Here is a 56615-nt window from a genome sequence, read left to right on the forward strand (position 1 = left end):
AGTACCAGTCGCTGCGCGACCCGGCCAAGGTGCGCGACTTCTTCGTCCGCTACCAGGGCCGGCTGCTGTACGGCACCGACCTGACCCAGGCGCCCGATGCCGACCCGGCCGCCTTCCGCGCCGAGGCGCACGCGATGTGGACTTCGGACTGGAAGTACCTGGCGACGGGCGAATCCCAGCGCATCGACATGCTCAAGGCCGATGTGCCGGGCCTGGCGCTGCCGCGCGCGGTGATCGACAGGATCTACTACGCCAATGCGGTGCGTGAGTTCGGTTTGGAGCGGCAGGTAGCCGCCAGGTAGTCCGAAGACCGCGTGGCGCTGCCTAGGGGTGGCGGGTTCACCGTGAGACCTTCATCGCCGCCATGGCCCCCCTGTAGAGCGGAGCTCGCTCCGCTGGGGCTTTCCGCTAGAACCGTCCGCCGGAAGCTTTCCCACGCACCGAACGCAGAGCAGCGGAGCGAGCTCCGCTCTACAGGTGGGCGTTTGAGGAGCCAGTGACCCGTGGTCAGGCGCGCACGACTTCGACGCCGAGGGCCTGGCAAGCGCCGGTGATGTCGTCCGGCGCGCCGGTGTCGGTGATCAGCGCGTTGAGCCCGGACACCGGGATGATCCGGTGCAGGCAGACCTTGCCGAACTTGGAGCTGTCGGTGATCGCCACCACCATACGCGCGGCCTCGACCATCTTGCGGTTGAGCATGGCCTCGGGCTCGTAGTGGGTGGTGATGCCACGCTCCAGGTCGAGCCCGTCGACGCCCAGGAACAGCTTGTCCACGTGCAGGGCGTCCAGTGCCTCGACGGTCAGGCCGCCGTAGAAGGCCATGTTCTTGCGGCGCAGCTCGCCGCCCAGCATCACGATGTTGATGTTCGACTTGGGCGCCAGCGAGGACAGCACGCCGAAGTCGTTGGTGACCACGGTGATCTCGATGTCCGGCAGCGCCTCGGCCAGCTGGATCGCAGTGGTGCCCGAGTCGATGGCGATGGTGTCGCCGGCCTGCACCAGCGCGGCGGCGCGCGCGCCGATGCGGCGCTTTTCGTCCAGGTGGGCGGTGCGTTTCGTTTCGTAGGGCGGTTCGGTGGCGGTGTGGCCGACCACGTTGCTGTCGATCGCGCCGCCGTAGGCGCGCGCCATGACGCCGCGTTCCTCAAGGTAGCGCAGGTCCTTGCGGACGGTCTGCATGCTCACGCCGAACCGCTTCGCCAGCGCGGTGACCTGGACGCTGCCGTGCTGGCGCACGAGCTCGCTGATCTGCAGGCGGCGCTGGCTGGTGTCGCGGGTGACGGGCGGCATGGAGACTCCTGGGGCAAACGCTCCAGAGTATACGGGCATTTCGTTAAATTTCGCTATTGATACAAAACGAAACATCATTTAGGCTCGGTTTCGTTGCTTCATCAGCCAGGCCCCCACCAGCCTTCCTCTCCAGGAGATCGCCGTGAACGCCGTCCCTCTGCAGCGCCGCCGTCTGTGTCATGGAATCGCCCTCGCCCTGTTGGTGCCGGCTACCGCCTGGTCCCAGGAGACCACCCCGGCGCCTGGACCGCAGGTCCAGCAGGAGGCCGCGCCGGCCGATGCGCAGGACGCCACCGATCTGCAGACCGTCCAGGTCAAGGGCGTGCGCGCCGCGCTGACCCGCTCCAACGATCTCAAGCGCGACGCGTCCACGGTGCAGGACTCGATCACCGCGCTGGAGCTGGGCAAGTTCCCGGACAACAACGTCGCCGATTCGCTCAGCCACATCACCGGCGTGTCGATCAGCCGCACCGCCGGCGGCGAGGGCCAGAAGGTCAGCGTGCGCGGCCTGGGGCCGGAGTACACCCTGACCACGTTCAACGGCCGCATCCTGGCCACCGACGGCGAAGGCCGCGACTTCGCCTACGACGTGCTGCCGGCCGATGTGATCAGCGGCGCCGACGTGATCAAGGGCGCCGAGGCCGCCAACACCGAGGGCGCGATCGGCGGCCTGGTGAATCTGCGCTCGGCCAGCCCGTTCGACCAGCCGGGCCAGCACGGCGTGGTGCGTATCGAGGGCGACCGCAACCAGATGTCCGACCTCAACGGGCACAAGTTCTCCGGCGTCTACAGCAACACCTTCGCCGACGACACCATGGGCGTGATCCTGGGCGTGGTCTCGGCGCGCCGCAAGGACCGCACCGACACCGCCGGCAACGACGGCGGCTGGACCCGCAACCCCGATCCGAACGATCCCTCCTGGGGCGGCAACGCCTGGGGCGGCAACATCGATCTCAACAACAACGGCGAGCTGGATCCGGACGAGTACGGCCTGATCGCGCCGGGCCAGTTCCGCGTCGGCTCGATCCTGGAGAACAAGAAGCGCACGGCCTTCTCCGGCAAGTTCGAATGGCGGCCCAGCGACAGCTTCAGGCTGACCGTCGACGGGCTGAAGACCAAGCTCGACTCGCCGCAGGTCGGCTACCAGCAGTCCTATTACCCGCTGTTCTCGCCGGGCCGCTGGTCGAATGTGACCGTGCAGAACGGCATTGTCACCGGCCTGACCCTGGACAATCCCGATCCGGAGCTGCGCCTCAATCCCGAACTGCTCAACAAGACCGAGTACCGCGTGGTCGATACCGCGCTCTACGGCGCCAACGCGCAGTGGAAGGTCACCGACGACTTCACCGTGACCGGCGATGTCTACCGCTCCACCTCGCGTCGTCATTCCGGCGGCCAGGACAGCTATGTGGTGCTGCGCCTCAACCAGCCCAACACCACCACCATCTCGCTCAATCCCTCCGGCATCCCCAACGTCACCACCTCGCTGACCGACGGTCGCGACTGGGCCAGCGGGCTGGCCAAGGGCGAGTTCGGCCCCAACGACTTCATCACCCACTACAACGAACTGGCCGGCGACAACATCGAGGACCGCATCACCGGCGGCACGGTCGGCGGCGACCTGTTCGTCGGCGCCGGGCATGTGGATCATCTGAAGTTCGGCGTGAGCCTGACCGATCGCCGCAAGTCGCGCGACCTGATCACCAACACGCTCACCGGCGGCGCCGACTACTACTCCGGCGACAACGCGATCAACGTCGGCGCGCTGGGCGGCGATCTGCTCTCGGTGTATTCGCTGCCCAACTTCATGAGCGGCGTGAAGTCGCGCTTCCCGCGCAGCTTCATCGCCTTCGACGTGCCGGCCTACGAGGCCGCGCTGGCCGCGTACAAGGGCACGCGCGCCGACGGCAGCGCCTACGACTACAGCAACGCCGCGCCGGCATGGAATCCGCTGGAGAGCTACCGCGTCAGCGAGAAGACCGCCTCGTTCTATGTGCAGGCCGACCTGTCCGGCGATCGCTGGGATGGCAACGTGGGCGTGCGCGTGGTCTCGACCAACACCACCTCGCAGGCCTGGGACGCCAAGATCACCAGCATCACCGAGAACGGGGCGTTCAACTACACCGCGACCTACGCCGATCCCACCAGCATCAGCCAGAAGGGCAGCTATACCTACGTGCTGCCGGCCGCCAACTTCGTCTGGCACTTCAGCGACGACCTGCAGCTGCGCCTGGGCGCGGCCAAGACCATGGCGCGGCCCTCGGTGGAGCAGCTGGCGCCGACCAGCACCACGCAGAGCGTGTCCTGGGGCGAGTTCACTCAGGTCTACGGCGGCAACGTCGACCTGAAGCCCTACAGCGCCAAGCAGGGCGATGCCTCGCTGGAGTGGTACTTCTCCGAGCACTCCATCGCCAACCTGGCGGTGTTCTACAAGCGCATCGACAACCAGATCACCACCAGCTGGGAGACCGGCCAGGACATCGGCGTGGGCGGCATCACCGATGCCAATGGCAATGTGGTCTCGCCGGGCCCGACGCTGTTCAACGTCATGCGCCCGATCAACGGCGATTACGCCAAGGTGCATGGCATCGAGGCGGGCCTGCAGCATTTCTGGGACAACGGCCTGGGCTTCCGCGCGCAGTACACGCGCAACTGGTCCGAGAGCTGGGTCGACGGCGAGAAGCGTCCGCTGGAGGGCATCGCGCCGTCGGTCTACTCGGTCAGCCTGATGTACGAGAAGGGGCCGTGGGACCTGGGCGTGACCGCCGACCACACCGACGGCTTCGTCAGTGCGGTCAACGTGCTGGGCGCCGGCTACAACGAGAAGGCCGATCCGATCACCTGGATGACCGCGCACATCACCTACAACATCAACGACATGTTCACCGTCTCGCTGGAAGGCAACAACCTGCTCGACGAGGAGCAGACCACCAGCATCAACGGCAACCCGCTGCTGCTCAACAGCTACTACCGCTACGGCCGCAGCCTGACCCTGGGCCTGACGATGCGGTTCTGATCGTCGCGCGCGCTGGCTCACGGAAAAGGCCTCGCGAGAGGCCTTTTCTATTGGTTCCTCCCTGTAGAGCGGAGCTCGCTCCGCTGGGGCTTTCCCCACGAACCGAATGGAGAGCAGCTGAGCAAGCTCCGCTCTACAAAGGGGGTCGCGACGTCATCGGAAGAAGGAGTTGCTCCCACAGAGGCGTGACGCGCTGTCCCAGCCAAGCGTCCACCAGTTTGGGCTGAGGAACCGAGGAGCGGCGTCCGGCCCGGTCGAGGCTGGGCGGCGAAACGGGCTTTTCGCACCCGCTCACTGCATCGATCGGTTCGCGCCTCGCACGTCGGCGAGGCATCTCTCAGTTGCGTTGCGCGTGCCGCGCTAGCCGCGCGTGCGCTCGGTCGTGCGGGGGCCGGGCTTCCACTGCTTCTGCAGCATCTGCAGGAAGCGCTCGGCCATCGGCGAGAGCGCCGCGTTGTTCCGGCGCACGATGCCGATGGTGCGCGAGACCACCGGGCTGTCGATCGGGCGCGTGACCAGGGTCGGGTGGTCGCCCTGCGGCGTGGCCATGCGCGGCAGCACCGACACGCCGATGCCGGCCTCGACCATGCCCAGCGAGGTCGACAGATGGGTGACCTCGTAGAACCAGCGCAGCTTCAGGTTCTCGCGTGCGAGCGCGCCGTCGAGCAGGGTACGGTTGCCGCTGGTGCGGTGCACGGTGATCAGCTGGTGCTTCTCCAGATCGCTCCAGGCGATCTTGCGCTTCTTGGCCAGCGGGTGATCGCGCCGGCAGGCGAGCACGAAGGGATCCTCCACCAGCACCTCGAAACTCAGGTTGGGATCGGAGGCGCCCATGAAGTTGATGCCGAACTCGACCTCGCCGCGCTCCACCGCCTGCAGGCCCTCGGTGGCCGGCACGTCCAGGATGCGGAAGCGCACGTTGGGGTGCTCGGCATGGAAGCGCGCCATCACGCTGGGTAGGAAGTAGAACGCCGCGGTGGGCAGGCAGGCGATGGTGATCTGGCGGCCGACGTGATCCCCGCGCTGGGCGAACAGCGAGCCGTCGAACTCTTCCAGCATGCGCCGCACCAGTGGCAGCAGGTTCTCGCCCACGGCCGTGGTGGACACGCTGCGCGTGGTGCGCTCGAGCAGCGGCGAGCCGATCGCCTGCTCGAGTTTCTGGATGCGCCGGCTCAGCGCGGGCTGTGAGACGTGCAGGGTCTCGGCCGCGCGGTGGAAGCTGCGCGACTCGGCCACCAGCAGAAAGGCGCGCAGGTCCAGGATCTCGCAATTCATGCTCATATCGGATCAATCCACCGAAAAATAGCAATTCACAGATCAATCGTGGCCATGCCAGGATCGCATCACACCGGATCATTAATCCGGAACTGGTATGAATCTACCACGCCCATGTCCAACGACCTGCTCAGCGTTCCCTGTGTCCTGATGCGCGGCGGCACCTCCAAGGGGCCGTTCTTCCTCGCCTCGGACCTGCCTGCCGATGCGGCCGAGCGCGACCGCCTGCTGCTGGAGGTGATGGGCTCGGGCCATCCGCTGCAGATCGACGGCATCGGTGGCGGCAACGCGCTGACCAGCAAGGTCGCGATCATCGATCGCGCCAGCCGCGCCGACGCCGATGTCGATTACCTGTTCGCCCAGGTGCGCGTGGACCAGCGCGTGGTCGATACCGCGCCCAACTGCGGCAACATGCTGGCGGCGGTGGGGCCGTATGCGATCGAGCGCGGCCTGGTGCCGGCGCGGCATCCGCGCACCCAGGTGCGCATCCACAACGTCAACACCGGCAAGGTGATCGTGGCCACGGTGGAGACGCCCAACGGCCAGGTGGCCTACCTGGGCGATACCCGCATCGCCGGCGCGCCCGGCACCGCCGCGCCGATCTCGCTGGCCTTCCTGGACGCCGCCGGCGCGCGCACCGGCAAGCTGCTGCCGAGCGGGCGCGCCAGCGAATGGATCGATGAGGTCGAGGTGAGCCTGGTCGATTGCGCCATGCCGCTGGTGCTGATCCGCGCCGAGGCGCTGGGCCTGCGCGGCGACGAGACGCCGGCCCGCCTCAACGCCGATGCCGCGCTGCTGGCGCGGATCGAGTCCATCCGCGTCGAGGCAGGGCGACGCATGGGCATCGCCGACGCCGCCGACCGCGTGATTCCCAAGCCGGTGCTGCTTGCTGCGCCGCAGCACGGCGGCCACCTGCAGGTCCGCTACTTCATGCCGCATCAGTGCCACACCGCGCTGGCCATCACCGGCGCGGTGGGGCTGGCCACGGCGGTGGTCACCGAGGGCACGCTGGCCCACACCATGGTGGGATATCTGCCGCTGCCGACCACGATTACCCTTGAGCATCCCAGTGGCAGCCTAGCCGTCGGGCTCAGCCGCGCCGCGGGCAGCGATGCGGTCGTCGCCAGCGTCGTGCGGACCGCGCGGCGCCTGTTCGAAGGCCGGGTGTTCGCCCCCTCGCCACGCACTTCCGTCGCTGCCGAATGGACCTCAGCGGCATGACCTGATTCGCCGGGTCCGACCCGGTCCCCGTTTCGCATCGCATACATCCTGGGAGGGATCGATGTACAAGCCACTCATGGCGGCCACCCTGGTCGCCGCCGCCCTCGTCCTGTCCGCCTGCGGCAAGGACGCCAGCCACGCCTCCGGCGCCGCGCCGGGCGCCGACGATGCGCCGGTGCGCATCAGCGTCGGCTCCTACAATCTCAACAACCTGCCGTTCTTCGTGGCCGATGCCCAGGGCTACTTCAAGGACGAAGGCCTCCAGGTCAAGACCGAGAACTTCGCCCAGGGCGGCTCGAAGGTGCTGCAGGCGCTGGTCGCCGGTTCGACCGATGTGGCGGTGGGCTTCTATGACCACACCATCCAGATGCAGGCCAAGCGCAAGGACGTCACCGCCTTCATCCTGCTCTCGCGCAACTCGGGCCTGGTGCTGGCCGGGCGCAACGACAGCACCTTCGATCCGACCAGGCCGCAGACGATCCAGGGCATGAAGGTCGGCATCACCGCGCCGGGTTCCTCGTCGGACTTCTTCGTCCGCCACTACCTAGCGCGCAACAAGATTCCCGAGACGGCCGTGTCGCTGATCGGCGTGGGCTCCGGCGCCGCTGCGGTGGCCGCGCTGGAACAGGGCAAGGTCGACCTGCTGGTCAACTACGATCCGGCCGCCACGCTGATCGCCGAACGCAAGGTCGGCAAGATCCTGATCGATGCGCGCAGCGACGCCGGCGCGCGCCAGGTCTACGGCGGGCTGTATCCGACCTCGGTGCTGTACGCGCAGTCGGCGTTTCTGCAGCAGCGGCCGCAGGCGGTGGAGAAGATCGTGCGGGCCGAGCAGCGCGCGCTGGCCTTCATCGCCGATCACAGCGGCGAGCAGATCGTGGCCGCGCTGCCGGACAGCTACGTCTCCGGCGACCGCGCCACCTACGCCAAGGCGGTGGAGAACGCGCGCGCCATCTTCACCCGCGACGGGCGCTTCGTGCCCGAGGACCTGACCACGCCGCTAGCCGTGCTGAGCGAGTTCAACGACGGCGTGGCCCAGGCCAAGGTGGACCTGTCCAAGACCTATACCAACGCGTTCGTCGATCGTGCCCTGGCCGCCGGAGGTGGCGCATCGGCCACCGCCGCGGCCAGGCAATAACCGGAGGATTCCCTGATGGCGCTCAACGCCAGTGTGCGCAGCCTCAATGGCGCACCCCAGTTCCATCCCGCCGAGACCATGGTCGCCATCGACAAGGTGACCATGTCCTTCGGCGACTTCACCGCGGTGCGCGAGGTCGACCTGCAGGTGGGCAACGGCGAGTTCGTCGCCATCGTCGGGCCGACCGGCTGCGGCAAGAGTACCGTGCTCAACGCGGTGGCCGGCCTGCTGACGCCGGCCAGCGGCGGCATCACGATCGATGGCGTGCCGGTCAAGGGCGTGCAGAAGTCGGTGGGCTACCTGTTCCAGCAGGACGCGCTGCTGCCGTGGAAGACCGCGCTGCAGAACGTGGAGCTCGGCCTGCGCTTCCGCGGCATGGCGGCCAAGGAGCGCGAGGAACGCGCGCGCGCCTGGCTGGCCAAGGTCGGCCTGTCCGGCTTCGAGCATCGGTATCCGCACCAGCTCTCCGGTGGCCAGCGCAAGCGCGTGCAGATGGCGCAGGCGCTGATCGTCGAGCCCAAGGTCATCCTGATGGACGAGCCTTTCTCCGCGCTCGACATCCATACCCGCCACCTGATGCAGAACGAACTGCTGCGGCTGTGGCAGGAAGACCGCCGCTCGGTCGTGCTGATCACCCACGACCTGGAAGAGGCCATCGCGCTGGGCGACCGCGTGGTGGTGCTCTCGGCGGGGCCGGCGAGCCGCGTGGTGCGCAGCTTCGATGTCGACCTGGAGCGCCCGCGCAACGTGGCCGAGATCAAGCTGGATCAACGATTCACCGACCTGTACCGCGACATCTGGGCCTGCCTGCGCGGCGAAGTGGAGAAGAGCTATGCACGCCAAGACTGACAAACTGATCCAGATCGTCCTGATCGTCGTGCTGTTCGGCGGCTGGGAAGCCGGCGTGGCCAGCGGGCTGATCGATCCGTTCTTCTTCCCGGCGCCGTCGGGCATCGCGCGGCAGATGTGGACCTGGCTGTCGGACACCTCGTTCTACCAGCACGTCTACATCACCCTGACCGAGACCGCGCTGGGCTACCTGATCGGCACCGCGCTAGGCGTGGCCGGCGGCGTGTGGCTGGGGCTGAGCCGGCGGTCGGCGCGGATCCTGGACCCGTTCATCAAGGGCTTCAACGCGATCCCGCGCGTGGTGCTGGCGCCGATCTTCGTGCTATGGCTGGGCCTGGGGCTGTGGTCGAAGGTGGCGCTGGCGGTGACGCTGGTGTTCTTCACCACTTTCTTCAACGCGATGCAGGGCGTGCGCGAGGTCAATCCCACCGTGCTGGCCAATGCACGCATCCTCGGCGCCGGGCGCGGCGATCTGTTGCGGCATGTGTACTTCCCGGCGGCGGCCAGCTGGATCCTGTCCTCGCTGCGCACCTCGGTGGGCTTTGCGGTGGTCGGCGCGATCATCGGCGAGTATCTGGGCGCCTCGGCGGGCCTGGGCTATCTGATTGCGCAGGCCGAAGGCAACTTCAACGCGGTCGGCGTGTTCGCCGGCATCATCATCCTGGCGGCCTTCGTGCTGATCATCGATGCCTTGCTCGACATCGTCGAGAACCGCGTGATCACCTGGCGTCCCAACGCCCAGCAGGGCGCGACCAGCTGATCGCACGCTTCACGGTGCCGGCGCTCTAGCCGGCACCGTGCTGGACCCATCCCCCCGCACCATCCCCGTGTGGCCGCCGACGCGCCTGCGTCGCCGTGCCCGAGAGAGAGCTTTCCCATGATGCGAATCCACGTGCTGCCCAAGGCAGCGCTGACGGTGGCGATCGGCCTGTTGCTGACCACCGGCCAGGCCGGCGCGCAGGCGCTGAGCCAGGCAGAACTGACCCGCCTGGTGCAGGCGCAGGCCTTGAAGATCGAGCAGCTGGAGGCGCGCCTGAAGGCGGTCGAAGGCAGTAGCAGCGCGAGCACCGCGGTGGTCGCTCCTGCGCCGGCAGCGGCGGACCCCGCGCTGGAAGCGCGCGTGGCCAAGGTCGAGGCCGCCCAGGCCAAGGCGCCCAAGGTCAGCTGGTCCAAGGGCGCGCCGCAATTCTCCAATGCCGATGGCAGCTTCACCTTCCGGCCGCGCGGTCGGTTGTTCGTGGACGCCTCCAGCACGGGCGGCTCGGACTTCGCCGACCGCAACATCTCCGGCACCGAGATCCGCTCGGTGCGCCTGGGCGCCGAGGGCAGCTACGGGCGGCTGGGCTATGTGGTGGAAGGCGACTTCGCCGACAACGAGGTGGCCTGGAAATCGGTCTATGCCAGCGTCGATCACCACCTGTTCGGCACCCAGGCCGAGCTGAGCATCGGCAACCGGCTCAACGACCGCGGCCTGGATGGTTCCAGCAGCACGACCAACACGCCGTTCGCCGATCGCAACGTGGTCGGCACGCTGATCCTGCCCCAGCGCGGCCTGTTCGGCGTGGGATTGACCGAGCGGGTGTTCGGGCAGGGCTGGCACGCCAGTCTGGCGGTGGCGGGCAACGACCTCAACAATGCCGGCGAGGACAACGACAGCCTGACCGTGGCCGCGCGCGCGCACTGGAACCCGCTGCTGAGCGAGACCGCCACGGTGCATCTGGGGGCGTGGGCCTTCCACGAGGACATTCCGGCCGGGGCCACCGGCGTGCTGCGCAGCTCGGCGATCTCGGGGCACTTCAACGATCTGGTCAAGATCGCGCCAGGCGCGCTGGCCGGTGCCGAGCGTGGCACGGCTTATGGCGTGGAAGCGGCCGGTTTCTTCGGGCCGGGCTGGGTGAGCGGCGAGTGGGGCACGCGCCGCATCGGCGGGGTGGGCAGTGCGGGCCGCTACGACGTGGATCATTCGGCCTGGACGGTGTCCGGCGGTGTGTTCCTGTTCGGGGCCAGCCCGGCCTATACGGCCAAGAGCGGCACCTGGGGCAAGGTCAAGGTGCAGGATCCGGTCACGTCCGGCGGGCGCGGGGCCTGGGAGCTGCGCGCGCGCTACGAGGATGTGGACTACGACGAGCTGCCCACGGGCGGCACCGGGCATGCCTGGACGGTGGGCACCAACTGGTATCTCAACGACTATGCGCGCGTCATGCTCGATGCGGTCTTCTGGCAGACCGACAACCGCAGTGGCGCCTATCGCGGGCAGGACGAGGGCTATACGTTCAACACGCGCTTCCAGGTGGCGTTCTGAGGCGGCGCGCTCTTGCTTCGATCGCGCGGGTCGCTCAGCGGGGCTTGCCGATCGGGGCGTAGCGGCCGCCTGTCAGGCGCAGCAGGTCGGCGGGGGCCAGTTCGACTTCCAGGCCGCGTCGTCCGGCGCTGACGTGCAGGCGGGGCAGGGCCTGTGCGCTGGCGTCGAGGAAGCTGCGCAGGCGCTTCTTTTGCGCCAGCGGGCTGATGCCGCCGACCAGGTAGCCGGTGGCGCGCTGCGCTTCGTCGACGCCGGCCATCTCGCAGCGCTTGCAGCCGGCGGCTTCCGCCAGGGCCTTGAGGTCAAGCTGCCCGGCCACGGGCACGATCGCCACCAGCAGTTCATGGGTCTCGCTGCTCGCCAGCAGGGTCTTGAATACCTGCGCGGGGTCCAGGCCCAGCTTCTCCACCGCCTCGCCGCCGTAGGAATCGGCCTTGGGATCGTGCGCGTAGCTGTGCACGGTGTGGGCGATCTTCTCGCGCTTGAGCAGGGCGATGGCGGGGGTCATGGGGGAATGTCGATGATGGTGCTGTTTTGAAGGGAACTCATCTTGGAGATCGCGCTCGAGCGTCCCGGCTCCGGAAGGGCGGCGGTCCGGCGGTGGCCCGCTTATCCCTCAATCAGGGCATCCTGCCCTGACTTAAGGCGCTCGGCCTTCTGCCTCGCTCGTCGCGCCACCGCCCGCCGGACCGCTGCCTCGCGCGTCACGCAGACGACTTCGGGTCGATAAGCGTTTTGGCTGGTTCGCGGAGCTTGGCCGTGACGGGTCGAGCGTGGATGCGGATGCGGTCAGGGACAAATAACTTAGAGCCGCCAACGAATTCTCTATCGTCGCTCCCGCGGCGCGCGTGTCGGCCTCTGCCTCATGTACCGCGTGCATAGCCTGCTTCCCGCTGTGCGCGGAGCGCCATCACGACCACGGTGTCGGTCACGTCCACATAGCGATACAACGCCAAGTACCCACGCGAGCCGCGGCCGATCACCAGTTCGCGGTTGTCTCCATGGGCCGGGCGGCCGATCAGGGGATTGCCTGTCAGCACGTCCAACGCGCTGACGATGTCCTCGGCCCTGTCTCCAGCGTGCTCGCTCTCGTGGTCGCGCAAGTAAGCGGCAATCCGCTCCAGATCCTCGATCACGCCGGGGCCGAGGCGAATACGCGTCACCTCAGTCTTCCAGCTTGCGCGCCACCGGCCGCTTCGCGGGCTTTCCTGCGACCCGGGCCCTGAAGTACGCGCGCGCCTCTTCCCAAGGGATGGTTTCGCCCGTTTCCAGGAACTCGGCCCAGCGCTGGTCGGCCTCCGCCAGGAAGTCCGCGCGCCGTTCCGCCTGGTCGGTCTTCTCGGCGATGGCTTCCAGGATGAAGTTGTGCGATGTAGTGCCCGCGGCTTCGGCCGCTTTCGCGATGCGGGCCTTGAGTGCGTCCGGCAGGCGGATGGTCGTGGTGCTCATGAGAGGGCTTCCGGCGGTGACCTTGCAGCAATGTAGCACAGACGTGCTACAGGCGACCCAGGCCGGGCGATCACGCTGCCCAGCCGCCAAACGCGAACGGGCGCCTCGCGGCGCCCGTTTGTGATCACGCGATGATCGCGGTGGCGATCAGTAGCGGTAGTGGTCCGGCTTGTACGGGCCTTCCACCGGCACGCCGAGGTAATCGGCCTGCTGCGCGGTGAGCTTGGTCAGCTTCACGCCGATCTTGTCCAGGTGCAGGCGCGCGACTTCCTCGTCCAGCTGCTTGGGCAGGCGGTAGACGGTCTTCTCGTACACGTCCTTGTTGGCCCACAGGTCGATCTGCGCCAGGGTCTGGTTGGCGAAGCTGTTGGACATCACGAAGCTCGGATGGCCGGTGGCGCAGCCCAGGTTGACCAGGCGGCCTTCGGCCAGCAGGAAGATGCTGTTGCCGTTGGCGAAGGTGAACTTGTCCACCTGCGGCTTGATGTTGGTCTTCACCGCGCCAGAGGCGTACAGCGCATCGACCTGGATCTCGTTGTCGAAGTGGCCGATGTTGCACACGATGGCCTGGTCCTTCATCGCCTTCATGTGTTCCAGGGTGATGATGTCCTTGTTGCCGGTGGTGGTGACGTAGATGTCGGCCTGGCCCAGGGTGTCTTCGACGGTGTTGACCTCGAAGCCTTCCATCGCCGCCTGCAGTGCGCAGATCGGGTCGATCTCGGTGACGATCACGCGGGCGCCGTAGGCGCGCAGCGAATGCGCCGAGCCCTTGCCCACATCGCCATAGCCGCAGACCACGGCGACCTTGCCGGCCAGCATCACGTCCATCGCGCGCTTCAGGCCATCGGCCAGCGACTCGCGGCAGCCGTAGAGGTTGTCGAACTTGGACTTGGTGACCGAGTCGTTGACGTTGATCGCCGGCACCAGCAGCTTGCCGGCCTCGGCGATCTGGTAGAGGCGGTGCACGCCGGTGGTGGTCTCCTCGGACACGCCCTTCCAGTCGGCAACCACGCGCGTCCAGTAGCCCGGGCGCTCGCTGGCCACACGCTTGAGCAGGTTCTTGATCACCTGCTCCTCGTGCGAGGAGGCCGGCTCGTCGACCCACTTGCTGCCGTTCTCCAGCTCGTAGCCCTTATGGATCAGCAGGGTCACGTCGCCGCCGTCGTCCACCACCAGCTCCGGGCCGGTCAGGGTGCCGTCGGGCAGGGTGAAGGTCAGCGCGTCCAGCGTGCAGTCCCAGTATTCCTCCAGCGTCTCGCCCTTCCAGGCGAACACCGGCGTACCGGTCGCGGCGATCGCGGCGGCGGCATGGTCCTGGGTCGAGAAGATGTTGCACGAGGCCCAGCGCACGTCGGCGCCGATGTCCTTGAGCGTCTCGATCAGCACCGCGGTCTGGATGGTCATGTGCAGCGACCCGGTCACGCGCACGCCCTTGAGCGGTGCGGTGGCCTGGTACTTGCGGCGGATCGACATCAGGCCCGGCATCTCGTGCTCGGCGATGTCCAGTTCCTTGCGGCCCCAGTCGGCCAGGGAGATATCGGCGACCTTGTAGTCGCCTTCGGTCGAGAAGGTCTTCAGTTGCGCATTCATGGAGTTGCTCCGGTCAAGGGCGGGCGTGGAAAGCTCGCGGTTGCCGGGCGCCGTTGCACAGGTGGATCGCCGAGCCTGGCCCGTGGCGCGTGCATGGCACGGCTTGGGTCGCAGCGCCCCTCGGCGAAGCCGGCAGTATATCGCCGTGCGTCGCGGCGGCGATGAACGCGGCCGCCTTTGCAGTAGGCTTGGCGTCCCTCCACGATCGGCATCTGGCGCGACCGCGATGAATTCACCTGCAACTTTGTCGGCATCGTCTGCGATCTTGGAATTCGCCGCGCCGGACCTGCCGCTGCGCGACGATGTGCGCCGGCTCGGCGCGCTGGTCGGCGACATGCTGGCCGAGCAGGTGTCCGACGAATTCCTTGCCCAGGTCGAGCGCATCCGCACCCGCGCCATCGCCCGCCGGCAGAAGGGCGAGGGCACGCAGGGCCTGGCCGCGATCCTGGCAGGCATGTCCGCCGAGGACGCCGAGGCGCTGATCCGCGCCTTCAGCGCCTATTTCCAGGTGGTCAACATCGCCGAACGCGTGCACCGCATCCGCCGCCGCCGCGACTACCAGCGCCAGGGCGATGCGCCGCAGCCGGAAGGGCTGCACGCCAGCCTGCTCAGGCTCAAGGAACAGGGCGTCGGCCTGGAGGAGGCCACCGCCTGGCTGGAGCGGCTGGATCTGGAGCCGGTGTTCACCGCCCACCCGACCGAGGCGGTGCGCCGCGCGCTGCTGGAGAAGGAGCAGCTGATGGTCGCCGCGCTGGTGGCCGGGCTGGACGGTGCGCAGACGCCGGGCGAGGCGGCCAGCGATGCCGCGCGCTTCCGCATGGCGCTCACCGCGGCCTGGCAGACCGCCGACTCCTCGCCGGTGCGGCCGACGGTGGCCGACGAGCGCGAGCACGTGGGCTTCTATCTGACCCAGGTGCTGTACCGCGTGGTGCCGGTGTTCTACGAATCGCTGGAGCACGCCTTCACCGAGGTCTACGGCAGCGCGCCGCCGCTGCCGCGCGTGCTGCGCTTCGGCACCTGGGTGGGCGGGGACATGGACGGCAACCCCAATGTCGATGCCACCACCATCGCCGACACGCTGCGCGCCCAGCGCGCGGTGGTGCTGGAACGTTATCTGAAGGAGCTGTGGCAGCTGGCGAGCCTGCTCAGCCAGTCGACCACGCTGGTGCCGGTGAGCGAGGCCCTGCGCGCGCGTCTGGCGCAGTACCAGGCGCAGCTGCCGCAGGCCGCCGCGCGGTCGCGCCCGCGCCATGGCGACATGCCGTACCGCCTGCTCAACGACCTGATGCGCGCCCGGCTGCGCGCGACTCTGGACGACGCGCCGGGCGCGTACGCCTCGCCGGAGGAGTTCGAGGCCGACATTCAGCTGATCCTGGACAGCCTGCAGGCGCACAAGGGCCTGCACGCGGGCTGGTTCGCGGTGCGCCGCCTGCTCTGGCGCGTGCGCACCTTCGGCTTCCACCTGGCGCGGCTGGACGTGCGCCAGGAATCCAGCGTGCACGGCCGCGCGGTCGCCGCCGCGCTGGGCCAGGGCGACTGGGACACGCTGGATGCGGCCGCGCGCGCCACGCTGCTGCGCCCGTACGCGGCCGGCACCGAAACGTTGCCGGCCAGCCAGGACGAGGGCAATCCGCGCCTGGACGCGGTGTTCGCCGCGCTAGGCGAAGCGCGCCGGCTGCACGGCGCCGACGCGCTGGGCGCCTACATCATTTCCATGGCGCACAGCCGCGCCGACGTGCTCACCGTGCTGGCCCTGGCGCGGCGCGGCGGGCTGGTGGATGACGGCGGCCAGGTGCCGCTGGACATCGCGCCGCTGTTCGAGACGGTGGACGATCTGCGCCATGGGCCGGAGGTGCTGCGCGACCTGGCCGCCGACCCGGTCTACCGCCAGCATCTGGCCGCGCGCGGCGATACGCAGATGGTGATGCTGGGCTATTCGGACAGCGGCAAGGACGGTGGCACGGCGGCCTCGCGCTGGGGTCTGCAGCGTGGCCAGGTCGAACTGCTCGAGGCCGCGCACGAGCTCGGCATCAAGCTGACCTTCTTCCACGGCCGCGGCGGCTCGATCAGCCGCGGTGGCGGCAAGACCACGCGCGCGGTCGACGCCTCGCCACGCGGCAGCGTCGACGGCCGCCTGCGCGTGACCGAACAGGGCGAGGTGATCCATCGCAAGTACGGCATCCGCGCGCTGGCGCTGCGCTCGCTGGAGCAGTCGCTGGGCGCGGTGCTGGTGTCGAGCATCCGCCCGCGCCCGCCCGAGCCGCGCGAGGCGCACTGGCGCACGCTGATGGACACCGTCGCGCGCGCCAGCACCGAGGCCTATCGCGACTTCGTCGGCGCCAAGGGCTTCATGGACTATTTCCGCACCGCCACGCCGATCGATGTGATCGAACGCATGACCCTGGGCTCGCGTCCCTCGCGCCGGCTGGGCCAGGACGCGGCGCTGAGCAATCTGCGCGCGATCCCGTGGGTGTTCGCCTGGAGCCAGGCGCGCGCCACCATCCCCGGCTGGTACGGCGTGGGCAGCGGCCTGGCCGCGGCGGTGGAGCAGTTCGGCGAGGAGGCGGTGCGCGAGATGGGCCGCGACTGGCCGTTCGTGCGCACCTTTCTGGACGACATCGCCATGGTGCTGGCCAAGGGCGATCTGGATATCGCGGCGCTGTTCTCCCAGCTCTCCGGCGATCTGCACGGGCAGTTCTTCCCGCGCATCCAGGCCGAGCACGAGCGCACCCGCCACTGGGTGCTCAGGCTGTCGGGCAACGACAGCCTGCTCCAGCACGACCAGCGCCTGGACCTGTCCATCCGCCTGCGCAACCCCTACGTCGATCCGATGAGCCTGCTGCAGGTGGACCTGCTCAAGCGCTGGCGCGCCGCCGACCGCGAGGACGACGCCCTCCTGCGCGCCCTGGTGGCCAGCGTCAACGGCGTCTCGCAGGGCTTGCAGAACACCGGCTGAGCCGCGCCGGTCGCGCCGGTCGCGCCGGTCGCAACAACTGCCCGTCATTCCCGCGAACGCGGGAATCCATGGACCTCCGCGCAGGTCGCGGGAATGCCTCGTGGGAGCCGCCATGGCGGCGTGGGGGGTTTACCGGTATAGCCCATCGCCGCCCGGGCGGCTCCCACAGGGGTAATGGTCAGGCGGCGAGGACGAAGCTCTGAGGCTGCTGAAGAATCGGCGGGAATGCTCCCACCAATTCAATGCCTCAGTTGAGCTCCGCCGGATCCGGCCCGCGCCGCTTGCCGGCATCCAGGCTGGCGATGGCGGCCATGTCGTCCAGGCTGAGCTTGAAGTCGAACACGTCGATGTTCTCCTTGATCCGCGCCGGGTTGGCCGACTTGGGGAACACGATGTTGCCCAGCTGGATGTGCCAACGCAGGATCACCTGCGCGGCGGTCTTGCCGTGGCGCGTGGCGATGTCCTTGAGGATGGCGTTCTCCAGCAGTTCTCCACCCTGGGCCAGCGGGCTCCAGGCCTCGGTCAGGATGCCGTGGGTCTGGCCGTAGTCGCGCAGCGATGTCTGCTGCAGCAGCGGATGCAGCTCGATCTGGTTGACCACTGGCAGCACGCCGGTCTCGGCGGCGATGTGCTCGATGTCCTCGACGCGGAAGTTGGACACGCCGATGGACTTGACCTTACCCGCGTCGCGCGCGGCGATCAGCGCTTTCCAGCTGTCGACGAACTTGCCCTTGGCCGGGCAGGGCCAGTGGATCAGGTACAGGTCGACATAGTCCAGCTGCAGCTTGCCCAGGCTGGTGTCCAGGGCCTTGAGCGCGCTGTCGTAGCCCTGGTCCTCGTTCCACAGCTTGGTGGTGATGAACAGCTCGTCGCGCGGCAGGCCGGAGGTGGCGATGGCCTGGCCGACGCCTTCCTCGTTCTTGTAGATGGCCGCCGTGTCGATGTGGCGATAGCCCAGCCGGAAGGCCTCGCTGACCACGTTGGCGGTCTCGTCGGCCGGGGTCTGCCACACGCCCAGGCCGAACTGGGGAATCGTGCGGCCGTCGAGCATTTCAAGGGCGGGGATCGTGTGCATGGAAGCCTCCTGTCGCGATAGACCTCGCAGTGTAGGCGGCACGACGTTGCCTCCATGCCAAGGCCGGCACGATGATGGCCACGATGCACCCCTTCACGAACTCGCGCTGATGCGCTCTGACTCATACGGTCCCACGCCGGCGTCCGGCCGCTGGCGCCGTGCGCTGACCTGGTGCCTGCTGCCGCCGCTGCTGGCCTGGGCGGTGCTGGCCAGCGTCTATCTGGACCACTGGCCGCACGTGTTGCGCGGTGTGCTGGCACTGGTATGGCTCTGGCTGGGGTGGAGGGTGCTGCGCGCGCGTCATCGCGCCAGTGGCGCGCGTTGGGCGGGTGCAGCGCTGCTGGCCTGGCTGGGGTTCCTCGCCGGCTGGTCGCTGCAGGCACCGCGGCAGGACCGTCTGTGGGCCGACGATGTCGCGCGCCTGCTGCAGGCGCAGGTGCAGGGCGATACGGTGGTGCTGGAGAACGTGCGCGACTTCCGCTGGCGCAGCGACACCGACTACGACGTGCGCTGGGAGACGCGCCGTTACGACCTGTCCCAGCTGCGTTCGGCCGATCTGGCGCTGTCGTACTGGATGGGGCCGGCCATCGCCCACACGCTGGTGTCCTTCGGCTTCGCCGATGGCCGGCATCTGGTGTTCTCGCTGGAGATCCGCAAGGAGCGCGGTGAGGCGTTCTCCGCGCTGGGCGGCTTCTTCCGCCAGTACGAGGAAACGCTGGTCGCCGCCGAGGAGGACGACATCCTGCGCGTGCGCACCAATGTGCGTGGCGAGGACATGTGGCTGTACCGGCTCAACCTGCCGCCGGCCGCGCTACGGCAGCTGTTCCTGGCCTATCTGGACAAGGCCGGCGCGCTGCGCGCGCGGCCGGCGTTCTACAATACCGTGATGAGCAACTGCACCACGGTGATCTTTCAGCTGGCCAGGCGCATCGATGCCCGCCTGCCGCTGGACTGGCGGCTGCTGCTGTCGGGGTACTTCGACCGCTACGTGGCCGACCACGGCGGGTTGATGCCGGGGATCGACTTCGCGACGCTGCGAGCGCGGGGGCATATCACGGCCAAGGCGCGGGCGGTGGGGGAGGGGGAGGATTTTTCGCGGGCGATTCGGGTGGGGGTGCCGGGGGAAGTGGGCCGTAGGGGCGCCGCGCGCTGATCGATGCGGAAGAGCTTAGGACTCGTCGTTTCCGCGAAAGCGGGACGCCAGCGGCTTGAGGGCTTCGACGCGAAAGTCCATGGGTTCCCGCTTTCGCGGGAACGACGAGGATTTCGAGCGGCCCAAGCGTCGTTGAGCCTGTATGCGGAAGTCGCTGGGTTCCCGCGTTCGCGGGAACGACGGCAGTGGGTTTTCGACGGCTTGTGGAGCGAGCGTGCTGGCAAGCCTCAGCCTAGGCTTGCCGCTTGCCGCTTGCCGCTTGCCGCTTGCCGCTTGCCGCCTCAGCCGTCCAGCTCGCTCCAACGGGCGTAGGCGCGTTCCAGTTCGGCCTGCAGGCCGGCTAGGGCCTCGTTCTCGGCGACGATGGTGGCGCTGTCCTGCTGGAAGAAGGCCGGGCCTGACATCGCCGCGGTGCGCGCCTCGATGTCGGCTTCCAGCTGCTCGATGCGGGCGGGCAGCTGCTCCAGTTCGCGCTGTTCCTTGAAGCTGAGCTTCTTCTTCGGCGCGGCAGCGGGCGTGGCCGCCGCGGCGGCGGCGTTGGCCGCGACCACCTGCTCGGTCACGCTGCGGTCGGTCTGCCGGGCCTGGCTGTCGAAGCCGGCCCGGCCGCGCGGGCGCTGGCGCAGCCAGTCGTTGTAGCCGCCGACGTAGTCGCCGACGCGGCCCTCGCCTTCCAGCACCAGCGTGCTGGTGACCACGTTGTCGATGAAGTCGCGGTCGTGGCTGACCAGCAGCAGCGTGCCCTTGTACTCGGCTAGCAGCTCTTCCAGCAGTTCCAGCGTTTCCACGTCCAGGTCGTTGGTCGGTTCGTCCATGACCAGCAGGTTGGAGGGCTGGGCGAACAGCTTGGCCAGCAGCAGGCGGTTGCGCTCGCCGCCGGACAGGCGGGTGATCGGCGCGCGCGCGCGTTCGGGCGAGAACAGGAAGTCCTGCAGGTAGCCGATGATGTGCTTGCGGCTGCCGTTGATCTCGACGAAGTCGGTGCCCTGGGCGACGTTCTCCAGCGCGTTGCGCGATTCGTCCAGCTGGCTGCGGTGCTGGTCGAAGTAGGCGATCTGTAGGTTGGTGCCCAGCTCGACCGTGCCCTGCTGCGGCGCCAGTTCGCCCAGCAGGATCTTCAGCAGCGTCGACTTGCCCGAGCCGTTGGGGCCGATGATGCCGACGCGGTCGCCGCGCATGATCGTCACCGCGACATCGTCCAGCAGCGTGCGCCCGGCGTAGGCCTGGGTGATGTGTTCGGCGCTGATGACCTTCTTGCCCGAAGCCTGCGCGTTGGAGGTCTCCATGCGCACGTTGCCCTGCAGGTCGCGGCGGGCGGCGCGTTCGCGGCGCATGGCCTTGAGCGCGGTGACGCGGCCCTCGTTGCGGGTGCGGCGGGCCTTGATGCCCTGGCGGATCCAGACTTCCTCCTGGGCCAGCAGCTTGTCGAAGCGCGCGTTCTCCTGCGCCTGCGCGTGCAGGCGCTCCTCGCGGCGGCGCAGGTAGTTGTCGTAGTCGCCCGGCCAGCTGGTGACCTGGCCGCGGTCGATCTCGACGATGCGCGTGGCCAGGTTGCGCAGGAAGCTGCGGTCGTGGGTGATGAAGATCAGGCTGCCTTCGAAGGACTTGAGGAAGCCTTCCAGCCAGTCGATGGCCTCGATGTCCAGGTGGTTGGTCGGCTCGTCCAGCAGCAGGATGTCCGGCTGGCGCACCAGCGCCTGGGCCAGCAGCACGCGGCGCTTCATGCCGCCGGACAGGCCGGCGAAGTCCGATTCGCCGTCCAGCTCCAGCCGGTCCAGCGTGGCCTGCACGCGGCGGTCCAGGTCCCAGGCGTTGTGGGCCTCGATCTGCGCTTGGGCGCGGCCCATGGCGTCCATGTCGCCCTCGTGCACGGCGTGGTGGTAGTCGGCCAGCATCCGGCCCAGCGCGCCCAGGCCCTGGGCGACCACGTCGAAGATGCTGCCGGCGGTGTCCGGCGGCACTTCCTGGGCCATGCGCGCGACCACCGTGCCCGACTGCAGGCGCACCTCGCCGTCGTCGGCCTGCAGCTCGCCGGCGATCAGCTTCATCAGCGTGGACTTGCCGGCGCCGTTGCGGCCGACGATGCATACGCGCTCGTGGGGTTCGATGGACAGCTCGACCTGTTCGAGCAGCAGCGGGCCGCCGACGCTGTAGTCGACGCGGGAAAGTTGCAGGAGGGACATGCGACCATTGTAGCCGGGCATCTGGCACGGGCAGCGGGCACGACGGCATGGCGGCGGTGAGGGAAGGGCGCGCGCTGTCGCGCTGGGTGGGAATCGGCGTGGCGGCCTGCGCGCTGGGATTCGCCGCGTTCTACGCACTGCTGTTCTGGCGCGACAACGCCGCGCCGGTGGCGAGCGACGCGGCGTCCGCGGCGCCGGCGCCGGGGATGTTCCTGTACGCGACCGAACGCTGCGAGGTCGACGGCGAGCGCCTGCGCGTGCAGGGCTGGGCCCTCCGCAAGGGCCAGGGCTGGCCGATCGGCGGCAACCGCGTGCTGCTGCGCCTGGCCGACGGCCGCCTGCGCGCGCTGGACACCGCCTGGCAGGCGCGGCCGCAGCTGGCGCCGCTGCTGAAGGCGCGCACCGGCGAGAAGCGCACCTATTACGCGCCCGGCTTCGCCGCCTCGCTGAACCTGGCCGTGGCCGGTGTCTCGCTGCGGGGCGCGCGGCTGTTCCTCGACTGGCGCGCCGGCGACACGCCTTCGCTGCTGCCGCTGGACTGCGCGGGGCTGTCGCCGTGAGCGCGCCGCGCCTGCGCTGGCACTGGCCGCTGCTGGGCCTGGCCTGGATGCTGGCCTCGATCGCCTCGATCCACGCCTTCGGCATCAGCTCGGCGCCGGTGGCCGACGACAGCTACTTCGCCAGCATGCTCGACACCTACACGCTGCGCGACTACCTGGTGCACCGCTATCACACCTGGACCGGGCGGCTGCCGATCGAGGCGCTGCTGGTGACCATCGTCCATGCGCCCGGCCTTTGGCGCGCCTGCAACGCGGTGGTGATGGCGCTGCTGTGCGTGGGCCTGGCGCGGCTGGCGCGGCCGGGCACACGCTGGTCGTGGCCGGGCGCCACGGGGGGGGTGTTCGCGCTGGTGATGCTGATGACGCCGCAGGCCATCTACGAGGCGTGCTGGTGGCTGACCGGCTCGCTCAACTATCTGTGGCCGGTGACGCTGGGCGTGTGGAGCCTGGTGCCGCTGGTCGAGGAAACCCCCCATCGCTGGCCGGCGCGGCTGGCCGCCTGCCTGGCCGCGGCGCTGGCGGCGTATTGCGACCAGCTGGCGCTGGTGCTGGTGCCGCTGACGCTCGGGCTGTGCCTGTGGCGCGCCCGGCAGCGCCGGGCGAGCGGCTGGGACTGGGCCCAGCTGGCGCTGCTGTGCGCCAACGCGGCCTTCGCCCTCAGCGCGCCGGGCAATGTTGAGCGGTTCCGCGAGGAGACCGGCATGCGCTTTCCCAACTTCGCCGACCTGGATGTGCTGGAGAAGCTGCGCATCGGCTTAGGGTTGATCGAGCGGGCGATGACCGACCCGCGCAACTACCTGTTCGGCACGGTCACCGCGCTGGCCCTGGTGCTGCTGTGGCGCGCGCCGCTGGCGCGCTGGCTTAAAGCGCTGCTGGGCGTGGTGCTGGCGGTGTCGCTGCTGCAGATGCTGCTGTTCGTGCCGCACGTGCCGGGCGATCCCCTGCAGCTGTCGCTGCCGCTGCGCCTGGATGGCGATGCGGTGTGGAACCCGTGGCTGTATGCGCTCAGCGCGTGGTCGGCCTTCACCGTGGGCTGCGTGGTGATCGCCGCGGCCTGCGGCTTCTGGCGCGATGGGCGCGAGGCTGCACGGATGCTGGGCCTGCTGCTGCTGGGCCTGGCCTCGCTGGGGATGATGGGCTTCTCGCCCACGGCCTATCTGTCCGGCCAGCGCATCGCCTTCCTGTGCCTGCTGGCGCTGGTGGTGGTCGGCCTGCGTCAGCTCGACCGCATCGGGCTGGACTACGGGCCGCGCGTGCGCGGCGGCCTGCTGGCGCTGATCGTGGTGCTGGCCAGCTGGCGGGTGACGATGGCCGCCTTCGTCTGAAGGCCCGTCAGCCGGGGTTGAACGCGTAGCGCACCCCGGGGAAGAACACCGGCGCGGCGAACACCACCGAGTCCAGCCGGTCCAGCGCGCCGCCGTGCCACTCGATCATCGTGCCCCAGGCCTTGGCGCCCAGGCTGCGCTTGGTCGCCGACAGCGCCAGCCCGCCCAGCAAACGGCCGGCGCCCGGGCAAGGGCGCCGGCCGTGCCCGGTCAGGCGTGGGCGGCCCGCTTCGGCGCGGCGGCCAGCGCGTGCACCTCGGCCGAGGCCGGGGTGAAGTCGCGCACCGCCGCCAGGAAGTCCCGGCCCCAGCGGTCCACGTCGTAGTACTCGACGATGTCGTTGAGCTGGCGCAGGCGGCCGGCGGCCTCGTCCTCGGGCATGCGCAGGGCCTGGGACAGGGCTGCGGTCAGGTCGGCCTGGTCGTGCGGATTGGTCAGCACCGCGCCCTTCAGCTCGGCCGCCGCGCCGGCGAACTCGCTCAGCACCAGCACGCCGTTGCCGCCCTCGATGCCCTGGGTGGCGACAAACTCCTTGGCCACCAGGTTCAGCCCGTCGCGCAACGGGGTGATCCACATCACCTGCGCGGCGGCGTAATGCGCCACCACCTCCTCGAACGGGAAGGCCTGGGCGAAGAAGCGCACCGGCGTCCAGTCCATCCGCGCGAAGCGGCCGTTGATGCGGCCGACCGCCTGTTCGATGGCGTTCTGCAGCTGGCGGTAGACCGTCATCTCCTTGGCCGCCGGCACGCAGATCATCAGCAGGGTGACCTTGTTGTGCAGCTGCGGGTGGGATTCGAGTAGGCGCTCGAACGCCTCCAGCTTGGCCAGCGTGCCCTTGGTGTAGTCCAGGCGTTCGACCGAGAGCACCAGCTTGCGCGCGCCGATCTCGCGGCGCAGCTTGAAGATGTTGTTGCGCACCTCCGGGTTGGCCAGCACCTGGTTGATGCGGCGCAGGTCGGTGCCGACCGGATGGGCGCCCAGCGCCACCTCGCGGCCGGCCACGCGCAGGCGGGTGGTCATCGTGTCCAGGCCCACCGCGCAGCCGTAGGTGAGAAAGCGCGGCGCGCAGCTCTCGGTGCGCAGGCGCTCCACCGGCGCCACCCCGCGCACCACGTCGACGAAGTTCTCCACCTGGCGCGGGATGTGGAAGCCCACGTAGTCGCAGGACAGCAGGCTGCCGATGATCTCGCGCCGCCACGGCACCACGTTGAACACGTCGGCCGAGGGGAAGTAGGTGTGGTGGAAGAAGGCGATCTTCAGGTCCGGGCGCATCTCGCGCAGGTAGGCCGGCACCATCCACAGGTTGTAGTCGTGGATCCACACCGTCGCCCCTTCGGCCGCCTCGGCCGCGGTGGCCTCGGCGAACTTGCGGTTGACCTTGAGGAACACCTTCCAGTCGTCCTCGCGGAAGCGCGCGCGCTCCCAGAACACGTGCAGCATCGGCCAGAAGGCCTCCTTGCTGAAGCGCTTGTAGAAGATGTCCACCTCGGTCTTGCTCAGCGGCACCCGCGCGGCGGTGAGGTTGGGATAGCGCTCATCGACCGAGGTATGGGTCTGGAACGGCCCGTGCTTGGGGTCGTCGATGCTCCAGGCCACCCAGGAGCCGGTCTGCCCGCCCTGGAAGAACCCCAGCAGCGAGGGAATGATGCCGTTGGGCGACTTGGGCTGGCGGCGCACCAGCTCGCCGTCCTCCACGACCTCCTCGTAGGGCAGGCGGTGGTAGACCATCAGCAGCTGCGCCTTGCCGGTCGGCGCGGTGCGCGCCACCGGCAGCCACGGGTCGTCCTTGTCGAGCAGCTTGAAGTGGGCGATGGCCTCCAAGATGCCGCCGCAGCCGGGCGCCTTGGCGTGCAGCACGTCGGACAGCGCGCCGGTGGCCTCGATCAGCGCGGCCTCCGAGTCGCCCACGCACACGCCGCGGAAGCCGGCCAGGTACATCGACAGATCGTTGAGCGTATCGCCGGCGACCAGCACGCGTTCGCTGGGCAGCTTGAGCTGCCGGGCCAGCGCCTTCAGCGTGCGGCCCTTGTCGGTGTCCGGCGGCAGGATGTCCAGGTAGCGGTCGGCCGAATACAGCACCGAGCAGCCCAGCGCATGCGCGGCCTCCTCCAGATCGGCGCGGATCGGCGCCAGCGTGTCCGGGTCGCAGTAGTAGGAGCAGCGGCGTTCCTGCGGCACGTCCTGGCGGACCAGGTCGGGGAAGGCGCGCATCGCGGCGGCCACGGTGTAGTCGCCGGGCCAGCGGCTGTCGATCTTGGACTGCAGCGGCTGCAGCGGCTGCAGCGTATGGCCGTCGACCACGGTGGCGCCGACGTCGCACACCACATAGTCGGGGCGGGGAATCGCGGGGTCGGTCAGCAGCGGCATCACCGCTTCCAGGCCGCGCCCGGTGATGAAGATCAGGCAGATCTCGGGGTGCTGGTCGACCAGGCGGTACAGGCGGTGGCGCTGCTCGGCGTCGCCGGCCAGGAAGGTGCCGTCCAGGTCGGTCGCCAGGATCAGGCGCGGATCGGGCCGGGCCTGGGTGGAGCGGGGTGAGGTGTTGCGGATGGGTGGGGTCAGATCAGTCAAAACGTTCCTCTTGAGGTTGCGATGGGGGTTCGGTTTCCGGCATCAGCTCCAGCGCGGTGGGCGTGGTGCGCAGCATCGGGCGGAAGGGCGCGGCGAAGGTGCGGTCGCGGTGGAAGCGCAGCCGGGCGAACAGATAGGCCGCCAGCGCGATCAGCATCACCGCGAAGTAGATCGGCAGCGCGGAGGGGCCCAGACGCTGCATCGCCCCGCCGGCCAGCGCCGGGCCGATGGCCGAGCCGACGCCGTTGACCAGCAGCAGGCTCGAACAGCCTGACAGCAGGTGCTCGCGCGGCAGGTAGTCGAGCATGTGCGCCACCGCGAACGGATACAGCGAGAAGCTCAGCCCGCCGAACAGGAAGAACAGCCCGAACAGCGCCCGCCGGTCGGCCTGGACCGCCGGCAGCAGCATGGCCAGGGCCACGCCCGCGGCGGCCAGCGCGGCCAGCGCCAGCGCCAGGCGGCGGTCGCGGCCATCGCTGATCCGGCCGATCGGCACCTGCAGCAGCGCGCCGCCGGCGATCGCGGCCAGCATGAACAGCGCCACGCCGCGCGTGTCCAGGCCGATGCGGCTGGCGTACACCGGCGACAGGCCCCAGAAGCCGCCCATCGCCAGGCCCGACAGCGCCGCGCCGACCGTGGCCGCCGGCGCCAGCGCATACAGCCGGCGCAGGCTGAAGCGCTGGATCGGCGGCACCTCGGGCTGCTGCAGGCGCGTGGCCGCCACCGGCATCACCGAGGCGCACAGCAGGATGGCGGTCAGCGAGAACAGGGTGGCCATCGCCATCCCGCCCCAGCCCAGCAGCACCTGGCCCAGCGCCAGCGCCGACAGGTTGACCATCATGTAGACCGAAAACACCCGGGCGCGGGTGCTCGCATTGGGCTCGGCGTTGAGCCAGCTCTCGATGACGGTGTACAGCCCGACCAGCGCCACGCCGGTGACCAGGCGCAGCAGGCCCCAGGCCCAGGGATCGAGCCAGATCGGGTGCAGCAGCACGGCGATGGCCGCCAGCGCGGCGAAGAAGGCGAAGGCGCGGATATGCCCGATGCGGCCGATCAGCGGCGGCCCGATGAAGGTGCCGAAGAAATACCCGGCGAAGTAGCAGGACATCACCAGGCCCAGCGTGCGATCGTCGAAGCCGGCCTGCGCGCCGCGGACCGCGAGCAGCGTGCCGAGCAGGCCGCTGCCGGTCAGCAGCAGGGCCACGCCCAGCAGCAGGGTGAACAGCCGCAGCATCAACGCGACCTTCTTGGGGAAGGGGAGTTGGTCACCTTCATCATCATAACATATTGATTAATTTGGGGAAAGTTGCGTAAGGTGCGCGACCCCCGAGCGCAGCGGCGTCCTGCGTCCGCGCGCCGGGGTGCCCGAAGCCATCCCTTGGCCGCATCCTCCGGGACGGGCATGCTGCATTGCAGCATGCTTCGCATCCTCGCCCACCCCGCATGAAAGGACCGTCGTGAGCCAAGAACTGATCTACCTGCTGCTGATCTTCGGGCTGCTGGTCATTCCGCGGTTCCTGCAGCAGTTCAAGCTGCCGGCGCCGCTGACCTGCCTGGCCTTCGGCGTGGTCGCCGCGCTGATCATCGGCAAGCCGGTCGAGGACGGGGTGGTGGCGCTGATGGCCTCGCTGGGCATCTCCTCGCTGTTCCTGTTCGCCGGTCTGGAGGTGGACCCCAAGGCGCTGCGCAAGGGCTGGAAGCAGCTGGTCATCCATCTGGTGGCGCGCTCGGCCAGCCTGGCCGTGGTGGCGTGGCTGGCCTGGCGCTATGCAGGGCTGTCCTGGCAAGCGGCCGCGCTGCTGGCGCTGGCCCTGCTGACGCCTTCCACCGGCTTCATCATCGACACGCTGGGCCGGCTGGGGCTGGACACCAAGGAGCAGTTCTGGGTGACCAACAAGGCCATCGCCGGCGAGCTGCTGGCGCTGGCGGCGCTGTTCGTGGTGCTGCAGTCGGCCAGCCCGCCGCTGGAGATGCTGGGCTCGACGCTGGCGCTGCTGGCCATGCTGGTCGGCCTGCCGCTGCTGTTCATCGCGCTGGGGCGCTGGGTGCTGCCGCATTCGCCGGGCGCGGAGTTCTCGCTGCTGGTGATGGTCGGCGTGATCGCGGCCTACGTGACCCATCTGATCGGTGTGCACGATCTGGTCGGCGCCTTCGTCACCGGTCTGGTGGCGCGCCTGCTGCGCCAGCGCATGCCGACGCTGGCCTCGCACGACAACCTGCACGCGGTGCGGCTGTTCGCCAGCTTCTTCGTGCCGTTCTATTTCTTCTATTCGGGCACCAAGGTGCCGGCCGGCGCCTTGAGCCTGGGGGCGCTGGGCGTGGGCCTGGCGCTGACCGCGGTGGTGCTGCCGCTGCGGGTGGGCCTGCTGGCGCTGCAGCGCAAGCTGACCTTCGGCGAGTCCTTCCGCACCGGCCTGCGCATCGGCACGGCGCTGGCGCCGACGCTGATCTTCACGCTGGTGCTGGCCGGGGTGCTGCGCGAGCGCTTCGCCATCCCCGATGCGCTGTTCGGCGGGCTGCTGCTGTATGCGACGCTGACCACGCTTCTGCCTTCGCTGGTGTTCCGCACGCCGTTCGACGTGGATCCGGTGGAAACGGCGCCGGAGCGTTACGCGCCGGCGGCCGGCGGGGCGGCGGCCACGCTGCTGGCGCCGGGGGCCTCGGAGTTCCACCAGGAGCGGGTGCGCGCGGCCGCGCCACCGGCGCAGGATTCCGGTCCGCTGCCCGAGGATGCCGATCGCACCGACCGGACCGCTTGATTCGGCGCCCTCCAGCCCCCACCGTTGGCGCCCGCAATCCGCTAACGCCAACCCTGTCATCGCCATGCCGATCTACGCCTACCAGTGCACCACCTGTGGCCACAGCTTCGACAAGCTGCAGAAGCTCTCCGACCCCGACCCGGACACCTGCCCGCAATGCGGCGCGCAGACCGTCAGGCGCCAGGTGACGGCGCCGGCGTTCCGCCTGGCCGGCGGCGGCTGGTACGAGACCGACTTCAAGAAGGACGGCGACAAGAAGCGCAACCTGGTCGAGGGGGCGGGCAGCAGCGCTTCCGGCAGCAGCGAGTCCAAGCCGGCGGCCAGCGAGGCCAAGCCAGCTACGCCATCCAGCGGCGATTGATCGATCGCCTGCTTGCTTTGCTGCAAGAGGTTCGTCCCTCGATCTTCCGGAGCCCGGCGAGCGCGCTCCGGCTCCGGAAGGGCAGCGGTCCGGCGGGCGGAGGCCGCTTCTCCCTTAGTCAGGGCATCCTGCCCTGACTTAAGGCGCTCGGCGTCCTGCCTCGCTAGGCGCGGCCCCCGCCCGCCGGCCCGGTGCCGCGCACGTTACGCAGATGGCCTCGGGCCGAAAGTCGAAGGAAGCCCTGTTCGATTGCCGTGCAGCCTCGACTCTGTCGGGCGCGGACCCAATCGCCGTGTGCGCCACTGTCTCTTCCGTTCACGCCGCCCCTCCTTGCAGAGCGGAGCTTGTGGCAATCCCCTCTTGGGGACTCCGCTGCGCTTCGTTCGGTTCGTGGGGAAGGCCCCAGCGGAGCAAGCTCCGCTCTACACGTGGAAGCCGCCGTTGGCCAAGACGGTCACAAGGGCGGCTCCGATCGAACGATGAGGCGCGGTTAACCGGAAAATCCGCCAGGGGCGGCGGGCCAAGCCGAGGAGCCGCGGCCGGCCAGGTCGAGCCTGCTTGGCGAAGTCCGCCTTACTGACCAGGCATTCGGCGAACGGCGGAGCGCAAAAAAAAGAGGCCGGGCGTCAGCCCGGCCTCTTTTGCGATGCCTGCCACGTTTGTCCGCGTGGCCGGATCGACCCTGAAACCGATCAGCGGGCGCCGAAGCGGGCGCGGCAGCCTTCATCGACCCAGATCTGATCGCCGCGCCAGGCCCAGGTGCTGCCCTCGATGCAGGGGCTGCTGGAGAGCTGCTTGACGATCACCGGGCGGCCATTGCGGCGGTCCCAGCCGCAGCTGGTGCGGCGGTTGTCGCTGCTCGAGCAGGTCACGGTGTAGTTGGGATTGGCGTTGCCCCAGCCCGGGTCGCCCGGGGGGCCGCCGCCCCAGCCGCCGCCGCGGCCTTCGGTGAACTCGCCGCGGCAGCCCTGGCTGACCCAGATGTTGCCGCCGCGCTGGCCCCAGCTGCGGCCCTCCACGCAGCGGCTGTCGGACAGCTGGCGCACCAGCACGGCGCGGCCGCGGAAGCCGGTGGCGCACTCGCGGGTGCGGTTGTCGGTGCTTTCGCAGCGCACGGTTCGGCCCGCGCCGGGGCGGTCGCCCCAGCCGCCGCGCACGGACACGAAGCGCCCCCGGCAGCCGCGGTCGACCCAGATCACGTCGCCGCGCGTGCCCCAGGTGCGGCCCTCGATACAGGGCGAGTCGGACAGCGCGCGGTCCAGCCGCACGCGGCCGCCAAAGCCGCGGCATTCGCGATAGCGGTTGTTCTGGCTCTCGCAGGTGACTGAATCCTGGGCGTGGGCCGGCGCGGCCGCATACACGCCCAAGGCAAACAGCAGCACCGCAAACAGTCGCAACATGGCACGGCTCCGGGTGGTCGAGTGGGCCGGACTATACACGCGGCCCCGCCGCCGTCCCGTCAGCCGGCGCGGGCCGCTGGGCCCGCATTTGCCGCGCCCCGGCGCGGGCCGCAAAATAGCCGGCTTTCCCGGCCGCGGCGTGCGGCCTGCCCGGAGTTTGCTCACATGCGTACCCACTTCTGCGGCCTGGTCGATGAGACCCTGATCGGCCAAACCGTCACTCTGGCCGGCTGGACCGACGTGGCCCGCAATCAGGGCGGGGTGTGCTTCATCGACCTGCGCGACCACGAGGGCATCGTTCAGGTCACCGTCGAGCTGGACAACGCCGAGGTGTTCGCCGTGGCCGCCTCGCTGGGCTATGAGGACGTGCTGCAGGTCGAGGGCGTGGTCCGCGCGCGCCACGCGGTCAACGACAAGCTCAAGACCGGCAAGGTCGAGGTGATCGCCTCGAAGATCACCGTGCTCAACAAGGCCGCGCCGCTGCCGTTCCACGCGCACGAGAACCCCGGCGAGGACACCCGCCTGAAGTACCGGTATCTCGATCTGCGCCGTCCGGAGATGCAGCGCATGCAGCGCACCCGCATCAGGCTGGTGCAGGCGCTGCGCCGTCATCTGGACGCGCGCGGCTTCCAGGACATCGAGACGCCGATCCTGACCAAGGCCACGCCGGAGGGCGCGCGCGACTTCCTGGTGCCGGCGCGCATGCACCCGGGCGAGTTCTACGCCCTGCCGCAGAGCCCGCAGCTGTTCAAGCAGATCCTGATGGTGGCCGGCTTCGACCGCTACTACCAGATCGCGCGCTGCTTCCGCGACGAGGCCCTGCGCGCCGACCGCCAGCTGGAGTTCACCCAGCTGGACATGGAGTTCGCCTTCGTGCGCGAGCGCGACGTGCAGGACTTCGTCGAGGAGATGATCCGCGCGATCTTCAAGGAGGTCGTGGACGTCGAGCTGGATGCGCAGTTCCCGCGCATGACCTGGGCCGAGGCGATGCGTCGCTACGGCTCGGACAAGCCGGACCTGCGCATCGACCTGGAGCTGGTCGACGTGGCCGAACTGGTCAAGGACAGTGACTTCGCCGTGTTCACCGGCCCGGCCAACGATGCCGACGGCCGCGTGGCCGCGCTGCGCATCCCGGGTGGCGCGGCGCTGTCGCGCAAGCAGATCGACGAGTACGCCGCGCACGCGGCCAAGTACGGCAGCAAGGGCCTGGCCTACATCAAGATCGGCGAAACCGGCGAGATCACCTCGCCGATCGCCAAGTTCTTCGCCGAGGACAAATTCGCCGCGCTCATCGCGCATGTCGGCGCGGGCAAGGGCGACCTGGTGTTCTTCGGCGCCGGTGCCTACGGCAAGGTCTCGGACTTCATGGGCGCCGTGCGCCTGAAGGCCGGCAAGGACTTCGGCCTGGTCCAGGACGGCTGGCGCCCGCTGTGGGTCACCGACTTCCCGATGTTCGAGTGGGACGAGGAGGCGCAGCGCTACGTCGCCCTGCATCATCCGTTCACCGCGCCGGCGGTGGATTCGATCGAGGACCTGCGCGCCCACGCCAGGACCGCGGTCTCGCGCGGCTACGACATGGTGCTCAACGGCAACGAGATCGGCGGCGGTTCGATCCGCATCCATCGCCCGGAGATGCAGAGCGCGGTGTTCGAACTGCTCGGCATCGGCGCCGATGAGGCGCGCGCCAAGTTCGGCTTCCTGCTCGACGCGCTCAACTACGGCGCCCCGCCGCACGGCGGCATCGCCTTCGGCATCGACCGTATCGCCGCGCTGATGGCCGGCACCGAGTCGATCCGCGACGTGATTCCGTTCCCCAAGACCACCGGTGCGCAGGACCTGATGACCGACGCGCCCTCGCCGATCCCGGACGCGCAGCTGGCCGAGGTGCACGTGCAGGTGCGGCCAAAGAGTGAGTGACCAGCGCTGAGGAGTGAGCAAGGGCGGGCGGCGCGATCCGCTTTCACTCGCTTCTCACTCCTCAACGCTCACTTCTGGCCCGATGCTGATCCGCCGCGCCACCCTCGACGACGCCCACACGCTCTCGGCGCTGGCCGAGCGCACCTTCGTGCAGACCTTCGGTCACCTGTATCCGCCGGGCGACCTGCGCGATTTCCTCGACGAGGCCTATGCGCTGGAGCGCATGCGGATCGTGCTGGCGCATCCGGACTACGCGATCTTCCTGGCCGAGCGCGATGGCCAGGCGATCGGGCACTCGGCCGCCGGCCCCTGCGGGCTGCCGCATCCGGGCGTGCAGCCCGGCGACGGCGAGCTCAAGCGTCTCTATCTGCTGCAGGGGCAGCAGAACGCCGGCGTCGGCACCCACCTGTTCCAGGCCACCCTCGACTGGCTGCTGCGCGAGGGGCCGCGCACGCTATGGGTCGGGGTGTGGTCCCAGAATTTCGGCGCGCAGCGCTTCTATGCGCGGCACGGGTTTCACAAGGTGGGCGAGTACCAGTTCGCCGTGGGCAACGTGCTGGACGACGAGTTCATCCTGCGTCGCCCGGCCTGAGCGCGCGGTTGAGCGCGGCCCGCGCTTGGGTCATGCTGCGCCCCATGTCCAAGGAGGAATCCGAAATGCACGGAAGGCGCGCGCTGTTGGCACTGTCCCTGGCCTGCGGGCTGTTGGCCGGCTGCGGGGGAGACAAGATGATGCGCTGTACGTCGGCCTCGGGCAGCTGGGCCATCGGCCGGGTGGCCGAGCAGGGCGTGCTGGACCGCATCCAGGCCGAGAGCCGGGCCAAGCGCCTGCGCACCCTCGGCGCCGGCGAGACCTCCTCCGACATCGGCATGGACCGGGTCACCGTCCACGTCGACGCGCAGGACCGGATCACCGCGGTGACCTGCGACTGAGCCGCCCCGACGCCCGCGATGCGCCGCGGGCGCCGTTGCCATCGGTGCTGGTGCTGCATGGCATCTGGAACGCGCCGCTGTGGATGCAGCCGCTGGCCTGGCGGCTGCGGCGGGCGGGCTTCGCCGCCGAGCCCTTCGGCTATCCCGGCGTCACCGGCGGTCCGCAGGTGGCCATCGCGCGCCTGGCCGCGCATCTGCGCCAGGCGCGCCCGACCCATCTGGTCGGGCATAGCCTCGGCGGGCTGATCGCGCTGGAGACCTTGCGCCGGCATCCGGGCCTGCCCGTGCCGCGCCTGGTCTGTCTGGGCTCGCCGCTGTCCGGCAGTGCGACCGCGCAGGTCCTCGCGCAGCGCGGCTGGGGCAGCGTGCTCGGCCGCAGCGCGCTGCTGCTGGACCGGGGCTGTCCGCCGTGGAGCGGCCCGACCGAGGTCGGCATGATCGCCGGCGATGTGCCGCGCGGCGTGGGCCGCCTGCTGGCCGGCGTGGACGAGACCTCCGACGGCACCGTGGCCCTGGCCGAGACCCGCCTGTCCGGCCTGGTCGATCACTGCTGCGTGCACGCCAGCCATACCGGCCTGCCGTTCTCGCCGCAGGCCGCGCGTCAGGTGGTGGCCTTCCTGCGGCACGGGCGGTTCCGGCGCTAGGGCCTGTCATTCCTCCCTGGGTAGGCCGCGTTGGCGCTGCAAGGCCGTCAGGTTTGCGTCGCGTGGCGCAGGCTTGACTGGCCGTCAGGCCAAGCCGCGCGGCGCGAAGATGGCGGCCTTGCAGCGCCAACCCGAAGGGCCGCCCTTGCGCGCACCCGGGGTCGCGTCATTGCTCGGTCGTGGACGGACGTCCACTCCCTCCCGCTTCCTTGCCCCGGGCACGCGCAAGGGCGGCGCGACCTGCCCGGGGAGGAATGACAGGCCCTAGTCCCCAGCAGCAGGGCGCGCGGCATGGGGTAAAATTGCCGCTTCGTCTCAAGTTCAGCCAACGGAAGTGTGTCATGGGTCGAGGCCCTTCGATCGAAGCCCGCAAGAACGCCATGGACGCCAAGCGCGGCAAGGTGTTCACCAAGATCATCCGCGAGATCAGCGTGGCCGCGCGCGGCCCCGGCGGCGGCGATCCGGCCAACAATCCCGCCCTGCGCACGGCCATGGACAAGGGCCTGGCGGCCAACATGACCAAGGACGTCATGGAGCGCGCGATCAAGAAGGCCACCGGTGAGCTGGAAGGCGTCGAGTACGAGACCATCCGCTACGAGGGCTACGCGCCCGGCGGCGTGGCCGTGATCGTGGACTGCCTGACCGACAACCGCGTGCGCACCGTGGCCGACGTGCGTCATGCCTTCGCCAAGTGCGGCGGCAACATGGGCACCGAGGGCTCGGTGGCCTTCATGTTCAAGAAGCTCGGCGTGCTGAGTTTCGACGGCGGCCTGGACGAGGACGCGCTGACCGAGGCGGCCATCGAGGCCGGCGCCGAAGACGTGGTGGTGTACCCGGAGGACGGCGCGATCGACGTGCTGACCACGCCGGAGGGGTTCGAGGAAGTCCGCCAGGCGCTCGCCGCCGCCGGCTTCACCCCCGGCTATGCCGAGGTCACCTTCCGCGCCGACAACGACGTGGCGGTGGACGGCGAGACCGCCCAGCAGGTGTCCAAGCTGCTGGCCATGCTCGAGGACCTGGACGACGTGCAGAACGTCTATTCCAACGCCGATCAGGCGGCGCTGGGCGAGGGAAGCTGAGCCCGTGCCGCCGGGGACGCTCACGGGCAGCGGGACTCGGGGATCGGGACGGGGAGCTCGCCACGGCGCATCGTCGCCGTCCGCCCGGGCGCCTGCAGGGCAGGCCCAGGGCGTGACGGACGAGGCCTCGGCCGCGGTGCCGCAGCTGCGCAGCCCAAGCCCGGGTTGCGTCCGCATCCTCGGCATCGACCCGGGTTCGCAGCGCACCGGCATCGGCATCATCGATGTGGATGCCGCCGGGCGCGCGGTGCATGTGTACAACGGGCCGCTGGTGCTGCTGGGCGAGGGCGGGTTCCCGCTGCGGCTCAAGCGCCTGCTGCTGGGGCTGGCCGAGCTGTTGGACGCCTGGCGGCCGCACGAGGTGGCGATCGAGCAGGTGTTTGTCGGCAAGAGCGCCGACTCGGCGCTCAAGCTGGGCCAGGCGCGTGGCGCGGCGATTAGCGCCGTGGTCCTGCGCGACCTGCCGGTGCACGAGTACGCGCCGAAGGAAATCAAGCTGGCGCTGGTCGGTCGGGGCAGCGCCGAGAAGGAACAGATCCAGCACATGGTCGCGATCATGCTCAACCTGAAAGGCAAGCTGCAGGCCGACGCCGCCGATGCGCTGGCGGTGGCCATCACCCATGCCCACGTGCGCGCCACCGCCGCGCGCATGGGCGTGGACGCGCGCGTGGCTTGGAGCCGGAAATGATCGGGCGCCTGCGCGGCATCCTCATCGCCAAGTCCCCGCCCTGGCTCCTGATCGAGGTCGGCGGCGGCGTCGGCTACGAGCTGGAGGCGCCGATGAGCACCATCTACGACCTGCCCGAGCTCGGCCGCGAGGTCACCCTGTTCACCCATTACGCGCAGAAGGAGGACAGCGTCTCGCTGTACGGCTTCCTGCGCGAGGGCGAGCGCCGGCTGTTCCGCGACGTGCAGAAGGTCACCGGTATCGGCGCCAAGATCGCGCTGGCCATCCTGTCCGGCGTCAGCGTGGACGAGTTCGCCCGGCTGGTGCAGGCCGGCGACGTCACCGCGCTCACCCGCATCCCCGGCATCGGCAAGAAGACCGCCGAGCGCATGGTGGTGGAGCTGCGCGACCGCGCCGCGGCGCTGACCGGCGGCGATGTGGCCACGCCGATGAGCGCGCCGGCCGACCCGCAGTCCGAGGCGGTCATCGCCCTGCAGCAGCTCGGCTACAAGCCGGCCGAGGCCCAGCGCATGGCCCGCGACGCGGCCGCCGCCGGCGACGACGCGGCGCAGATCATCCGCAAGGCGCTGCGTTCGGCCCTGCGCTGAAGCGTGCAGGACATCCTCACTTTTTCAGCAGTAGGCTAGCGCCGCATGTCTTCGCCCTCCGCCACGACCTCGACCAGCAACGCGCCCGCCCACCACGGCCATGGCAACCAGGGCATGCCCGGCCTGGTGCTGGGCGCCATTGGCGTGGTGTTCGGCGACATCGGCACCAGCCCGCTGTACACGCTCAAGGAAGCCTTCTCGCCGCACTTCGGCCTGGTCGGCAACCACGACACCATCCTGGGGATCCTGTCGCTGGTGTTCTGGGCGCTGGTGATCACCGTGACGGTCAAGTACGTCACCATCATCATGCGCGCCGACAACGACGGCGAGGGCGGGATCATGGCGCTGATGACCCTGGCCCAGCGCACCCTGCCCAAGGGCTCGCGCTCGGCCTACGTGGTCGGCATCCTCGGCATCTTCGGCGCCTCGCTGTTCTTCGGCGACGGCGTGATCACCCCGGCCATCTCGGTGCTCGGCGCGGTCGAGGGCCTGGAGGTGGCCGCGCCGGCGCTGGACCACTGGATCGTGCCGATCACGGTGGTGATCCTGATCCTGGTGTTCATGGCCCAGCGCTTCGGCACCGAGAAGGTGGGCAAGATCTTCGGGCCGATCACCACGGTGTGGTTCCTGTCCCTGGCGGCGATCGGCATCTACAACATCGTCGATGCGCCCGAGGTGCTCAAGGCCTTCAGCCCGTTCTGGGCGGTGAACTTTTTCATGACCCACGGCTGGCACTCGGTGCTGATCCTGGGCGCGGTGGTGCTGGCGGTGACCGGCGGCGAGGCGCTGTACGCGGACATGGGCCACTTCGGCGCCCAGCCGATCCGCTACGCCTGGTACATCCTGGTGCTGCCGTGCCTGATGCTCAACTACCTGGGCCAGGGCGCGCTGGTGCTGCAGGATCCGGCCGCGGTCAACAACCCGTTCTACGAGGCCGTGCCGGACTGGGCGCTATACCCGATGATCGTGCTGGCCACCATGGCGGCCATCATCGCCTCGCAGGCGGTCATCAGCGGCGCCTTCTCGGTGGCACGCCAAGCCATGCAGCTGGGCTACATCCCGCGCATGACGGTCAAGCACACCTCGCACGACACCATCGGCCAGATCTACGTGCCGGGCGTGAACTGGATGATGATGCTGGCGGTGCTGGCCGTGGTCCTGGCCTTCGGCAGCTCCACCGCGCTGGCCACCGCCTACGGCATCTCGGTGTCGGCCACGATGATGATCGACACCATGCTGCTGGCGCTGGTGGCGCGCGCGCTGTGGCCGAAGTGGCGCACCTGGGTGCTGCCGCTGTGCGTGGTGTTCTTCATCGTCGATGTGGGCTTCGTCATCGCCAACGGCGCCAAGTTCTTCGACGGCGCCTGGTTCCCGCTGGCGCTGGGCCTGGTGGTGTTCACCCTGCTGCGCACCTGGCGGCGCGGGCGCGAGCTGCTGGGCGCGGAGATCCGCAAGGACGGCATCGCGCTGGACAGCTTCCTGCCCGGGCTGATGCTGGCCCCGCCGGCGCGCGTGCCGGGCACGGCGGTGTTCCTGACCGCGCAGACCGGCATGGTGCCGCACGCGCTGCTGCACAACCTCAAGCACAACAAGGTGCTGCACGAGCGCAACGTCTTCCTGACCGTGTACACCCTGCCGCTGCCGTACGCGCCGGCCGACAAGCGCATGAAGGTCGAGGAGATCGGCGACGAGTTCTACCGCGTCATCGTCAAGTTCGGCTTCATGGAGACCCCGGACGTGCCGCTGGCGCTGATGCGCAGCTGCGATCAGGGCGGGCCGTACTTCGACCCGATGGACACCACCTTCTTCGCCAGCCGCGAGAACATCGTGGCCAGCGCCCACCGCGGCATGCCGGTCTGGCGCGACAAGCTGTTCGCGGCCATGCACCGCAACGCCGCCCCGGCCACCAACTTCTTCCGCATCCCCGGCAACCGCCTGGTGGAGCTGGGGGCGCAGGTGGAGATCTGAGGGCGAGGCGTAAGCGAAGCGCAGTGAGCACGCGCCAAAGCAGGCTCGCTTCCCCTCACGCCGCACTCCTGCCCGTACCATAGCCGCATGACCCAGGACCGCATCATCGCCGCCGACGCCACCCGTGAGGACGATGCCCTGGAGGCCTCGATCCGGCCCAAGCGCCTGGCCGATTACCTGGGCCAGCAGCCGGTGCGCGAGCAGCTGGACATCTACATCCAGGCCGCCAAGGGCCGTGGCGAGGCGCTGGACCATGTGCTGATCTTCGGGCCGCCGGGCCTGGGCAAGACCACGCTGAGCCACGTGATCGCCAACGAGCTGGGCGTCAGCCTGCGCACGACCTCTGGCCCGGTGATCGAGAAGGCCGGCGACCTGGCCGCGCTGCTGACCAACCTGCAGCCGCACGATGTGCTGTTCATCGACGAGATCCATCGCCTCTCGCCGGTGGTGGAGGAAGTGTTGTATCCGGCGATGGAGGATTTCCAGCTGGACATCATGATCGGCGAGGGCCCGGCCGCGCGTTCGATCAAGATCGACCTGCCGCCGTTCACCCTGATCGGCGCGACCACCCGCGCCGGCCTGCTGACCGCGCCGCTGCGCGACCGCTTCGGCATCGTCCAGCGCCTGCAGTTCTACGACACCGCCGAGCTGACCCGGATCGTGCGCCGCTCGTCGCAGATCATGGGCATTCCCTGCGAGCCCGAGGGCGCGGCCGAGATCGCGCGCCGCTCGCGCGGCACGCCGCGCATCGCCAACCGCCTGCTGCGGCGCGTGCGCGATTACGCGCAGGTCAGGGCCGGCGGCCAGATCAGCCGCGACACCGCCGATGCCGCCATGGCCATGCTCAAGGTCGATCCGGAAGGCTTCGACGAGCTAGATCGCCGCCTGCTGCACACCATCGTGGAGAGCTTCGACGGCGGGCCAGTCGGCGTGGAGTCGCTGGCCGCGGCCCTGTCCGAAGAGCGCGGCACGCTGGAAGACGTGATCGAGCCCTATCTGATCCAGCAGGGTTTCCTGGTGCGGACCGCACGCGGGCGCATGGCCACGGCCAAGGCCTATTCGCACCTGGGGCTGCAGCCCAAGCGTGACGCCGGGCTGCCGTTCCCGGACTCCGAGGCCTTGTTCTGATGCCGCATACGGCCCGCCGAATCCCGCGCCCCGCAGCGCTCCGGAGCACCCGATGACTGTTGAATCGCCCGCCCAGGCCGTCGCCGATGGGCAACCGTTCAGTATTCCGACAAGGGTCTACTGGGAAGATACCGACGCGGGCGGGGTGGTCTACCACGCGCAGTACGTGACCTTCCTCGAGCGCGCGCGCAGCGAATGGATGCGATCGCGCGGCCAGATGCAGGAACAGCTGCGCCGCGAGCACGATCTGGTGTTCGTGGTGCGCGGCATGCAGCTGGACTTCCTCAGGCCCGCGCGCCTGGACGACCTGCTCACCGTGACCGTGCAGGTGCGTCAGGTGCGGCGCGCCAGCATCGTGTTCGACCAGGCGATCTGGCGCGGGGAGGAACGGCTGCTGGCCGCGCAGGTGAAGATCGCCGCGGTGTCCGCGTCCGCGTTCCGCCCGGTCGGGCTGGACGAGGCGCTGTACCAGGAATTCAAGCTGTTGGAAGTCCCCGCCTGACCCCTTTGCCGCTCCCCCTTCTTTAAAGCGTAGAACCCCCGAGGAAACAACGGATGATTGGATTGCTCCTGGCGCTGCAGGACGCCGTGACCGAGACCCTGCCGCCGGAGGCTGCCGCCGCGGCTGCCCAGGCCACCGCGCAGGCCGCCCACAGCTCCATCAACTACTTCGAGCTGCTGCTCAAGGCCAGCCTGCCGGTCAAGGTGATCGTGCTGCTGCTGCTGACCGGCTCGCTGGTGAGCTGGATCATCATTTTCCGCAAGGCCGGCGTGTTCAAGCGCGCCAACCGCGATGCCGACGAGTTCGAGGGCCGGTTCTGGTCCGGCGCCGATCTGGGCAAGCTGTACGCGGCGGCCACCGATCGCGGCCGCGTGGTCACCGGCCTGGAGGCGATCTTCGAGTCGGGCTTCCGCGAGTTCGCCCGCCTGCGCGACAAGCGCCACACCGATGGGCGCGTGCAGCTGGAGGGCGCCCAGCGCGCCATGCGCACCGCCTACGTGCGCGAGATCGACGCGCTGGAGCGCAACCTGGAGCTGCTGGCCAACATCGGCTCGACCGCGCCCTACGTGGGTCTGGTCGGCACGGTGTTCGGCATCATGGTGACCATGCACGACATGCTCAACAGCGGTGAGCAGGCCGGCATCGCCGCGGTCGCGCCGGGCATTTCCGAGGCGCTGTTCGCCACGGCCATCGGCCTGTTCGTGGCCATCCCGGCGGTGTGGGCCTACAACCGCTTCACCACCCGCGTCGAGCGCATCTCGGTGCGCTATGAAACCTTCGCCGACGAGTTCAGCTCGATCCTGCAGCGCCAGACTGGCGAAGCCTGAGGGAGGCGTCCATGCAGTCGGCCATTTCGCGCAGCCGCAAGCGGCGCAAGCTGAAATCCGAGATCAACGTCGTGCCCTACATCGACGTGATGCTGGTGCTGCTGATCATCTTCATGGTGACCGCGCCGATGCTGACCCTGGCGGTCAACGTGGAGCTGCCCAAGTCGCACGCCAAGTCGGTGGAGAGCAAGAGCGATCCGATCATCATGACCGTGGACAAGGACGGCAACTACTTCCTCAAGGTCACCAAGGACGACAAGCTGCAGGCCTATTCGCCCGAGGAGATCTCCGCGTGCCTGAAGGCGATGGTGGCCGAGCAGGGCGAGGACAAGATCAGCGTGATGCTGGCCGCGCCCGGCGATGCGGACTACCAGAAGGTGATCACCGCCACCGCGCTGCTGTCCGAGTCCGGGGTCAAGAAGGTGGGGCTGGTCTCGCAACCCGGCGGCACGGGCGGCAATGCACGCTGAGGCCTCGCATCTGGATCGCCACGACCCGCGCGACCGCCCCGGCCCGGCGGTCGCCTTGGCCGTGGGCGTGCACGTGCTGCTGCTGGCCCTGATCATCGCCTCCTCCTATTTCCACTGGAACCAGGACCAGGCCGAGGCCGCCGCCGGCTCGCCCGCGATCGAGGCCTCGCTGGACCTGTCTGCCGCCGACATGCGCGCCGCGCAGCAGGCCGTGCGCGAGTCGGCCAAGGTCGAGCCCAAGCCCACTCCGCCCACGCCCATGCCGCAGCCGGTGGCCGACGAGGACACCGTGCCGCCGCCGCAGCCGGTGCCGGAGCCCAAGCCGCAGGATTCGCCGGTGCCGCGTCAGCAGCAGGCCCAGGAGCGCGTGCCCGATCCGCAGCAGGTCAACCAGGAAGAGGCCAGCCGCCTGGCCATCGCCCAGGAGAAGGCCGAGAAGGAGCAGGAAGCCAAGCGCCGCCAGGAGCAGATCGACCTGACCGAGCGCAAGAAGCAGGAAGAAGCCGAGCGCCTCCAGCGCCTGGCCGCGCAGCAGGAAGAGGACGACCGGCAGAAGAAGCTGGCCGCCATCCGCGCCCAGCGCGCCCAGGCCGACAAGCAGGCCCAGCTGGCCGAGCAGAAGCTGCGCCAGCTGGCCGACGCGCGCGCCCGTCAGGCCTCGCAGCAGCAGGCCACGCAGGCGTCCTCGTCGCAGGCCGCCGCGTCCAACCCCTCGCCGGGGCAGAACGGCACCGATCCGGGCCTGCTGGCCAAGTACCAGGCGGCCATCCAGAGCGCGGTCATGAACCAGTGGACGCGTCCGGACTCGGTGGCGGTGGGCACGCGCTGCAAGGTGCTGGTGACCCAGCTGCCCGGCGGCGAGGTGATCTCGGCCGAGGTACAGCCGGGCTGTCCGATGGACGCGGCCGGTCAGCGTTCGATCGAGGCGGCCGTGCTCAAGGCCCAGCCGCTGCCTTACCGCGGCTTCGAACCGGTGTTCAACCGCCGCCTGATCTTCAATTTCGAGGCGCAGGACCGCTGAGCGCGGCACGCCGGGCGGTGGTTCACACCGCCTTGGCGTTCATGATTGCGAAAATGTTCACCCGTCGGCTGCTATCCCTAGCCGATCTTTTCGCACAAGCCCAGCCTTCATGAAGAAACTCACGCGGTACTTCGCCCTTGTCGTGGCCCTGTTCCTGCCTGCAGCGGCCTTCGCCCAGAGCCAGGGCCTTGAGATCAACATCGTCGGTGGCAACCCTTCCGCGCTGCCGATCACCATCGTGCCGATGCCCTACCAGGGCTCGGGCGCCGCACCGACCACCGACGTCTCGCAGGTCGTCAGCGCCGACCTGGATCGCTCCGGCGCGTTCCGCACCCTGCCGGTGGCCAGCATCGTCGAGAAGCCGACCCGCGGCTCGGAGATCCAGTACCCGACCTGGCGCGCGCTCAAGCAGGATTACATTGTTGTCGGTCGCGTGCTGGACGGCGGCAACGGCGCCTACCGCGTCGAGTACGAACTGTTCGACGTGGCCAAGCAGGAGCGCCTGCTCGGCCTGGCCATGACCGGCCGCGCCAACGCCATGCGCGATGTCGCCCACCAGATGGCCGACGCCATCTACGAGAAGATCACCGGTATCCGCGGCGCCTTCTGGACCCGCATTGCCTACGTCACCCAGACCGGCCTGGGCGCCAATGCGCGCTATGCGCTGATGGTCGCCGACTCGGACGGCTTCAACCCGCAGACCATCGTGCGCTCGGCCGAGCCGCTGCTGTCGCCGGCCTGGAGCCCGGATGGCCGCAAGCTGGCCTATGTCAGCTTCGAGCGCGGCAACTCCTCGATCTACATCCAGGACATCACCACCGGCGCGCGCGAGCTGGTCGCCAGCTTCCGCGGCATCAACGGCGCGCCGGCGTTCTCGCCGGATGGCCGCAAGCTGGCCCTGACGCTCTCGCGCAGCGGCAATCCGGAGATCTACGTGATGGACCTCGGCAGCAAGGCGCTGACCCAGATCACCAACCAGTACGGCATCGACACCGAGCCGACCTGGAGCGCCGACGGCAGCTCGATCTACTTCACCTCCGACCGCGGCGGCCGTCCGCAGATCTACAAGGCCTCGGCCAGCGGCGGCGGCGCCACGCGCGTGACCTTCGAGGGCAACTACAACGCCACCCCGACCGTTTCCTACGACGACAAGAAGATCGCCGTGGCCCAGGGTTCGGGCAACACCTATCGCATCGCCATGATGGATTCCAGCACCGGTTCGCCGCGCTGGACCACGCTTTCGCCCGGTTCGCTCGATGAGTCGCCGAGCTTTGCCCCCAACGCCTCGATGATTCTGTACGCCGCACGCGAGGGCGGTCGGGGGGTGCTGTACGCCGTGTCCGCCGATGGCCGTGTCCGCCAGCGCCTGGTGCTGGCCCAGGGCGATGTGCGTGAGCCGGCATGGTCGCCGTATCGGAACCAGACCCCGCAAAAATAATGCGAAAGGGTCATTCCGCCGGTTTAACATTGCGTTAAACTAACCCGCGTTTTTGCATCCACCACCCCGGATCCGCGTAAGGAACCCAAATGAACACCACTCTCCGCGTCGTTGCTTTGTCCCTGATGTCCGTGGCCGTTCTGGCCGGTTGTAAGAAGAACACCAAGGCTCCGCCGCCGCCGCCGGCCGTCGAGCCGCCGCCGGCCATGACCCAGCCGACCACCAACGCCGGTGCCTACGGCCCGAGCGATCTGGATACCGACGCGTGCCTGCGCCAGCGCGTGGTGTACTTCGATCTGGACCAGGACGCCGTCAAGCCGGAGTTCCAGGCGATCATGGCCTGCCACGCCAAGTACCTCAACGATCGTCCGTCGGCCCGCATCAACCTGGAAGGCAACACCGACGAGCGCGGTTCGCGTGAGTACAACATGGGCCTGGGCGAGCGTCGCGGCAACGCGGTCTCCTCCGCCCTGCAGGCTGCCGGCGGTTCGTCCAGCCAGCTGTCGGTGGTGAGCTACGGCGAAGAGCGCCCGGTCTGCACCGAGTCGACCGAGGAGTGCTGGGCCAAGAACCGTCGCGTCGAGATCGTGTACACCGCGAAGTAATCGACGTTCGACCTCGGGCCACCGTTCGCGGTGGTCCAACGGGGCCGGTGACCGGGGCGGGGCAACAGGACACAACCTGTCTGCCCCGGTCGGCACCGGCCCTTTTCGTTGGATGGCCATGGTTCAATGCTCCGGCCGTCCGATCCGCAACCCTCGTTACGTGAGCGCCATGCGTCCCATCCGATTCCGTCTTCTCCTGCCGGCCCTGCTGCTGTCGCTGGGCGCCGCGCCCGCCGCCTTCGCGCAGAAGGCCAGCCTGGCCGACCGCGTCGCCGCGCTGGAAGTGCGTGCCAACAACACGCAGGCCAATACCGACCTGCTCAACCAGATCACCCAGCTGCGCCAGGACCTGGCCAGCCTGCGCGGCACCGTCGAGCAGCTGCAGAACGAGAACGAGCAGCTCAAGCAGCGCGCGCGCGACCAGTACCTCGACCTGGACGGCCGCATCGGCCGCCTGGAGAGCGGCGGTGGCGGCGGCGCGGCTGCCGGTGCTCAGCCTCCCGTGTCCGCGGCGCCCGCGGCCGGCGCCAAGGCTGCGCCGCCGGCGGCGGGGGCGCCCGCCGCGACCGCCGAGGCCCCGCCCGCGGTCCACGGCGACGCCGGCGCGATGGCCCAGGCGGGCGACGAGCGCACCGCCTACGGTGTGGCCTTCGACGCGCTGAAGAAGGGCGACTACGCCGACGCGGCCAACCTGTTCACCAGCTTCCTGCAGCTGTATCCCAGCGGTGTCTATGCGCCCAACGCGCTGTACTGGCTGGGCGAGAGCTATTACGTCACCCAGAACTACCAGATGGCCGCCGACCAGTTCCGCGCGCTGCTCTCGCGTTATCCCACCCATGACAAGGCGCCCGGCGCCCTGCTCAAGCTGGGGCTGGCGCAGTACGGACTGGGCAAGGTCAACGACGCGCAGACCACGCTGCAGCAGGTGATCCAGCAGTACCCCGGCAGCGACGTGGCCCGCACCGCCGACGATCGCCTGCATTCGATCCAGGTCGGGCAGATCCGCTGAGCCCGACGAGGTCCGCAAGGACCTTCCGCAATACCGCCACACGCACCACTCGAACGCCACCGCGAGGTCTGCGGTGGCGCCGCCGTTTTGAGAGAGCCTCCGCAATGAACGCCGCCGCCGCCGCCGTCCCCAGCCAGATCGAACAATCGCCGCAGGACCGGCTGAAGATCACCGAGATCTTCGTCTCGCTGCAAGGCGAGGCCGACGCCGCCGGCTGGCCGACCGTGTTCGTGCGCCTGACCGGCTGCCCGCTGCGCTGCCAGTACTGCGATACCGCGTATGCCTTCCACGGTGGTACCTGGTGGGAGATCAAGGACATCCTGGCCGAGGTCGCGCGCGCGGGCGTGCGCCATGTCTGCGTGACCGGCGGCGAGCCGCTGGCGCAGAAGCGCTGCATCGGCCTGCTGGCGCGGCTGTGCGATGCCGGATACGACGTCTCGCTGGAGACCTCCGGCGCGCTGGACGTCTCGCAGGTCGATCCGCGCGTGTCGCGCGTGGTCGACATCAAGACCCCCGGCTCGGCCGAGGAACACCGCAACCGCTGGGACAACCTGCCGCTGCTGACCGCGCGCGACCAGGTCAAGTTCGTGCTGTGCAGCCGCGCCGACTACGAGTGGGCGCGCGAGGTCGTGCGCGAGCACGCGCTGGACCGGCGCTGCGCCGTGCTGTTCTCGCCGTCCAAGGATCAGGTGAGCCCGCGCGCACTGGCCGACTGGATCGTCGAGGACCGCCTGCCGGTGCGCTTCCAGATGCAGCTGCACAAGCTGCTGTGGAACGACGAACCCGGCCGCTGAACCCGCGCGGGAAGTGCCGGCCCGGCGCCCGGGCGGTAGGCTATGCGTTCCCCGGCCTGTCTCGCCGGCAAGAAGAACACCCCACATGAACAATGCAGTCGTCCTCGTCTCCGGGGGCATGGATTCGGCCGTGGTCCTGGCCATCGCCCGCGAACACGGTTTCCGCACGCACGCGCTGAGCGTGCAATACGGCCAACGCCACACGTCCGAACTCGACGCCGCCGCGCGCGTGTCGCAGCAGCTCGGCGCCGCCGCGCACAAGACCGTCCACGTCGACCTGCGCAGCATCGGCGGCTCGGCGCTGACCGACGACATCGAGGTGCCGCAGGCCGGCGGCGAAGGCATCCCGGTCACCTACGTACCGGCACGCAACACCATCATGCTGTCCATCGCGCTGGGCTGGGCCGAGGTGCTCGGCGCGGCGGACATCTTCTGCGGCGTCAACGCCGTGGACTACTCCGGCTATCCGGACTGCCGGCCCGAATTCATCTCCGCCTTCCAGACCCTGGCTAACCTGGCGACCAAGGCGGGCGTGGAAGGCGCCGGCCTGCGCGTGCACGCGCCGCTGCAGTTCATGAGCAAGGCAGACATCGTGCGCGAGGGCGTGCGCCTGGGCGTGGACTTCGGCGCCACCGTGTCCTGCTACAACGCCGATGCCAGCGGCGCGGCCTGCGGGCGCTGCGACGCCTGCCGCCTGCGCGCGGCGGGCTTCGCCGACGCCGGCGTGCCCGATCCCACGCGCTACGCCTGAAGCGCGGGTCGCATCGCCAGCCCTTTCCGGTAGAATGACCGGCCCCGGCGCAACGCCGGGCCGCGTGTCCGGGCCGTTAGCTCAGTCGGTAGAGCAGAAGACTTTTAATCTTTTGGTCGAAGGTTCGAATCCTTCACGGCCCACCATCGCAGGATTTCAGGGTGTCCGGTAAGTTTTCAGCAATGCCGGAAAGGCCTTAAAAAGTACATGGTTTAGGTCTCAGTGAGTCTCGGACCGCCCTCCATGAGTCGGCGGTCTTCCGGTCGAGTAAGCGACTGCCCGCGTTGCAAAAAGACGAGCGCTCAGAATGAGCGCATTAACGCTGCCGCAGATTGCGGACTCCGCAGGAATAATGACCCGCGCCGCAGCGATGCGTACCGCCAGAACAACAGGTGGCTTGAACAATTGGTTCCGCCGAGCCTTGTCCACTTCTCAGCGCTGTACGGCAGCCCGCCAGTCCCACTTGGTTATGCAGATCTGCAGTGCCTCGGGAGTGCCGACGCTTTGAGAGGTTCAGTCACTGTCCTGCGAGTCCGCGAACATCTTTCCGCGAGGTGGATGCGTTAGGCTCATCCGACGGGGACAGACAATGGACGGTCTAATGTGCTCAAGGATGTTGCGACGCGCTGGATGGCGTCTTGCTGTCGTGGTCATGCTTGCCCTGGCCACCGGTGCGCACGCTGGCACGGTTCGGGAAAACCGCAAGGATTCCAGCTACACCGTGACGGGGCGGGATGGTCACCAGATCCTGGCCTCCATGAAGGCCTGGAGCGATCGGGCCAAGGCTCAGCTGGGAAAGGATGATGGGCCGGCAGAGGAAACACTCGCTGGCCTGACGCGTGCAAAGATGCGCCTGGATTATGTCCTGCGCGAGTCGTCAGGGGCTTGCCGCATCATCAGGAGTCAAGTGGGGATCGGTATCTCCGTCGCCTTGCCTGTCTGGACCCCGGATCCCAGGGCGTCGGTGGCGACGCGCGAATTCTGGCGTGATCTCCAGCAGCGAGTGCAGGTCCATGAAGAGCACCATGTGGCGATCGCACGCCGCTATGCACACCAGCTGGCAGACGCGGTCGAGCGCATCCAGGCCTCTTCGTGTTCAACCGCAGAGCGGCTGGCCAAGCAGAAGGGTACCGAGGTCGTCGCTCAGATGCAGAAGGCGCAGGCGGACTTCGACAAGGTTGATGGACACCTTAAGCTTTCATGGGCGAAGCCTGGTGCGGCGGTCGAACGCAGGCTGTCGAATTCGCGAGCGAGCAAATCCCTGCTGTGGGTCTTCTTCTTCGCCGCGTATGGCATCGGCGCACGCTATCTCTGGGCGCTGATGGCGCGCAGGCAGGCTGCGACCGAACGCACGCGGGTGGGCCCGAGGCTGCAAGACGACGTGGTCGCGGTCGCTTGCCTCTTCGCCACCGCAATCCTTCCGCCATTGGCCATGCTCTTGATCGAGCATGGGAGGGCGAGCGGGCCGGCGGTGCTGATTTTCATCCTGGCCTGGGGATGCTCGATCGTTCCGGCAGCCATCGTTGCAGGACGCATCATGGCCGGAGCCAAGCGGCGCTAGTGTTGGCGAACGGTCCGTCGCCACCATTGAGATTTTGCCGGCCGTGGCGTTGACAGCCATCGCGCCGCGGCGCGACGCTTGTCGCGTCCGCAAGCCATTGGCGCCCCTTCGATGATTTCCAAACTGCCGCGCTGGGTCTGGTCCGGTGCCTGGGTCATGGCCTTTACCGCGGGCATCGTCAATGTCGTGGCGCTGCTGGGGTTCGGCCATCAGGGCGTGAGCCATATGACCGGCATCACCTCGGAGATGGGCGCGCGCGCGGCGGTGCTGGATCTGCGGGGGCTGGCGCAGCTGGCCGGTGGCGCGTTCTTCTTCGTGGCCGGAAGCGCGCTCAGCGGGGCGCTGATCGGCGATATCGCCCTGCAGCTGGGGCGGCGCTATGGGCTGGTGCTGGTGCTGGAAGCCGGCCTGCTGCTGGCCTCGGTGCCGCTGATGACGCGTGCCTCGATGTGGGGCCTGTGGCTGGCGGCCTGCGCCTGCGGCCTGCAGAACGCGATGGCCACCACCTACAGCGGCGCGGTCGTGCGCACCACGCATGTCTCGGGCATGTTCACCGACCTGGGGCTGGCCATCGGCCATGGGCTGCGGCGCATGCCGCTGCCGTGGCGCCGGCTGTCGCTGTGCGTGACGGTGATCACCGGCTTCCTGGCCGGCGGCCTGGCCGGCGCGCTGGGCTTCCACCGCTGGTCGTATACGGTGCTGATCGCGCCGGCGCTGATCTGCCTGGCGCTGGCCTGCGTGTACGCGCTCTATGCGCGGCGCGTGGCGGAGCATGCCGCTTCCAAGGGCGTCGCCTAGGCCTATCCCGGCGCGGCCGAGGTCTTTACGCTTGCAGGCCCTTCGTCCCACGGCCGGTGCGCCTGTTCGCCCATGACCGATTCCCACGCACCCGCCGATGGCCTGCAGCTGCGTCGCGCCACTCCGCTGCCGCCGCTGGCGCACTTCGGCCTGATCGCGCTGGACATGGATTCGACGCTGATCACCATCGAATGCATCGACGAGATCGCCGCGGCGGTGGGCCTGAAGGCGCAGGTGGCCGCGATCACCGAGGCGACCATGCGCGGGGAGATCGCCGACTTCCGCGAGAGCCTGCTGCGCCGCGTGGCCCTGCTCAAGGGCGTGCCCGAGGGTGCGCTGCAGGAGGTCTACGACACACGCCTGCAGCTAACACCTGGTGCAGAGCAGCTGCTCGAGGCGTGCAAGGCCGCCGGGCTGAAGACGCTGCTGGTCTCCGGCGGTTTCACCTTCTTCGCCGAGCGCTTGCGCGCGCGGCTGGGGCTGGACTTCGTCCGCTCCAATCGGCTGGAGGTGGCCGACGGCGTGCTGACCGGGCGCGTGCTGGCCCAGGCTTGGGGCGATGTCTGCGATGGCGCGGTCAAGCGCGCGACGCTGCTGGACGTGGCCTCGCTGCTGGGCCTGGACCCGGCGCGCACGATCGCGGTGGGCGATGGCTCCAACGACATCCCGATGATGCAGGCCGCGGGCCTGTCCGTGGCCTTCCACGCCAAGCCGCGCGTGCGCGAGGTGGCGGAGGTGTCGATCGACACGGGTGGGCTGGAACGGCTGCTGGACGTCCTGGGATAGCGCAGTCGCGAGCCCGCTTCCGCGGTTGGCGCGGAAGCAGGCCCGGGTGCAGCGCCTACCCTCACGAGCGAGGGCAGGGCGCGGCGGAGCCGATCAGGCCAGACGGTCGGCGATGGTCTTGCGCAGGCTCTTGAGGTCTTCGGCGAAGATGCGGATGCCGTCGGCCAGCTTCTCCTTGGCCATCGGGTCGGCTTCGACGTCGGCCTTGAACTTGGCCGCATCCACCGGCGTGTGGCTGCCGCCTTCGGCCTTGGCGGGCGTCAGCTTGCGCGGCAGCTCGCCGTGGTCGGCATCGAGCTTGTCCAGCAGGTCTGGCGAGATGGTCAGGCGATCGCAGCCGGCCAGCGCTTCGATCTGCTCGGTCGAGCGGAACGAGGCGCCCATCACCACGGTCTTGATGCCGCGGCGCTTGAAGGTGTCGTAGACACCGCGCACGAACACCACGCCCTGGTCCTCATCGATGTTGGCCGGTGCCTGGCCGTGGGCCTTGTACCAGTCCAGGATGCGGCCCACGAACGGCGAGATCAGGAACGCATCGGCCTCGGCGCAGGCCAGGGCCTGGGTCGGGTTGAAGATCAGCGTGCAGTTGCAGTCGATGCCCTCGGCCTGCAGCTGGCGGCAGGCCTCCACGCCTTCCCAGGTCGAGGCGAGCTTGATCAGCACGCGGTCCTTGGGCACGCCGTTGTCGGCGTACATGGCGATGAACTTCTTCGCCTTGGCCACGCTGGCGGCGGTGTCGTAGGCCAGGTCGGCATCGACCTCGGTCGACACGCGGCCCTCGATCAGGCCGGAGAGCTTGGTGCCCACGCCCACGGTGAGGCGGTCGGCGACCTCGGCCACCAGTTCATCGGTGACCTCGCCCTGGCCGCGCGCCCAGGCGATCTGCTCGTCGATCAGGTCGGCATAGACCGGCAGGTCCAGCGCCTTCTTCACTAGGGTCGGGTTGGTGGTGCAGTCCACCGGCTTGAGGCGCTTGATCGCGTCGAAATCGCCGGTGTCGGCCACGACCACCGACAGGTCGCGCAGCTGCTGCAGTTTGCTTGGGGCACTCATGGGTCGTTCCGTCAGGTTGTAAGAGAGGAATGGGGAAAGGGTCTCACGCGCGCCGTTGCCGGATCGTCGATGCGCCGCGGCGCGGCGGTGCGGCGGCAGGCGCGGAAGGATCCAGCAGCGCGGGCGGCAGATCCTTGAAGACCTGCGCCAGCTGCATCAGGAAACCGGACATCGCCGAGCTCTTGCGCCACACCATGGCGATGCGCCGGCTGGGATGGGAGTCGCTGAAGCCCAGCAGATGGATGTTGTCCGAGCGCGCCACCGGCGGCTTGACCGCCAGCGTCGGCAGCAGGGTCACGCCGACGTCGGCGGCGACCATCTGGCGCAGGGTCTCCAGGCTGGTGGCGCGGAACTCGGACTTCTCGTTGGCGCCCGAGAGCCGGCACACCTCCAGCGCCTGCTCGCGCAGGCAGTGGCCATCCTCGAGCAGCAGCAGCTTCTGGTCGGACAGTTCGTCCAGGGTCAGCGAATCGCGCGCGGCCAGCGGATGCCCCTCGGGCACGGCCAGCACGAAGGGCTCCTCGAACAGGAACTCCACGTGCAGCTGGTCCTCGTCCACCGGCAGGGCCAGCAGGCCGGCGTCGAGCTTGCCCTCGCGCAGCCGCTGCAGCAGCACGTCGCTCTTCTCCTCCACCAGCAGCAGCTCCAGCTGCGGGAAACGCGTGCGGATGGACGGCACCACGTGCGGCAGCAGATACGGGCCGAGCGTGGGGAAGATGCCCAGCCGCACGGTGCCGGCCTCGGGGTCCTGGCTGCGCCGCGCCGATTCCTTCATCTGCTCGACCTCGGCCACGATCCGACGTGCGCGCTCGGCCGCGTCGCGACCGGCCGGGGTCAGCATGACCTTGCGCGGCGCACGCTCGACCAGCGACACGCCCAGCTCGTCCTCCAGCTTCTTGATCTGGGTGGACAGGGTGGGCTGGCTGACGAAGCTGGCCGCCGCGGCGCGGCCGAAATGCATGTGGTCGGCGAGGGCGACCAGGTACTTGAGGTCACGCAGGTTCACGGCTGGAGGACTTGTCTGACACGGCCATCGGCGCCGTCGATGCATTCAACGCCTTTTGCCTCGCCCGATCAATCGACGCAGGCTGAACCCCCGGCACAGGTTTGGGGACTTGAATGAGTTGATGGTGCCCGCGAGGTTCGCCGACGCCGCGATGGAAAAGGATTGACCGCGCCTCACGCTTCGGTAGGAGCCGCCACGGCGGCGATGTGGCTCGGCCGGAAACGCCTGAGCCGCGGTGGAGATTTAACGGAAAAGCCCCATCGCCGCCATGGCGGCTCCCACGATGACTGGGGCTGCACCTAACCGGTAAAGGCCTGCTGCGGAGGGATCAGGACTTCTTTTGAACGAAGCCTTATATCTCGACGCGCGAGGCAGCGGGCCGGCGGGCAGGGGCCGCGACTAGCGGGGCAGGAGCCGAGCGCCCGAGTCAGGGCAGGATGCCCTGATCGAGGGAAAGCGGCCCCTGCCCGCCGGACCGCTGCCCACCCGAAGCCGCAGCGCTCAGCCGCGGCGATCCCTCACCCCCGCAAAGCAAAAAAGCCCGCCGGGGTCACCGGCGGGCGTCATTCACACCTTATCGCGTGGGCCGGATCAGGCCGCCTTGGCGGCAGCTGGCTCCTGCGCGGCGGGGGCGCTGTGGCGGATCAGGTGGTCGAAGGCGCTCAGCGCGGCCTTGGAGCCTTCGCCCATGGCGATCACGATCTGCTTGTACGGCACCGTGGTGGCATCGCCGGCGGCGAACACCCCTGGCACGTTGGTCGCGCCGCGGTCGTCGACGATGATCTCCCCGCGCGGCGACAGCGCCACGGTGTCCTTGAGCCACTCGGTGTTGGGCAGCAGACCGATCTGCACGAAGATGCCTTCCAGCTCCAGCGTGTGCTTGGCCTCGTTGGTGCGGTCGGTGTAGGACAGACCGGTGACCTTGTTGCCATCGCCGTGCACCTCGGTGGAAAGCGCCGAGACGACGATGTCCACATTGGGCAGGCTGCGCAGCTTGCGCTGCAGGACCTCGTCGGCACGCAGCTTGTGATCGAACTCGATCAGCGTGACGTGCTTGACGATGCCGGCCAGGTCGATGGCCGCCTCGACGCCCGAGTTGCCACCGCCGATCACCGCCACGCGCTTGCCCTTGAACAGCGGGCCGTCGCAGTGCGGGCAATAGGCCACGCCCTTGTTGCGGTACTCGTTCTCGCCCGGCACGTTCATCTGCCGCCAGCGCGCGCCGGTGGACAGGATCACCGTCCTGCTCTTGAGCGAGGCACCGTTGGCCAGCTGCACCTCGATCAGGCCATCGGGCCCGGCGGGGATCAGTTTCTCGGCCCGCTGCAGGTTCATGATGTCCACCTCGTATTGACGCACATGCGCCTCGAGCGCGGCGGCCATCTTCGGCCCCTCGGTCTCCTGCACGGAGATGAAGTTCTCGATCGCCATGGTGTCCAGCACCTGGCCACCGAAGCGCTCGGCGGCCACGCCCGTGCGGATGCCCTTGCGCGCGGCGTAGATCGCCGCGGCCGAGCCCGCCGGGCCACCGCCGACCACGAGCACCTCGAACGGCGCCTTGGCCGAGATCTTCTTGGCGTCGCGCTTGGCCGCACCAGCGTCCAGACGCCCGACGATCTCTTCCAGGTTCATGCGACCCTGGCCGAAGGTTTCACCATTGAGGTACACGGTCGGCACCGACATCACCTGCCGCTGTTCCACCTCGTCGGGGAACACCGCGCCGTCGATGGCCACGTGCTGGATCCTGGGGTTGAGCACCGCCATCAGGTTCAGGGCCTGGACCACGTCCGGGCAGTTCTGGCAGCTCTGCGAGAAGTAGGTCTCGAACTTGTAGTCGCCTTCCAGCCCCTGCACCTGCTCGATGGTCTCCAGCGAGGCCTTGGACGGATAGCCGCCGACCTGCAGCAGCGCCAGCACCAGCGAGGTGAACTCATGGCCCATCGGCAGGCCGGCGAAGCGCAGGTGGATGTCCTGGCCAGGCGAGTTGAGGGCGAAGGAGGGTGTGTGCACGTCGGCATCGCGGTGCTCGACCAGCGAGACCTGGTCGGACAGCAGCACGATGTCGCTGAGCAGCTCGAGCATCTCCTTGGAGGTGGGCGAGTCGTCGACCGAGGCGATCAGCTCCACCGGGCGCGTCAGGCGCTCCAAGTAGGCCTTGAGTTGGGTCTTGAGGGTGTCGTCCAACATGGCGCTTCTCCTTGAAAGGGCGGCAAAGGACCGTCCGGCCCGGAGTGGGCAGACGAGGGGGTCAGGGGGGCAAACCGCAGACCGCGACGCAGGCGGGCTCCGGTTTGCCGCCTGCGCCGCCCCGCGTGAGGCGGGGCGGCGTGGCAGCAGCGGAACGGCTTAGATCTTGCCGACCAGGTCCAGCGACGGCGCCAGGGTCTTGGCGCCTTCCTTCCACTTGGCCGGGCAGACCTCACCCGGGTGCGAGGCCACGTACAGGGCAGCCTTGACCTTGCGCAGGGTGTCGCCGGCTTCGCGGCCGATGCCCTCGGCGGTGATTTCCACCGACTGGATCACGCCCTGCGGGTCGATGATGAAGGTGCCGCGGTCGGCCAGACCCGCCGGACGCAGCACGTCGAAGTTCTTCGAGATCTGGTGGGTCGGGTCGCCGATCATGGCGTACTTGATCTTGCCGATCGCCGCCGAGGTGTCGTGCCAGGCCTTGTGCGAGAAGTGCGTGTCGGTGGAGACCGAGTAGACCTCGACGCCCAGCTTCTGGAACTCGGCGTAATGGTCGGCCAGGTCTTCCAGCTCGGTCGGGCAGACGAAGGTGAAGTCGGCCGGGTAGAACACGACCACGGACCACTTGCCCTTCAGGTCGGCATCGGAGACTTCGATGAACTCGCCGTCCTTGTAGGCGGTGGCCTTGAACGGCAGGATTTCGGTGTTGATGACGGACATCGTTTTCTTCCTTTTTGCTGAGGGGGTGGAGGCGATAGGGGCATCCTACGCACCGCGAATCGATTTCTCAAATCGATGGATGGCATTGCATCGATAGTTTTGATCAATTGTTGGGCGAGTGCCTCATCCTAGGCCGCGCCACGTTTCAGTTCGGTCACGGCGCGCGGACGAACTCCCCAATCCGCGCCAGCAGCGCGGGATGCCGGCGGGGCGCGTACAGGTCGATCAGCGGCGCCAGATGGCCGCCGGGCAGCCACAGCACCTCGACCCGCCCGCCTGCCGCGCGCAGGCGTTCGGCCAGGTCCTCGGTCTGGCGCGGTTCGACCTCGGTGTCCTTGCGCCCGCTGACCAGCAGGAAGGGCGGCTCGTCGCCATCGACGAAGCCGATCGGCTGCGCCCGCGGCCAGCGCGACGGCGGCCCGAACACCTCGGTGAGCTCCCCGCTGATCTGGAAGTCGTACGGCCCGGCCAGCCCGATCACGCCGGCGATCGCCGAGCGGGGCACGCCCTGGTCGGCCAGATAGTGCGCATCGGTGCCCAGCAGGGCGGCGATCTGCGCCCCGGCCGAGTGGCCCGCGAGGAAGATCCGCGCCGGGTTGGCGCCGTAATCGACCGCATGGGCGCGCGCCCAGGCCACCGCGCGCGCGCCGTCCTCGACGAAGCCGGGAAAGACCGTGTCCGGCGCCAGCCGGTAGTCGGCGATCATCACCACCGCGCCGGTCGAGGCCAGCCGCCGGCCGACGAAGCGGTAATCGCTGCGGGACCCGTGCTGCCAGCTGCCGCCGTAGAAATAGACCAGCACCGGCGCGTCGTGGACCGCGGCGACGGGGCGATAGACGTCCAGCGAGAGCTGCCGCACCGGGTCGTAGACGGCTGTGGCGTCGGGCTGGCCCTGACCATGGTTGGCGATGCCGAAGGCCAGGCTCTGGCAGGCGCTCAGGGTCAGTGCGCTCAGCGCGCCCAGACCCATGCGCAGCAAACGGGAAGGCTTCAAGGCGTAGGGCTCCGGTAGGGACGATAGGAAAGGGCGCAGGGTGCAACGGCTACCATGGCGCGAATGAAAACGCAGTCACCCGAACGCCTGGACGCGCTGCTGCGGCAAGGTGCCGCACGGCTGGACAGCGACGCGGCGCGCTTCGAGGCCGAGCTGTTGCTGCTGCACGCCCTGGGCCGCGACCGCGCCTGGCTGTTCGCGCATGGCTCCGACCCGGTCGAACCCGCCGTGCGCGACGCCTACGCCGCGCTGCTGGCGCGACGTGCGGCCGGCGAGCCGATCGCCTACATCACCGGCCGGCGCGGCTTCTGGACGCTGGACCTGCGGGTCGGCCCCGCCACGCTGATCCCGCGCGCCGAGACCGAACGCCTGGTCGAACTGGCCCTGGACCGCCTGCCGGCCGACGCACCGGCACGGGTCGCGGACCTGGGCACCGGCAGCGGCGCCATCGCCCTGGCCATCGCCAGCGAGCGCCCGCTGGCGCAGGTGGTCGCCACCGACGCCAGCGCCGCCGCGCTCGAGATCGCCCAGGCCAACGCGCGCGAACACGGGCTGGGCCAGGTGCGCTTCGTCCACGGCGACTGGCTGGCGCCGCTGGCCGGCGAGCGCTTCGACCTGATTGCCAGCAACCCGCCCTACATCGAGGCCGGCGATGTCCACCTGACGCGCGGCGACC

Annotated in this window: 51 protein-coding genes, 1 tRNA gene, 1 pseudogene and 1 riboswitch (2 of these 54 cut by a window edge); of the genes and pseudogenes, 36 read left to right on the top strand and 17 right to left on the bottom strand. The window is 69.1% G+C overall.

All coding sequences use genetic code 11. From position 1 onward, the window contains the following. Positions 1-302: the 3' portion of an amidohydrolase family protein gene (locus WFQ05_RS17400; RefSeq protein ID WP_337054733.1), read on the top strand. It extends 760 nt beyond the left edge of the window; 302 of the gene's 1062 nt are visible here — the last part of the coding sequence; its start codon lies off the left edge, out of view; the stop codon is at positions 300-302. A gap of 205 nt (positions 303-507) precedes the next feature. Here the strand turns inward: WFQ05_RS17400 and agaR are convergent, their stop codons facing one another. Further along, a complete protein-coding gene (gene agaR, locus WFQ05_RS17405; RefSeq protein WP_130561167.1) occupies positions 508-1290 on the bottom strand; it encodes a transcriptional repressor AgaR in 783 nt (260 codons plus the stop codon). A gap of 142 nt (positions 1291-1432) precedes the next feature. On the opposite strand from agaR, the gene WFQ05_RS17410 reads away from it, so the two are divergent. Next, the gene (locus WFQ05_RS17410; protein WP_130523352.1) at positions 1433-4306 is read left to right on the top strand and encodes a TonB-dependent receptor; all 2874 of its coding nucleotides are present in this window, start codon (positions 1433-1435) and stop codon (positions 4304-4306) included. 360 nt (positions 4307-4666) lie between these two features. On the opposite strand, the gene WFQ05_RS17415 is transcribed toward WFQ05_RS17410, so the two are convergent. Next, positions 4667-5587 (bottom strand): LysR family transcriptional regulator, encoded by a 921-nt coding sequence (locus WFQ05_RS17415; protein ID WP_337054734.1) that lies wholly within the window; start codon positions 5585-5587, stop codon positions 4667-4669. A 108-nt stretch (positions 5588-5695) separates the two neighbouring features. On the opposite strand from WFQ05_RS17415, the gene WFQ05_RS17420 reads away from it, so the two are divergent. From WFQ05_RS17420 to WFQ05_RS17440, 5 genes are all read left to right on the top strand, one after another. Continuing rightward, complete coding sequence (locus WFQ05_RS17420) at positions 5696-6802, top strand: 4-oxalomesaconate tautomerase (RefSeq protein ID WP_130523354.1); 1107 nt, start codon at positions 5696-5698, stop codon at positions 6800-6802. Between the two features lie 61 nt (positions 6803-6863). Next, a complete protein-coding gene (locus WFQ05_RS17425) occupies positions 6864-7940 on the top strand; it encodes an ABC transporter substrate-binding protein (protein WP_337054735.1) in 1077 nt (358 codons plus the stop codon). Between the two features lie 15 nt (positions 7941-7955). Then, entirely contained in the window at positions 7956-8789 is an 834-nt protein-coding gene (locus WFQ05_RS17430) for an ABC transporter ATP-binding protein (protein ID WP_130515790.1), read from the top strand. Further along, positions 8773-9549, top strand: coding sequence for an ABC transporter permease (locus WFQ05_RS17435; protein WP_130515792.1), 777 nt, complete (start codon positions 8773-8775; stop codon positions 9547-9549). Before WFQ05_RS17430 ends, WFQ05_RS17435 begins: the two co-directional genes overlap by 17 nt. A gap of 117 nt (positions 9550-9666) precedes the next feature. Further along, on the top strand, positions 9667-11091 hold the full coding sequence (locus WFQ05_RS17440; RefSeq protein ID WP_337054737.1) for a porin: 1425 nt from the start codon (positions 9667-9669) through the stop codon (positions 11089-11091). A 34-nt stretch (positions 11092-11125) separates the two neighbouring features. Here WFQ05_RS17440 and ybaK read toward each other — a convergent pair whose 3' ends face one another. From ybaK to ahcY, 4 genes are all read right to left on the bottom strand, one after another. After that, the gene (gene ybaK, locus WFQ05_RS17445; protein ID WP_130515794.1) at positions 11126-11599 is read right to left on the bottom strand and encodes a Cys-tRNA(Pro) deacylase; all 474 of its coding nucleotides are present in this window, start codon (positions 11597-11599) and stop codon (positions 11126-11128) included. Positions 11600-11954: 355 nt separating this feature from the next. Then, positions 11955-12254, bottom strand: coding sequence for a type II toxin-antitoxin system RelE/ParE family toxin (locus WFQ05_RS17450; protein WP_306993273.1), 300 nt, complete (start codon positions 12252-12254; stop codon positions 11955-11957). A gap of 1 nt (position 12255) precedes the next feature. Then, the gene (locus tag WFQ05_RS17455; RefSeq protein WP_130533591.1) at positions 12256-12540 is read right to left on the bottom strand and encodes a DUF1778 domain-containing protein; all 285 of its coding nucleotides are present in this window, start codon (positions 12538-12540) and stop codon (positions 12256-12258) included. Positions 12541-12687: 147 nt separating this feature from the next. Then, entirely contained in the window at positions 12688-14130 is a 1443-nt protein-coding gene (gene ahcY / locus WFQ05_RS17460; protein ID WP_130515798.1) for an adenosylhomocysteinase, read from the bottom strand. A 38-nt stretch (positions 14131-14168) separates the two neighbouring features. Continuing rightward, positions 14169-14258: riboswitch (S-adenosyl-L-homocysteine riboswitch) on the bottom strand. A gap of 116 nt (positions 14259-14374) precedes the next feature. Between ahcY and ppc the strand changes: the two genes are divergently transcribed. After that, positions 14375-17086: a phosphoenolpyruvate carboxylase gene (gene ppc / locus WFQ05_RS17465; protein ID WP_337054789.1), complete on the top strand. Its 2712-nt coding sequence runs from the start codon at positions 14375-14377 to the stop codon at positions 17084-17086. A 247-nt stretch (positions 17087-17333) separates the two neighbouring features. On the opposite strand, the gene WFQ05_RS17470 is transcribed toward ppc, so the two are convergent. Next, on the bottom strand, positions 17334-18161 hold the full coding sequence (locus WFQ05_RS17470) for an aldo/keto reductase (RefSeq protein ID WP_337054738.1): 828 nt from the start codon (positions 18159-18161) through the stop codon (positions 17334-17336). A gap of 109 nt (positions 18162-18270) precedes the next feature. Here WFQ05_RS17470 and WFQ05_RS17475 point away from each other — a divergent pair, with 109 nt between their 5' ends. Further along, positions 18271-19314: a DUF4105 domain-containing protein gene (locus WFQ05_RS17475; protein ID WP_337054739.1), complete on the top strand. Its 1044-nt coding sequence runs from the start codon at positions 18271-18273 to the stop codon at positions 19312-19314. A 281-nt stretch (positions 19315-19595) separates the two neighbouring features. Here the strand turns inward: WFQ05_RS17475 and WFQ05_RS17480 are convergent, their stop codons facing one another. Next, a complete protein-coding gene (locus WFQ05_RS17480; RefSeq protein WP_306993267.1) occupies positions 19596-21497 on the bottom strand; it encodes an ATP-binding cassette domain-containing protein in 1902 nt (633 codons plus the stop codon). A 47-nt stretch (positions 21498-21544) separates the two neighbouring features. On the opposite strand from WFQ05_RS17480, the gene WFQ05_RS17485 reads away from it, so the two are divergent. Both WFQ05_RS17485 and WFQ05_RS17490 read left to right on the top strand, forming a co-directional pair. Next, positions 21545-22057: a hypothetical protein gene (locus tag WFQ05_RS17485; protein WP_337054740.1), complete on the top strand. Its 513-nt coding sequence runs from the start codon at positions 21545-21547 to the stop codon at positions 22055-22057. Beyond that, entirely contained in the window at positions 22054-23382 is a 1329-nt protein-coding gene (locus WFQ05_RS17490; protein ID WP_337054741.1) for a DUF6056 family protein, read from the top strand. Before WFQ05_RS17485 ends, WFQ05_RS17490 begins: the two co-directional genes overlap by 4 nt. Before the next feature lie 7 nt (positions 23383-23389). On the opposite strand, the pseudogene WFQ05_RS17495 reads toward WFQ05_RS17490, so the two are convergent. The 3 genes and pseudogenes from WFQ05_RS17495 to WFQ05_RS17505 all read right to left on the bottom strand — a co-directional run. Further along, positions 23390-23548: pseudogene (locus WFQ05_RS17495) on the bottom strand (phosphatidate cytidylyltransferase); the annotation flags it as partial. Between the two features lie 44 nt (positions 23549-23592). Continuing rightward, positions 23593-25884, bottom strand: coding sequence for a glucosylglycerol-phosphate synthase (ggpS, locus tag WFQ05_RS17500; RefSeq protein ID WP_337054790.1), 2292 nt, complete (start codon positions 25882-25884; stop codon positions 23593-23595). A gap of 61 nt (positions 25885-25945) precedes the next feature. Next, the gene (locus WFQ05_RS17505) at positions 25946-27187 is read right to left on the bottom strand and encodes an MFS transporter (RefSeq protein ID WP_130515810.1); all 1242 of its coding nucleotides are present in this window, start codon (positions 27185-27187) and stop codon (positions 25946-25948) included. Between the two features lie 223 nt (positions 27188-27410). Between WFQ05_RS17505 and WFQ05_RS17510 the strand changes: the two genes are divergently transcribed. After that, complete coding sequence (locus WFQ05_RS17510) at positions 27411-28712, top strand: cation:proton antiporter (RefSeq protein WP_130523364.1); 1302 nt, start codon at positions 27411-27413, stop codon at positions 28710-28712. A 64-nt stretch (positions 28713-28776) separates the two neighbouring features. Beyond that, positions 28777-29073 carry a zinc ribbon domain-containing protein gene (locus WFQ05_RS17515; protein WP_130523365.1) on the top strand — a complete coding sequence of 99 codons (297 nt, stop codon included), beginning with the start codon at positions 28777-28779 and terminating at the stop codon, positions 29071-29073. A 692-nt stretch (positions 29074-29765) separates the two neighbouring features. Here WFQ05_RS17515 and WFQ05_RS17520 read toward each other — a convergent pair. Continuing rightward, the gene (locus tag WFQ05_RS17520; RefSeq protein WP_337054742.1) at positions 29766-30473 is read right to left on the bottom strand and encodes a DUF3011 domain-containing protein; all 708 of its coding nucleotides are present in this window, start codon (positions 30471-30473) and stop codon (positions 29766-29768) included. A gap of 165 nt (positions 30474-30638) precedes the next feature. Between WFQ05_RS17520 and aspS the strand changes: the two genes are divergently transcribed. The 22 genes from aspS to serB all read left to right on the top strand — a co-directional run bounded on the left by aspS (position 30639) and on the right by serB (position 49979). Further along, complete coding sequence (aspS, locus tag WFQ05_RS17525) at positions 30639-32390, top strand: aspartate--tRNA ligase (protein ID WP_337054743.1); 1752 nt, start codon at positions 30639-30641, stop codon at positions 32388-32390. Between the two features lie 82 nt (positions 32391-32472). Next, positions 32473-32982, top strand: a complete 510-nt coding sequence (locus tag WFQ05_RS17530) for a GNAT family N-acetyltransferase (protein ID WP_130515820.1) — start codon at positions 32473-32475, stop codon at positions 32980-32982. Positions 32983-33068: 86 nt separating this feature from the next. After that, positions 33069-33323: a hypothetical protein gene (locus WFQ05_RS17535; protein WP_130515822.1), complete on the top strand. Its 255-nt coding sequence runs from the start codon at positions 33069-33071 to the stop codon at positions 33321-33323. Positions 33324-33406: 83 nt separating this feature from the next. Then, positions 33407-33967, top strand: a complete 561-nt coding sequence (locus WFQ05_RS17540) for an alpha/beta fold hydrolase (protein ID WP_130516237.1) — start codon at positions 33407-33409, stop codon at positions 33965-33967. A 341-nt stretch (positions 33968-34308) separates the two neighbouring features. Beyond that, positions 34309-35046 (top strand): YebC/PmpR family DNA-binding transcriptional regulator, encoded by a 738-nt coding sequence (locus WFQ05_RS17545; RefSeq protein ID WP_130515824.1) that lies wholly within the window; start codon positions 34309-34311, stop codon positions 35044-35046. 145 nt (positions 35047-35191) lie between these two features. Next, on the top strand, positions 35192-35734 hold the full coding sequence (ruvC, locus tag WFQ05_RS17550; protein ID WP_337054791.1) for a crossover junction endodeoxyribonuclease RuvC: 543 nt from the start codon (positions 35192-35194) through the stop codon (positions 35732-35734). Further along, positions 35731-36321 (top strand): Holliday junction branch migration protein RuvA, encoded by a 591-nt coding sequence (gene ruvA / locus WFQ05_RS17555; RefSeq protein WP_337054744.1) that lies wholly within the window; start codon positions 35731-35733, stop codon positions 36319-36321. Before ruvC ends, ruvA begins: the two co-directional genes overlap by 4 nt. A 114-nt stretch (positions 36322-36435) precedes the next feature. Continuing rightward, entirely contained in the window at positions 36436-38289 is a 1854-nt protein-coding gene (locus WFQ05_RS17560) for a potassium transporter Kup (protein WP_286577680.1), read from the top strand. An 87-nt stretch (positions 38290-38376) separates the two neighbouring features. Continuing rightward, positions 38377-39417: a Holliday junction branch migration DNA helicase RuvB gene (ruvB, locus tag WFQ05_RS17565; RefSeq protein WP_337054745.1), complete on the top strand. Its 1041-nt coding sequence runs from the start codon at positions 38377-38379 to the stop codon at positions 39415-39417. 52 nt (positions 39418-39469) lie between these two features. Beyond that, a complete protein-coding gene (gene ybgC / locus WFQ05_RS17570) occupies positions 39470-39919 on the top strand; it encodes a tol-pal system-associated acyl-CoA thioesterase (protein ID WP_337054746.1) in 450 nt (149 codons plus the stop codon). 53 nt (positions 39920-39972) lie between these two features. Beyond that, positions 39973-40746, top strand: coding sequence for a protein TolQ (tolQ, locus tag WFQ05_RS17575; RefSeq protein WP_130515834.1), 774 nt, complete (start codon positions 39973-39975; stop codon positions 40744-40746). 11 nt (positions 40747-40757) lie between these two features. Further along, positions 40758-41216, top strand: a complete 459-nt coding sequence (gene tolR / locus WFQ05_RS17580; RefSeq protein ID WP_337054747.1) for a protein TolR — start codon at positions 40758-40760, stop codon at positions 41214-41216. Beyond that, positions 41206-42237 (top strand): cell envelope integrity protein TolA, encoded by a 1032-nt coding sequence (gene tolA / locus WFQ05_RS17585; RefSeq protein ID WP_337054748.1) that lies wholly within the window; start codon positions 41206-41208, stop codon positions 42235-42237. Before tolR ends, tolA begins: the two co-directional genes overlap by 11 nt. Positions 42238-42346: 109 nt before the next feature. Next, positions 42347-43675 (top strand): Tol-Pal system beta propeller repeat protein TolB, encoded by a 1329-nt coding sequence (gene tolB, locus WFQ05_RS17590; protein WP_130515839.1) that lies wholly within the window; start codon positions 42347-42349, stop codon positions 43673-43675. Between the two features lie 89 nt (positions 43676-43764). Then, positions 43765-44280 (top strand): peptidoglycan-associated lipoprotein Pal, encoded by a 516-nt coding sequence (pal, locus tag WFQ05_RS17595; RefSeq protein WP_337054749.1) that lies wholly within the window; start codon positions 43765-43767, stop codon positions 44278-44280. 169 nt (positions 44281-44449) lie between these two features. Next, entirely contained in the window at positions 44450-45289 is an 840-nt protein-coding gene (gene ybgF, locus WFQ05_RS17600; protein WP_337054750.1) for a tol-pal system protein YbgF, read from the top strand. 104 nt (positions 45290-45393) lie between these two features. Continuing rightward, entirely contained in the window at positions 45394-46083 is a 690-nt protein-coding gene (gene queE, locus WFQ05_RS17605) for a 7-carboxy-7-deazaguanine synthase QueE (protein WP_337054751.1), read from the top strand. Positions 46084-46168: 85 nt separating this feature from the next. Next, positions 46169-46834 (top strand): 7-cyano-7-deazaguanine synthase QueC, encoded by a 666-nt coding sequence (queC, locus tag WFQ05_RS17610; RefSeq protein ID WP_130528873.1) that lies wholly within the window; start codon positions 46169-46171, stop codon positions 46832-46834. 70 nt (positions 46835-46904) lie between these two features. Next, positions 46905-46980: transfer RNA gene (locus WFQ05_RS17615), tRNA-Lys, on the top strand. 506 nt (positions 46981-47486) lie between these two features. Next, positions 47487-48395 carry a DUF922 domain-containing protein gene (locus WFQ05_RS17620; RefSeq protein ID WP_337054752.1) on the top strand — a complete coding sequence of 303 codons (909 nt, stop codon included), beginning with the start codon at positions 47487-47489 and terminating at the stop codon, positions 48393-48395. A 111-nt stretch (positions 48396-48506) separates the two neighbouring features. Continuing rightward, positions 48507-49193: a YoaK family protein gene (locus tag WFQ05_RS17625; protein ID WP_337054753.1), complete on the top strand. Its 687-nt coding sequence runs from the start codon at positions 48507-48509 to the stop codon at positions 49191-49193. A 72-nt stretch (positions 49194-49265) separates the two neighbouring features. After that, positions 49266-49979: a phosphoserine phosphatase SerB gene (serB, locus tag WFQ05_RS17630; RefSeq protein WP_337054754.1), complete on the top strand. Its 714-nt coding sequence runs from the start codon at positions 49266-49268 to the stop codon at positions 49977-49979. A gap of 93 nt (positions 49980-50072) precedes the next feature. On the opposite strand, the gene WFQ05_RS17635 is transcribed toward serB, so the two are convergent. The 5 genes from WFQ05_RS17635 to WFQ05_RS17655 form a co-directional block, all read right to left on the bottom strand. Continuing rightward, entirely contained in the window at positions 50073-51032 is a 960-nt protein-coding gene (locus tag WFQ05_RS17635) for a transaldolase (protein WP_286576878.1), read from the bottom strand. 43 nt (positions 51033-51075) lie between these two features. Beyond that, entirely contained in the window at positions 51076-52038 is a 963-nt protein-coding gene (locus WFQ05_RS17640; protein ID WP_337054755.1) for a LysR substrate-binding domain-containing protein, read from the bottom strand. 591 nt (positions 52039-52629) lie between these two features. Beyond that, on the bottom strand, positions 52630-54225 hold the full coding sequence (ahpF, locus tag WFQ05_RS17645) for an alkyl hydroperoxide reductase subunit F (protein WP_337054756.1): 1596 nt from the start codon (positions 54223-54225) through the stop codon (positions 52630-52632). Between the two features lie 159 nt (positions 54226-54384). After that, positions 54385-54945, bottom strand: a complete 561-nt coding sequence (ahpC, locus tag WFQ05_RS17650) for an alkyl hydroperoxide reductase subunit C (protein WP_130515863.1) — start codon at positions 54943-54945, stop codon at positions 54385-54387. Between the two features lie 154 nt (positions 54946-55099). Next, positions 55100-55939 (bottom strand): alpha/beta hydrolase, encoded by an 840-nt coding sequence (locus WFQ05_RS17655; RefSeq protein ID WP_337054757.1) that lies wholly within the window; start codon positions 55937-55939, stop codon positions 55100-55102. A 63-nt stretch (positions 55940-56002) separates the two neighbouring features. Between WFQ05_RS17655 and prmC the strand changes: the two genes are divergently transcribed. Next, on the top strand, positions 56003-56615 hold the 5' portion of the coding sequence (gene prmC, locus WFQ05_RS17660) for a peptide chain release factor N(5)-glutamine methyltransferase (RefSeq protein WP_337054758.1). 260 nt of this gene lie beyond the right edge of the window; 613 of the gene's 873 nt are visible here — the first part of the coding sequence; its start codon is at positions 56003-56005; its stop codon lies beyond the right edge, outside the window.

Origin of the sequence: Pseudoxanthomonas sp. USHLN014, from assembly GCF_037153335.1 — a bacterium.
GTDB classification, from domain to species: domain Bacteria; phylum Pseudomonadota; class Gammaproteobacteria; order Xanthomonadales; family Xanthomonadaceae; genus Pseudoxanthomonas_A; species Pseudoxanthomonas_A winnipegensis.

Bases quoted from the DNA above. Each gene is read 5' to 3' on its own strand.
- aspS (WP_337054743.1), top strand. From the start codon at position 30,639: ATGCGTACCCACTTCTGCGGCCTGGTCGATGAGACCCTGATCGGCCAA.
- WFQ05_RS17520 (WP_337054742.1), bottom strand. From the start codon at position 30,473: ATGTTGCGACTGTTTGCGGTGCTGCTGTTTGCCTTGGGCGTGTATGCG.
- WFQ05_RS17515 (WP_130523365.1), top strand. From the start codon at position 28,777: ATGCCGATCTACGCCTACCAGTGCACCACCTGTGGCCACAGCTTCGAC.
- WFQ05_RS17425 (WP_337054735.1), top strand. From the start codon at position 6,864: ATGTACAAGCCACTCATGGCGGCCACCCTGGTCGCCGCCGCCCTCGTC.
- queC (WP_130528873.1), top strand. From the start codon at position 46,169: ATGAACAATGCAGTCGTCCTCGTCTCCGGGGGCATGGATTCGGCCGTG.
- queE (WP_337054751.1), top strand. From the start codon at position 45,394: ATGAACGCCGCCGCCGCCGCCGTCCCCAGCCAGATCGAACAATCGCCG.
- WFQ05_RS17620 (WP_337054752.1), top strand. From the start codon at position 47,487: ATGCTTGCCCTGGCCACCGGTGCGCACGCTGGCACGGTTCGGGAAAAC.
- WFQ05_RS17430 (WP_130515790.1), top strand. From the start codon at position 7,956: ATGGCGCTCAACGCCAGTGTGCGCAGCCTCAATGGCGCACCCCAGTTC.
- WFQ05_RS17505 (WP_130515810.1), bottom strand. From the start codon at position 27,187: ATGCTGCGGCTGTTCACCCTGCTGCTGGGCGTGGCCCTGCTGCTGACC.
- ahpF (WP_337054756.1), bottom strand. From the start codon at position 54,225: ATGTTGGACGACACCCTCAAGACCCAACTCAAGGCCTACTTGGAGCGC.
- WFQ05_RS17440 (WP_337054737.1), top strand. From the start codon at position 9,667: ATGATGCGAATCCACGTGCTGCCCAAGGCAGCGCTGACGGTGGCGATC.
- WFQ05_RS17480 (WP_306993267.1), bottom strand. From the start codon at position 21,497: ATGTCCCTCCTGCAACTTTCCCGCGTCGACTACAGCGTCGGCGGCCCG.
- ahcY (WP_130515798.1), bottom strand. From the start codon at position 14,130: ATGAATGCGCAACTGAAGACCTTCTCGACCGAAGGCGACTACAAGGTC.
- WFQ05_RS17415 (WP_337054734.1), bottom strand. From the start codon at position 5,587: ATGAGCATGAATTGCGAGATCCTGGACCTGCGCGCCTTTCTGCTGGTG.
- ruvB (WP_337054745.1), top strand. From the start codon at position 38,377: ATGACCCAGGACCGCATCATCGCCGCCGACGCCACCCGTGAGGACGAT.
- WFQ05_RS17475 (WP_337054739.1), top strand. From the start codon at position 18,271: ATGCGCTCTGACTCATACGGTCCCACGCCGGCGTCCGGCCGCTGGCGC.
- WFQ05_RS17540 (WP_130516237.1), top strand. From the start codon at position 33,407: ATGCAGCCGCTGGCCTGGCGGCTGCGGCGGGCGGGCTTCGCCGCCGAG.
- tolR (WP_337054747.1), top strand. From the start codon at position 40,758: ATGCAGTCGGCCATTTCGCGCAGCCGCAAGCGGCGCAAGCTGAAATCC.
- WFQ05_RS17455 (WP_130533591.1), bottom strand. From the start codon at position 12,540: ATGAGCACCACGACCATCCGCCTGCCGGACGCACTCAAGGCCCGCATC.
- ybgF (WP_337054750.1), top strand. From the start codon at position 44,450: ATGCGTCCCATCCGATTCCGTCTTCTCCTGCCGGCCCTGCTGCTGTCG.
- WFQ05_RS17635 (WP_286576878.1), bottom strand. From the start codon at position 51,032: ATGAGTGCCCCAAGCAAACTGCAGCAGCTGCGCGACCTGTCGGTGGTC.
- WFQ05_RS17530 (WP_130515820.1), top strand. From the start codon at position 32,473: ATGCTGATCCGCCGCGCCACCCTCGACGACGCCCACACGCTCTCGGCG.
- agaR (WP_130561167.1), bottom strand. From the start codon at position 1,290: ATGCCGCCCGTCACCCGCGACACCAGCCAGCGCCGCCTGCAGATCAGC.
- WFQ05_RS17545 (WP_130515824.1), top strand. From the start codon at position 34,309: ATGGGTCGAGGCCCTTCGATCGAAGCCCGCAAGAACGCCATGGACGCC.
- ruvA (WP_337054744.1), top strand. From the start codon at position 35,731: ATGATCGGGCGCCTGCGCGGCATCCTCATCGCCAAGTCCCCGCCCTGG.
- WFQ05_RS17625 (WP_337054753.1), top strand. From the start codon at position 48,507: ATGATTTCCAAACTGCCGCGCTGGGTCTGGTCCGGTGCCTGGGTCATG.
- WFQ05_RS17485 (WP_337054740.1), top strand. From the start codon at position 21,545: ATGGCGGCGGTGAGGGAAGGGCGCGCGCTGTCGCGCTGGGTGGGAATC.
- tolB (WP_130515839.1), top strand. From the start codon at position 42,347: ATGAAGAAACTCACGCGGTACTTCGCCCTTGTCGTGGCCCTGTTCCTG.
- WFQ05_RS17560 (WP_286577680.1), top strand. From the start codon at position 36,436: ATGCCCGGCCTGGTGCTGGGCGCCATTGGCGTGGTGTTCGGCGACATC.
- WFQ05_RS17470 (WP_337054738.1), bottom strand. From the start codon at position 18,161: ATGCACACGATCCCCGCCCTTGAAATGCTCGACGGCCGCACGATTCCC.
- WFQ05_RS17420 (WP_130523354.1), top strand. From the start codon at position 5,696: ATGTCCAACGACCTGCTCAGCGTTCCCTGTGTCCTGATGCGCGGCGGC.
- ybaK (WP_130515794.1), bottom strand. From the start codon at position 11,599: ATGACCCCCGCCATCGCCCTGCTCAAGCGCGAGAAGATCGCCCACACC.
- serB (WP_337054754.1), top strand. From the start codon at position 49,266: ATGACCGATTCCCACGCACCCGCCGATGGCCTGCAGCTGCGTCGCGCC.
- WFQ05_RS17435 (WP_130515792.1), top strand. From the start codon at position 8,773: ATGCACGCCAAGACTGACAAACTGATCCAGATCGTCCTGATCGTCGTG.
- tolA (WP_337054748.1), top strand. From the start codon at position 41,206: ATGCACGCTGAGGCCTCGCATCTGGATCGCCACGACCCGCGCGACCGC.
- ahpC (WP_130515863.1), bottom strand. From the start codon at position 54,945: ATGTCCGTCATCAACACCGAAATCCTGCCGTTCAAGGCCACCGCCTAC.
- tolQ (WP_130515834.1), top strand. From the start codon at position 39,973: ATGATTGGATTGCTCCTGGCGCTGCAGGACGCCGTGACCGAGACCCTG.
- ybgC (WP_337054746.1), top strand. From the start codon at position 39,470: ATGACTGTTGAATCGCCCGCCCAGGCCGTCGCCGATGGGCAACCGTTC.
- pal (WP_337054749.1), top strand. From the start codon at position 43,765: ATGAACACCACTCTCCGCGTCGTTGCTTTGTCCCTGATGTCCGTGGCC.